This is a genomic window from Microvirga subterranea (genome assembly GCF_003350535.1).
GTDB lineage: Bacteria > Pseudomonadota > Alphaproteobacteria > Rhizobiales > Beijerinckiaceae > Microvirga > Microvirga subterranea.
Map to the genome: position 1 here is coordinate 335594 of NZ_QQBB01000005.1, position 57671 is coordinate 393264.

General features: G+C 64.0%; 50 protein-coding genes (2 of these 50 running past the window's edge). 25 read left to right on the forward strand and 25 right to left on the reverse strand.

The window, feature by feature from the left end:
* The 3 genes from DES45_RS14885 to DES45_RS14895 all read left to right on the forward strand — a co-directional run.
* On the forward strand, position 1 holds a 1-nt sliver of the coding sequence (locus tag DES45_RS14885) for a VOC family protein (protein WP_114770796.1). 782 nt of this gene lie to the left of the window's left edge; only 1 of the gene's 783 nt is visible here; its start codon lies beyond the left edge, outside the window; only part of the stop codon is in view: it crosses the left edge, with 1 base visible at position 1.
* A 13-nt stretch (positions 2–14) separates the two neighbouring features.
* On the forward strand, positions 15–683 hold the full coding sequence (locus DES45_RS14890; protein WP_114770797.1) for a glutathione S-transferase family protein: 669 nt from the start codon (positions 15–17) through the stop codon (positions 681–683).
* Between the two features lie 332 nt (positions 684–1015).
* Positions 1016–3445, forward strand: a complete 2430-nt coding sequence (locus tag DES45_RS14895) for a penicillin acylase family protein (protein ID WP_114770924.1) — start codon at positions 1016–1018, stop codon at positions 3443–3445.
* Between the two features lie 95 nt (positions 3446–3540).
* On the opposite strand, the gene galE is transcribed toward DES45_RS14895, so the two are convergent.
* The 12 genes from galE to DES45_RS14955 form a co-directional block, all read right to left on the reverse strand.
* Positions 3541–4536, reverse strand: a complete 996-nt coding sequence (galE, locus tag DES45_RS14900; RefSeq protein ID WP_114770798.1) for a UDP-glucose 4-epimerase GalE — start codon at positions 4534–4536, stop codon at positions 3541–3543.
* A gap of 53 nt (positions 4537–4589) precedes the next feature.
* Positions 4590–5807, reverse strand: a complete 1218-nt coding sequence (locus DES45_RS14905; protein ID WP_114770799.1) for a hypothetical protein — start codon at positions 5805–5807, stop codon at positions 4590–4592.
* Complete coding sequence (locus DES45_RS14910; protein ID WP_114770800.1) at positions 5807–6994, reverse strand: polysaccharide pyruvyl transferase family protein; 1188 nt, start codon at positions 6992–6994, stop codon at positions 5807–5809. Before DES45_RS14910 ends, DES45_RS14905 begins: the two co-directional genes overlap by 1 nt.
* A 34-nt stretch (positions 6995–7028) precedes the next feature.
* Positions 7029–8342: a glycosyltransferase family 4 protein gene (locus tag DES45_RS14915; protein ID WP_114770925.1), complete on the reverse strand. Its 1314-nt coding sequence runs from the start codon at positions 8340–8342 to the stop codon at positions 7029–7031.
* A gap of 5 nt (positions 8343–8347) precedes the next feature.
* Entirely contained in the window at positions 8348–10516 is a 2169-nt protein-coding gene (locus tag DES45_RS14920) for a glycosyltransferase family 2 protein (protein ID WP_245571730.1), read from the reverse strand.
* Positions 10517–10585: 69 nt separating this feature from the next.
* On the reverse strand, positions 10586–11353 hold the full coding sequence (locus DES45_RS14925; protein ID WP_114770802.1) for a hypothetical protein: 768 nt from the start codon (positions 11351–11353) through the stop codon (positions 10586–10588).
* Entirely contained in the window at positions 11350–12636 is a 1287-nt protein-coding gene (locus tag DES45_RS14930; protein ID WP_170151524.1) for a glycosyltransferase family 4 protein, read from the reverse strand. Before DES45_RS14930 ends, DES45_RS14925 begins: the two co-directional genes overlap by 4 nt.
* Positions 12633–13469, reverse strand: coding sequence for a class I SAM-dependent methyltransferase (locus tag DES45_RS14935; protein WP_114770804.1), 837 nt, complete (start codon positions 13467–13469; stop codon positions 12633–12635). Before DES45_RS14935 ends, DES45_RS14930 begins: the two co-directional genes overlap by 4 nt.
* A complete protein-coding gene (locus DES45_RS14940) occupies positions 13466–15700 on the reverse strand; it encodes a glycosyltransferase (RefSeq protein ID WP_114770805.1) in 2235 nt (744 codons plus the stop codon). Before DES45_RS14940 ends, DES45_RS14935 begins: the two co-directional genes overlap by 4 nt.
* Before the next feature lie 76 nt (positions 15701–15776).
* A complete protein-coding gene (locus DES45_RS14945; RefSeq protein ID WP_114770806.1) occupies positions 15777–16517 on the reverse strand; it encodes a calcium-binding protein in 741 nt (246 codons plus the stop codon).
* A gap of 402 nt (positions 16518–16919) precedes the next feature.
* Positions 16920–18308, reverse strand: a complete 1389-nt coding sequence (locus tag DES45_RS14950; protein ID WP_114770807.1) for an HlyD family type I secretion periplasmic adaptor subunit — start codon at positions 18306–18308, stop codon at positions 16920–16922.
* Positions 18305–20026, reverse strand: coding sequence for a type I secretion system permease/ATPase (locus tag DES45_RS14955; protein ID WP_114770808.1), 1722 nt, complete (start codon positions 20024–20026; stop codon positions 18305–18307). The genes DES45_RS14950 and DES45_RS14955 overlap by 4 nt, the downstream gene beginning before the upstream one ends.
* 375 nt (positions 20027–20401) lie before the next feature.
* Between DES45_RS14955 and DES45_RS14960 the strand changes: the two genes are divergently transcribed.
* Positions 20402–20905 carry a MarR family transcriptional regulator gene (locus DES45_RS14960; RefSeq protein ID WP_114770809.1) on the forward strand — a complete coding sequence of 168 codons (504 nt, stop codon included), beginning with the start codon at positions 20402–20404 and terminating at the stop codon, positions 20903–20905.
* Between the two features lie 27 nt (positions 20906–20932).
* Here the strand turns inward: DES45_RS14960 and DES45_RS14965 are convergent, their stop codons facing one another.
* From DES45_RS14965 to DES45_RS14985, 5 genes are read right to left on the reverse strand one after another with little or no spacing between them, the layout of a single operon-like run.
* Entirely contained in the window at positions 20933–21211 is a 279-nt protein-coding gene (locus DES45_RS14965; RefSeq protein WP_173949875.1) for a formate dehydrogenase subunit delta, read from the reverse strand.
* The gene (fdhD, locus tag DES45_RS14970) at positions 21208–22050 is read right to left on the reverse strand and encodes a formate dehydrogenase accessory sulfurtransferase FdhD (RefSeq protein ID WP_114770810.1); all 843 of its coding nucleotides are present in this window, start codon (positions 22048–22050) and stop codon (positions 21208–21210) included. The genes DES45_RS14965 and fdhD overlap by 4 nt, the downstream gene beginning before the upstream one ends.
* Complete coding sequence (gene fdhF, locus DES45_RS14975; protein ID WP_114770811.1) at positions 22037–24880, reverse strand: formate dehydrogenase subunit alpha; 2844 nt, start codon at positions 24878–24880, stop codon at positions 22037–22039. Before fdhF ends, fdhD begins: the two co-directional genes overlap by 14 nt.
* Positions 24881–24893: 13 nt before the next feature.
* Positions 24894–26450, reverse strand: a complete 1557-nt coding sequence (locus DES45_RS14980; protein WP_114770812.1) for a formate dehydrogenase beta subunit — start codon at positions 26448–26450, stop codon at positions 24894–24896.
* Complete coding sequence (locus DES45_RS14985; RefSeq protein WP_114770813.1) at positions 26447–26923, reverse strand: formate dehydrogenase subunit gamma; 477 nt, start codon at positions 26921–26923, stop codon at positions 26447–26449. The genes DES45_RS14980 and DES45_RS14985 overlap by 4 nt, the downstream gene beginning before the upstream one ends.
* A gap of 402 nt (positions 26924–27325) precedes the next feature.
* Here DES45_RS14985 and DES45_RS14990 point away from each other — a divergent pair, with 402 nt between their 5' ends.
* The 4 genes from DES45_RS14990 (at position 27326) to mmsB (ending at position 32215) form a co-directional block, all read left to right on the forward strand.
* Positions 27326–28099, forward strand: a complete 774-nt coding sequence (locus DES45_RS14990) for a FadR/GntR family transcriptional regulator (protein ID WP_114770814.1) — start codon at positions 27326–27328, stop codon at positions 28097–28099.
* A gap of 238 nt (positions 28100–28337) precedes the next feature.
* Entirely contained in the window at positions 28338–29387 is a 1050-nt protein-coding gene (gene chvE / locus DES45_RS14995) for a multiple monosaccharide ABC transporter substrate-binding protein (protein ID WP_425374288.1), read from the forward strand.
* A 100-nt stretch (positions 29388–29487) separates the two neighbouring features.
* Positions 29488–31017: a multiple monosaccharide ABC transporter ATP-binding protein gene (gene mmsA, locus DES45_RS15000; protein ID WP_114770816.1), complete on the forward strand. Its 1530-nt coding sequence runs from the start codon at positions 29488–29490 to the stop codon at positions 31015–31017.
* A 1-nt stretch (position 31018) separates the two neighbouring features.
* Positions 31019–32215, forward strand: coding sequence for a multiple monosaccharide ABC transporter permease (mmsB, locus tag DES45_RS15005; protein ID WP_114770817.1), 1197 nt, complete (start codon positions 31019–31021; stop codon positions 32213–32215).
* 94 nt (positions 32216–32309) lie between these two features.
* On the opposite strand, the gene DES45_RS15010 is transcribed toward mmsB, so the two are convergent.
* Positions 32310–32639 carry a hypothetical protein gene (locus DES45_RS15010; protein ID WP_114770818.1) on the reverse strand — a complete coding sequence of 110 codons (330 nt, stop codon included), beginning with the start codon at positions 32637–32639 and terminating at the stop codon, positions 32310–32312.
* Positions 32640–32826: 187 nt separating this feature from the next.
* Between DES45_RS15010 and DES45_RS15015 the strand changes: the two genes are divergently transcribed.
* The 5 genes from DES45_RS15015 to fhuF all read left to right on the forward strand — a co-directional run bounded on the left by DES45_RS15015 (position 32827) and on the right by fhuF (position 38029).
* A complete protein-coding gene (locus DES45_RS15015) occupies positions 32827–33096 on the forward strand; it encodes a ComEA family DNA-binding protein (RefSeq protein ID WP_342633530.1) in 270 nt (89 codons plus the stop codon).
* Between the two features lie 119 nt (positions 33097–33215).
* A complete protein-coding gene (locus DES45_RS15020; RefSeq protein ID WP_114770819.1) occupies positions 33216–33518 on the forward strand; it encodes a hypothetical protein in 303 nt (100 codons plus the stop codon).
* A gap of 398 nt (positions 33519–33916) precedes the next feature.
* Positions 33917–36007: a TonB-dependent siderophore receptor gene (locus DES45_RS15025; protein ID WP_170151517.1), complete on the forward strand. Its 2091-nt coding sequence runs from the start codon at positions 33917–33919 to the stop codon at positions 36005–36007.
* Positions 36004–37284, forward strand: coding sequence for an MFS transporter (locus DES45_RS15030; protein WP_245571732.1), 1281 nt, complete (start codon positions 36004–36006; stop codon positions 37282–37284). The genes DES45_RS15025 and DES45_RS15030 overlap by 4 nt, the downstream gene beginning before the upstream one ends.
* 7 nt (positions 37285–37291) lie before the next feature.
* Positions 37292–38029, forward strand: coding sequence for a siderophore-iron reductase FhuF (gene fhuF, locus DES45_RS15035; protein ID WP_170151518.1), 738 nt, complete (start codon positions 37292–37294; stop codon positions 38027–38029).
* Positions 38030–38088: 59 nt separating this feature from the next.
* Here the strand turns inward: fhuF and DES45_RS15040 are convergent, their stop codons facing one another.
* The 4 genes from DES45_RS15040 to DES45_RS15055 all read right to left on the reverse strand — a co-directional run bounded on the left by DES45_RS15040 (position 38089) and on the right by DES45_RS15055 (position 42256).
* Positions 38089–39111: an ABC transporter substrate-binding protein gene (locus DES45_RS15040; protein ID WP_114770822.1), complete on the reverse strand. Its 1023-nt coding sequence runs from the start codon at positions 39109–39111 to the stop codon at positions 38089–38091.
* A 45-nt stretch (positions 39112–39156) separates the two neighbouring features.
* A complete protein-coding gene (locus DES45_RS15045; RefSeq protein WP_114770823.1) occupies positions 39157–39948 on the reverse strand; it encodes an ABC transporter permease in 792 nt (263 codons plus the stop codon).
* Positions 39945–40763, reverse strand: coding sequence for an ABC transporter ATP-binding protein (locus DES45_RS15050; protein WP_114770824.1), 819 nt, complete (start codon positions 40761–40763; stop codon positions 39945–39947). The genes DES45_RS15045 and DES45_RS15050 overlap by 4 nt, the downstream gene beginning before the upstream one ends.
* Positions 40764–40921: 158 nt before the next feature.
* Complete coding sequence (locus DES45_RS15055; RefSeq protein WP_114770825.1) at positions 40922–42256, reverse strand: aminotransferase-like domain-containing protein; 1335 nt, start codon at positions 42254–42256, stop codon at positions 40922–40924.
* A gap of 125 nt (positions 42257–42381) precedes the next feature.
* Here DES45_RS15055 and DES45_RS15060 point away from each other — a divergent pair, with 125 nt between their 5' ends.
* The 5 genes from DES45_RS15060 (at position 42382) to DES45_RS15080 (ending at position 46809) form a co-directional block, all read left to right on the forward strand.
* Positions 42382–43356: a type 2 periplasmic-binding domain-containing protein gene (locus tag DES45_RS15060; protein ID WP_114770826.1), complete on the forward strand. Its 975-nt coding sequence runs from the start codon at positions 42382–42384 to the stop codon at positions 43354–43356.
* Positions 43353–44171, forward strand: a complete 819-nt coding sequence (locus DES45_RS15065; RefSeq protein WP_114770827.1) for a deaminated glutathione amidase — start codon at positions 43353–43355, stop codon at positions 44169–44171. Before DES45_RS15060 ends, DES45_RS15065 begins: the two co-directional genes overlap by 4 nt.
* A 66-nt stretch (positions 44172–44237) precedes the next feature.
* Positions 44238–45095, forward strand: coding sequence for an ABC transporter substrate-binding protein (locus tag DES45_RS15070; protein WP_425374289.1), 858 nt, complete (start codon positions 44238–44240; stop codon positions 45093–45095).
* Positions 45096–45100: 5 nt separating this feature from the next.
* Positions 45101–46006, forward strand: a complete 906-nt coding sequence (locus tag DES45_RS15075) for an amino acid ABC transporter permease (protein ID WP_114770829.1) — start codon at positions 45101–45103, stop codon at positions 46004–46006.
* Positions 46003–46809 (forward strand): amino acid ABC transporter ATP-binding protein, encoded by an 807-nt coding sequence (locus DES45_RS15080; protein ID WP_114770830.1) that lies wholly within the window; start codon positions 46003–46005, stop codon positions 46807–46809. Before DES45_RS15075 ends, DES45_RS15080 begins: the two co-directional genes overlap by 4 nt.
* Positions 46810–46851: 42 nt before the next feature.
* Here DES45_RS15080 and DES45_RS15085 read toward each other — a convergent pair whose 3' ends face one another.
* Positions 46852–48021 (reverse strand): M20 aminoacylase family protein, encoded by a 1170-nt coding sequence (locus tag DES45_RS15085; RefSeq protein ID WP_114770928.1) that lies wholly within the window; start codon positions 48019–48021, stop codon positions 46852–46854.
* Positions 48022–48117: 96 nt separating this feature from the next.
* Between DES45_RS15085 and DES45_RS15090 the strand changes: the two genes are divergently transcribed.
* The 6 genes from DES45_RS15090 (at position 48118) to DES45_RS15115 (ending at position 54106) form a co-directional block, all read left to right on the forward strand.
* Positions 48118–48816 carry a phosphoribosyltransferase gene (locus DES45_RS15090; RefSeq protein ID WP_114770831.1) on the forward strand — a complete coding sequence of 233 codons (699 nt, stop codon included), beginning with the start codon at positions 48118–48120 and terminating at the stop codon, positions 48814–48816.
* 205 nt (positions 48817–49021) lie between these two features.
* Positions 49022–50062: an ABC transporter substrate-binding protein gene (locus DES45_RS15095; RefSeq protein ID WP_114770832.1), complete on the forward strand. Its 1041-nt coding sequence runs from the start codon at positions 49022–49024 to the stop codon at positions 50060–50062.
* A 33-nt stretch (positions 50063–50095) separates the two neighbouring features.
* Entirely contained in the window at positions 50096–50920 is an 825-nt protein-coding gene (locus DES45_RS15100) for an ABC transporter permease (protein ID WP_114770929.1), read from the forward strand.
* Complete coding sequence (locus tag DES45_RS15105; RefSeq protein ID WP_114770930.1) at positions 50917–51708, forward strand: ABC transporter permease; 792 nt, start codon at positions 50917–50919, stop codon at positions 51706–51708. The genes DES45_RS15100 and DES45_RS15105 overlap by 4 nt, the downstream gene beginning before the upstream one ends.
* Positions 51709–51713: 5 nt before the next feature.
* Positions 51714–52781: an ABC transporter ATP-binding protein gene (locus tag DES45_RS15110; RefSeq protein ID WP_114770833.1), complete on the forward strand. Its 1068-nt coding sequence runs from the start codon at positions 51714–51716 to the stop codon at positions 52779–52781.
* Positions 52781–54106 (forward strand): amidohydrolase family protein, encoded by a 1326-nt coding sequence (locus DES45_RS15115; protein WP_114770834.1) that lies wholly within the window; start codon positions 52781–52783, stop codon positions 54104–54106. Before DES45_RS15110 ends, DES45_RS15115 begins: the two co-directional genes overlap by 1 nt.
* A gap of 4 nt (positions 54107–54110) precedes the next feature.
* Here DES45_RS15115 and DES45_RS15120 read toward each other — a convergent pair whose 3' ends face one another.
* Complete coding sequence (locus DES45_RS15120) at positions 54111–55985, reverse strand: adenine deaminase (protein WP_173949876.1); 1875 nt, start codon at positions 55983–55985, stop codon at positions 54111–54113.
* 82 nt (positions 55986–56067) lie between these two features.
* Between DES45_RS15120 and DES45_RS15125 the strand changes: the two genes are divergently transcribed.
* Entirely contained in the window at positions 56068–57009 is a 942-nt protein-coding gene (locus tag DES45_RS15125) for a nucleoside hydrolase (protein ID WP_114770836.1), read from the forward strand.
* A gap of 12 nt (positions 57010–57021) precedes the next feature.
* On the opposite strand, the gene DES45_RS15130 is transcribed toward DES45_RS15125, so the two are convergent.
* Positions 57022–57671, reverse strand: partial view of a GntR family transcriptional regulator gene (locus DES45_RS15130; RefSeq protein WP_170151519.1) — the 3' portion only. It continues 61 nt past the right edge of the window; the window shows 650 of its 711 coding nt (coding positions 62–711); the start codon falls outside the window, past its right edge; its stop codon occupies positions 57022–57024.

The window sequence follows — 57671 nt, forward strand, 5'->3', positions numbered from 1 at the left end:
ATCAGGAGACTTTGATGAGCATTCACGTTTCTGCCTTCCGCTGGGTGCCGCCCTTCGCCCAGGGCTACGTCCGCGATCTTCGCGTGCGCTGGGCCCTGGAGGAGGCGGGAATCCCCTACGAGGCAACGCTGATCGATCCTAAGGTTCAGAAGTCGGACGACTACCGGAACTGGCAGCCTTTCGGACAGGTGCCGGCTTATCGGGACGGGGACGTCGAAATCTTCGAATCCGGCGCGATCGTGCTGCACATCGCCTGGAAGTCGGAGGCGCTGGCGCCGCGGGACGAGGCGGGCCGTGCACGGGTGACGACCTGGGTGATCGCGGCGCTGAACTCCATCGAGCCGCAGGTGCAGAATCTCGTCCAGCTCGACGTTTTCCATGCCGGCGAGGCCTGGACAGTTGAGCGCCGGCCCCAGGCCGAGGCCGCACTAAACAAGCGGCTTTCCGCGCTCAGCACCTGGCTTGGGGGCCGGGACTATCTCGAGGACCGGTTCACGGCGGGCGATCTGATGATGACGACCGTGCTGCGGGAACTGGTCGATTCCGGCATCCTCGAACGATTCCCGAACCTCGATGCCTACCGCCGGCGCTGCGAGGCCCGGCCTGCCTTCGCCCGCGCGCTCGAGGCGCAACTCCGGCCGTTCCGCGAGAACGAGCCGAAGGATCTCGTCACGCCGGCCTAGCGGAGGGGGCGACGCGCTCCCCGAGGACATCGATGAGCGTGCGGATGAACGTCGCGAGATGTTCGCGGCAGATCGAGTCCGCTCCCCGCGTAACGTGATTTCAGGAACCTGAACCCGAGAGGGGCGACGGGCGCCTCTCTCGGACGCGGAAAGCAGACGTAGAGTCCGAGGCCGCGAGGACAAGCGTCGTCAGGCTCGGATCAGACCCGTCGGAAACGCAATTGTCCCGGGTCTCGTCGGCAACCCACCATCGGACCTGTCCGAATCCCGCACGCCACTCCGGAGCCGGAGAAAGGGAACGGACGCGCCGTATGTCCATGGAGGGAACCCCGATGAAAACGCTGTCCAGAACCGCACGCGCGCTGCCCTTTGCGGGCGCGCTTCTCGCGAGCACGGCCCTGCCGGCGCTCGCCGAGATGTCGAGCGCGGTGCGCACCACGTCGCACGAGGTGAAGGGACTGCAGGCGCCGGCCGAGATCCTCGTCGACTTCTGGGGCATCTCGCACATCTACACGGCCAACCAGCATGACGCCTTCTTCATGCAGGGCTACAACGCGGCGCGGGATCGTCTCTGGCAGATCGATCTCTGGCGCAAGCGCGGGCTGGGCCAGCTCGCCAAGGATTTCGGGCCGAGCTACGTCGACCAGGACCGCGCCGCCCGGATGTTCCTTTATCGCGGCGACATGGACAAGGAATGGGCATCCTATGGGCCCAATGCCAAGACCTACACGGAAGCCTTCGTCGAAGGCGTGAACGCCTTCGTGCAGGAAGTGCGCGACGGCACGCGCCCCGCGCCGGTGGAGTTCAAGATCGCCGGAACCCAGCCGGATCTGTGGAAGCCGGAGGATGTGGTCCGGATCCGCAGCCACGGCCTCACCCGGAACGTGGTGTCCGAGGTGCGCCGTGCGCAGGTGGCCTGCGCCGCGGGCCTCGATGCGGACCGCCTGCGCACGAAGTTCGAGCCGGACTGGCAGACATCCGTCCCGGCAGGCCTCGATCCGTGCTCCATCCCGAAGGACGTGCTCAAGGATTACGAGCTCGGCACAAAGGATGTGTCCTTCGCCATGCCTCAGAAGAAGGCGTCGCTGGACTCGCACGAGGAATTCCTCAACGAGGCCATGGCGAATGTGGACCGCATCGGCTCCAACAACTGGGTCGTTTCGGGGAGCCGCACAGCAACCGGCCGCCCGATTCTTGCCAACGATCCGCATCGAGCGCACGGGGTGCCGTCCCTGCGCTACATCGTTCATCTGAACGCGCCCGGCATGTCCGTGATCGGCGCCGGCGAACCGGCTCTTCCGGGCATTTCCATCGGGCACAACGGCAAGATCGCCTTCGGCTTGACGATCTTCGCGATCGATCAGGAGGACCTCTACGTCTACGAGCTGAACCCGAGCAATCCCGGCCAGTATAAGTTCCGCGACGGCTGGGAGGACATGAAGAAGGTGACGGAGACGATCGAGGTGAAGGGCGAGCAGCCGCGCCAGGTCGAGCTGCTCTTCACGCGCCATGGACCGGTCCTGGCCAAGGACGATGCCAAGCAGCGGGCCTTCGCCATGCGCTCGGTGTGGTTCGATCCGGGCACCTCGGCCTATTTCGGCTCGTCCGACTACATGACCGCGCAGAACTGGGACGGGTTCCTCGAAGCGATGAACCGCTGGGGCGCGCCGTCCGAGAACCAGGTCTATGCCGACACGGACGGCAACATCGGCTGGATCCCCGGCGGGCTCACGCCCAAGAGGGTGAGCTACGACGGCCTCATGCCCGTGCCCGGCGACGGTCGCTATGAATGGGAGGGCTTCATCCCGCTGTCCGATCTGCCGAAGGAGTTCAACCCGTCACAGGGCTTCTTCGCCACGGCGAACCAGAACAACCTGCCGCCGGATTACCCGATCAAGGACCGGAAGATCGGCTTCGACCAGTGGGCGGATCCGTCGCGCTTCCAGCGCATCACGAAGGTGCTTCAGTCCAAGCCGAAGTTTACCCTTGCGGATGCCATGGACCTGCAGAACGACGACACCAGCGAGATCGCCCTCCGGCTGATCGCGCTGCTGAAGCCGCTTCAAGCGACGGACGAGAAGCAGAAGGCGGCTCTTGCCCTCCTGCAGAACTGGGACGGGCGGGAGACGGCGGACAGCGCGGCCGCAGCGCTCTTCGAGGTCTGGAGCAGCAAGCACCTTGGCCGGGCCACGATCGCTGCGACCACCCCTGAAGCCGCCCGCCCGATCATCGGCAATGGCAGCCTCTCGGCCGTCGTGGACTATCTGGAAAAGCCCGATCAGGCTCTGGGAGCGGACCAATCGGCTGCGCGAGACAAGGTTCTCTTGCAGAGCCTCTCGGCCGCGGCGGACGAGGTCAGCAAACAACTGGGCGATGACATGGCGCAATGGAAATGGGGGAACCTGCATCAGGCCGAGTTCAACCATGCCCTGAAGCCGCTGGCCGACAAGGCGACCCAGGCGCAGATGACGGTCGGCCCGCTCGCCATGGGCGGGGGCAACAACGTTCCGCACGCGGCAGGCTACAACCTGTCCACCTTCAAGGTGACGTCCGGCGCATCGTTCCGGATGGTGCTGGATGTCGGCAACTGGGACGACAGCCGGGCGATCAACACTCCCGGCCAATCGGGCAATCCCTACAGCCCGCACTACCGCGATCTCGCGTCCCTCTGGGCGACGGGCGACTACGTGCCCTTGCTCTATTCACGGGAGGCCGTCGAGGACGCTGCCAGCGAGCGCCTGCAACTCACTCCGAGGAAGTGATCGAGACGCATCCATGCTAAACCAGGAAGGGGCTGGCCTTGGGCCAGCCCCTTCCATCATGCCGCTCAGGGACGGGAGAGATCCCGAAGCGGTGTTCAGGCCGCCTCGGAGCTTCGGCCTTTCAGCGCTTCCTCCCAGGCGAGTGCATGGGCGATGATCGTGTCGAGGTGATCGAGCTTCGCTTCCCACTTCAGCCTGTCGCGAATGGCAGTCGGGTCCGCCACCAACGTCGCGGGGTCGCCCGCCCGGCGTTCCGCATGGCGGACGTCGAACGCGGCTCCCGAGACACGCTTCACGGCCTCGACGACCTCCCGGACCGAGTACCCGCGGCCGTAGCCGCAGTTCAGGACGGCGCTTTCACCGCCGCCGCGCAGATAGTCGAGCGCGAGAAGATGCGCATGGGCGAGGTCCGAGACATGGATGTAGTCGCGCTCGCAGGTTCCGTCGGCCGTCGGGTAATCCGTGCCGAAGATGTCAAGGTGGGTCCTCTCACCGAGCGCCGCCTGCGTGGCGACCTTGATCAGGTGGGTTGCCCTCCGGCTCGATTGCCCGCTGCGGCATTGCGGGTCGGCACCTGCTACGTTGAAATAGCGGAGGATGACGTAGCTGAGCGGATGGGCGGCTGCCGTGTCGCGCAGCATGAGTTCCGTCATGAGCTTCGACATGCCGTAAGGCGAAACCGGATTGAGAGGTGTGCTTTCGGAGATGGGGCTTTCCTTGGCATCGCCGTAGACGGCCGCCGTGGACGAGAAGATGAAGCGCCGTACGTCGTTGCGGACGGCGGCGCTGATCAGGGCGCGCGATTTGACCGTGTTGTTGAGATAGTATCCCAACGGATCGACGACCGAATCCGGCACCACGATGGAGCCCGCGAAGTGGGCGATGGCTTCGATGCGGTGATCCTGAACAATCTGAGACACGAGCGCCTCGTCACCGCAATCGCCCTTCACGAACGTCGCCTTCGGATGAATCATCCAGGGAAAGCCAGTGCTCAGATCGTCGAGCACCACGACGTCCTGCCCGGAATCGACCAGAGCGAGAACCATGTGGCTGCCGATGTACCCGGCGCCCCCAGTTACCAATACAGTCATGTTCGACCTTGTCGTTGAGGCTCCGGATGAGGAGCGGGTTGAAGCGTTTGGAGTCAGCGGTTCCGCTGAACGGTGACGGGCAGCCGCACGAGGTCTCGGTCCCACGTCACCTTGCAGTTCCTGAAGTTCTGGTAGCGCGCGAGATACAGGTATCCCTTGTCGCCGAAATCCTCGAACGACGGGGTCTCGGCGTCGGGATCGATGAGGCTCGGATAGAAGAAGGCCTCCTTGTCGCCGCAGGCGAGATCCCACAGGAGTTCCGCCTCCATGACGAGGGAGGGTTCGCTCCAGGTCAGGAGATCCGCCGAGGTCGACGCGAAGATGCCCTCCACCTGGCGGCCGTCGGGCAGCTGGCGCTTGTCGCCGAACACGGCGATGACGGTGCCGCTGGCGCGATGGGTCACGAGCCCGCCGATCATGCGGTTGATGGCGTGGGAGGCGACCGGCGCGCAGACATGGGCTTCCGGGTCCTCGGCCTTGTCGCGGAACGGGTCGATGAAGCGCACGGAAAAGTCCCGGCCGTTCCAGGCGCGCCACGAGGTCGGATCGTCCAGATTCTGCGTGCGGATGGGGCAATTGCCGCGCCCCTGCGCGCGGTAGCCGTCGGCGAACATGAAGGCATAGTACCAGCCGTCGCGCTCGATGATGTTCGTCGGATTGGCGTAGCCGACCCGGGACTTCCGATCGGTCGGGTAGGAATAGGGCAGGGTGGCCACCACGGGCGGCCTGCCGCCATTCGCGGCAGGCTTGAACGACCGGCCTCCGTCTTCTGAAACAAGCCCCGTGACCGTGTTCAGAAGGCAGGCCGAGTAGGTGCCTGCCGGGCACTGACCAGGGGTGCGCTCGCCGCGCAGTTCCGTGTGGGCTAGGGCGTACACGGTCTTGCCGTCCCGGGTGTAGACGCCGCTGATCCACGAGAGGTCGTCGAATTCCCGGAGCTTGGGCGACCGATGAGCCTCATGGATGACCGTGCAGTCCCGCGCGACCGTGTCGAGGCTGCGGCCGACATGGACCCGGTTGTCGTTGTGGCTGATGACGAGGCGGACCTCGCCGTCGGCATTCCGGAAGGCACGTGCCGGAGCATCCGGCACGTGGCTCTTTACGCAGGCGTCGCGCGACCAGTCGAAGACGTCTTCCATCGGCCCGGCAGGCTTGACCGACAGGAATGCCTCCGGCGCCTTCTCCGCCCGGACCGGTGAGCCGGCGAAGCAGCCGGCCCCGACCATCAGGGCGGAAAGGAGCGCTCCTGCGGATCTGGTCGAGCGAACCATTACGCCGCCTTCAGCTGCGCCTTCTCGGGCCTGGCCATCACGTCCACCATCTTTGTGTCCGCCCCGTTCTCGACCAGGAATTGGCGCATCTCCCGATAGGTGTGGTGATAGGCCCGGTTAAACTTATCGAACAGGGACTGGTCCCAGTAATCCTCGAGCTTGAACTCCTTGCCGGAGAACACGTCGAAGCTCGGGATCTGGTAGGTCTCGGCGAACTCTACCGTCCGGCTGTCGTAGGTGAAGTAGATCGACGGAACGCCGTTCGCGAGAGCCATCAGGTTGCCGTGCAGGCGGTAGCCGAGCACCATGTCCTTCTGCTGTACCAGGTCCTCGTAGTCCGCGACCACGTCCGAGTAGAACAGCCGCTCGCGATGCAGCTTCTCCATCGTCTCGTCCATGTACCAGTCGTTGACGGTCTTGTTGGCGCGCAGAGCCGCGAAAGCCTCTTCCTTCTGCTCCGGCGTGCCGAACACCATCTTCTTCTCTTCCACCTCGCCCTGGGCCATCAGCACCACGTCGAAGCGTGCCGCCAGACTCTTCACGAGGTCGCGGTGGAAGGTCAGGTACTGCTTGATGTCCTGCGCATAGGTGGCGGACACCTCACGGCGGAGCGTGATGCCGGCCGAGCGGATCGCGTCGAGCGGCGGCAGTTTGATCTCGAGATCGGGGTTGTTGCGGCGGAAGGCCGTGGGGCAGCCGACGATTCGGACGTTCTTGATGCCGATATCCCACAGCACCTGCGCCGAATAGGCGCCGCGCACACCGATCGACGTGGTGGAATCCGCCATCATTCGCAGGACCGTCTTCGTCTCGTCGGACAGTTCGATCTTTCCCTTCACGGGGGCCTGCGCGCCGATGCCCCAGGCGATGACCGGGATCTTGAGCCGCTTCAGGACCTCGATCGTCTGGTTCCAGCGCATGCTGTTGTGGACGTAGTTCGAGCCGCGCAGGAAGACGTAGTCGTATTCCGCATTGATGCGATCCATATCCTCGAACTTCGGATTGACGATCTCGAGGGCATTGAGCTTGTCGTAGTTGAGCAGCTTGAGCGACGAGTCAAACACGAAGGCGTCGCCGATATTGTGGTAGTGGTTGATGCTGCGCTGAATGTCCTTGTAGTTGTACCAGCGAACATTGTCGTGGTTGTAGACTTCACCCGACGGGCTGATGACGAGAATGCGTTTCATGTGAGGGTTCTCCGATTTTTGACGTGGTGCCGTCTCACGCGGTAAGCGCAGCGGCCGATGACGTGGCGACCTTGGCTGTGGCAAGGTCGCGATAGAGGTCGAGGTGCTGCTGTGCGCATTCCTCGTAGCTGATGGGTCTCTTGATGCCTGCGCGCAGGCGGTCCCACAGGCCGGGCGTGGTCAGCGCCTCGGTCATCCTGTCGACGAGGTCCTCCGACGAGCCGACGCGAAAGTGCAGGCCGTCGATGCCGTCGGTGATCTTCTCGGCCATGCCGCCGATGTTGCTGCAGATCATCGGACGGCCATGGAAGAACGATTCCTGGATGACGATCGGCGAGTTCTCCCACCAGATCGACGGAATGATCGTCCAGTCGATCGAGCGCATCAGGCGCGGCATGTCGCTGTTCTGGTAGGCTCCGTAGAAGCGGACGCGATTGCCGGCCCGTTCGACGAGCTTCTCGATCTTCTCCTGAAAGGGTTTCGGCTGGCGTTCGAGGTTGCCGCCGAAGATCATCAGCTGCGCATCGTCTCCCCAGACCGAGTCGGGAATGCGGGCGACGGCATCGAGAAGCACGTCGACGCCTTTGAACTGGGTGATCTGCCCGAAGTACGCGAAGCGCGAACGCCGGTTCCTCTTTCCGCGTGTCGGAAGCTCCCGCGGGGGAGCCGGCTCCGCGACGTCGAGGCCGTTCTCGATCACGATGAAGCGTGCGGGATCGAGGCCCCAGTCCACATAGCGATCGACCAGGAACTGGCTCGGCGACACGAAGTAATCCGCCACCTCCAGGAGACCCCGCACGAAGTGCTCACGCCGCAGGAAGCGGGCAGGGGAGATCTCCGGGAAGCACGCGTTGCAGTCCGAGGGAGAGGCCTTGTGGCACAGCTTCGTGCCGCCGGTCTTCACCATCTGGCCGTGGTGGTGGCAAATCGACAGGAACTCGTGGAAGGTGACCACGATCACGCAGTCGGGGAGGGCGCGGCGCACCGCGTAGATCGTCTCGAGACCAAGACCGATGAAGTGGTGGAAGTGCACCACGTCGGGCCTCAAGTCCTTCAGGACACGCACGAAGTCCCGCTCCAGCTCTTCGGTGTTGCGGTTCGAAATGAGGAAGTGATCGTAATCGTCCGCATGGTAGAGAATGTCGCCGCCCTTCTGGCGGAGACTCATGAGCGCCGTTCCGCTGTGGCGGACGACCGGATATCCGACACGGGCAAGGAAGCGTGACTCGGCGCCGCCGATCTTGTTGAGGCCCTTGTGCAGGTTGTAGGCCGCAATCTCCGCGCCGCCGAGCGAGAAGCCCGGGTGGCCATGAGACACGATCAGGACGCGTGGGGAATGATTGGGCATTGTCATCATCGCATGTTGTTGACCAGAAGGGACCACTTCCGGTCGAAGCTCCATCGATCGATCCGCTGCGCGAGGCGGCGCAGCGGCAGGCTCACACGCCCGGCATCGTCTTCCGCCGAGATCATCTCGACGTCGGGCAGCCAGACGGACATGGTTCCAGCCAAACGCAGCTTGAGGCAGAGGTCCCGACCCTTCTCGCTGGTCTCCAGGTAGGAGCGGGTGAACCCGCCCGCGGCCTCGATGGCGGAGCGGGAGACGATGCAGCAGTTGGTCGTGCCGGCCATGACCTCGGTCGGCCTGGAACCCTGCACGACATCGCGGGGATAGCCGATGTAGCGATCGACGAGTTTCTGCTGGTCGCTGTCGAACCAGGTCCCTGCGAACTGCACCGACTCGTCCTCGAAGACGATCGTCGGGCTCACCAGGGCCTTGCCGCCGCGTGCCCGGTAGGCGCGCTCCATCTGGGTCAGCCAGCCGGCCTGTCGCGGTAGAACGCCCGCCGATAGGAAGACCAGCGCATCCGCTTGGGTTGCCTGGACGGCCGCTTCGAAGGCATCGCAGGCATCCTGCACCCCCTCGGATCCGAGGACCCGGAGCTTGAGCCCGTAGAAGGACGCAAGGCGCTCCGCTTCCGCCGCGATGCTGCCGAAGGCCTCGATCGGCGCCGATACAATGACGGGAACGTCATGCACCTCCGGATCGAGTGCGAGCAGGACCAGGGCTGCGCTGACCTCGCCAGCATCGAGGCCGGCGCCGACGACCAGAACCTTGCCGGCGCCGCTATCGTCGAAGCCGAAATCGCGGCTTTCGACGACCCGTGGCGCGGGGGCCGCGAGCGCCTGCATCATCGGGCCGATATGCCGCTCGATGGCCGTGCCGGCCGAGGCGGTCTTCGGATCGAGCGGCGCCAGAAGGCGTTCGAGGGCTTGGCGCGACAGGTGCCGCATCGGCTTCAGGGGATAGAAGGCCGTGCCGTCGCCGAGCTCGAGCTCGAAATAGATCGGCGCGTCTGCGGAGCAGGAAATCTCGGGCACGAAGGCCAGAAAGCCGTGGTCGATCCGCCGCGGGTCTAGCCGCCCGGCGAAGAGATCGCTCTGCTGAAAGGCTGCGAGGACGTCCGGTCGCGGAAGCCGCGTCCAGGTTTCGTCGACCCGGGATGACGTGGCGCCGGAGCGAACCGTGATCGTCTGCGCATAGCCCTCCGGATCGAGCATCCAGCCGGCAACCAGCAGGCCGCCGCCCGGCACCTCGGCGACCATATCCATTCCGATGCGGACCGGCTGCTTGAGGCTCGAAACGGTGTCCCTCCCGTCGAAGCGCTCGCCGGCACGACGCAGCGTGCTCAACGTTTCCGGGCCGGCGGAAGCGCGGTTCAGGCCGTCTCGGATATGGGCCGGAACCTCGGTCGAGGGGAGCAGAACGCGGCGGCTGTAGACGTCGAGCGTGCGCCATCCGCTCTGGGTGCGGAAGAACAGCTTCTTCAGCTTCTCGGGATCGATGGTGGTCTTGCCGCACTCCATCAGGCCGATGAAGCCCTTGCCTTTCCCGCCGAGGTCCGTGCGATCGACCGTCGCCGCATGAACCGCGCCGGCGGCAAAGCCGTCGTGCTCCACGAGGACCCGCACCTGATCGCCCGGCAGGTCGATGGCCCAGCCCTGGAGGAAGACCTCGCCGGTATCCAGCGATCCCATCACCTCGATCCAACCGTCGTTCTGTGCGACTGCCGTCATGATCGACAGCGCGGCGGCCGACCGTTTGGGGTTGCCCTTGCCGTTGGTCAGGGCCTGGGCCATCCGGTCGGCGACCTCGGCGAAGCGTCCCCCGGCGTCCGCGGACACGATCTGGACGAGGCTCTGAAGCGGAACGGCTGCCCTGACCAGGGTGTAGCGGGTCGGCTGACCGTTCCGGCGCATGACGATCGATCGGAGGCGGACCTTCGCGGCCAGCCGGATTGGCACGATGGCCACGAAACCCGTACTCGCTTCGGGCGGTGAGCCTATGCGGGGCCAGCTGATGACGCCGGCCCGCATGCACATGGAGGGGTCACCGTTGAGGAGGACCTCGACCGTCTCTGGCATCGCGTCGCAGACGCCGCAGATCAGGGCGAGGTCATCGCCGATCGGCGTCGCGAGCGCGGTCTCGCCGTCGACAGGAAGGATCAAATGGTCTTTCACAGGGTTCGTCCCGTCAGTCATCTAGGTGGGGGCACCACAAAGGTGCGATGCGTCGTCGGCCCGAGGCGGCTACGGCGCGCCATGCTGGAGGAGCACCACCAGCGTCGCCAGAGCGCTGGCCGCGGACAGTCCGCTGAACGCGATGAGGAGCGCGACTGCCCGGCGCATGGGCCGGTCAGCGGCCGTCGTCAGCTCACGGATCCGTTTGTCGAAATCCGCCAGAACCGTATCGAAGCGCATGTGGAAGACCTCGATATCGGCAATCTTGCCGGCGAGCTCCGTCTGGCTGGCGCGGACGACGTCGAGAGCTGCCCCGATGCCGTTCTCCTGGCCGACGATCTCGTCGATCTGCTTGGAGGCGTCGCGGAGCGCATTGGAGACCTCCCGCTGAACGAACTGCGACCGGCGCTGCGCCTCGATGAGAAGTTCGAGCCTGTCGAGAACGCGGTTCAGCGGGCCGCTAATCGCCGCTTCGGCGGCCCTCTCGTCATGGCTGGGCGACTGGAGGACCACCTCCTCGCCGGTGCTGGGGGAGACGGCCACGACGGCGAGGTTGCTGGATATGCCAGCCACCGCCTCCGGCAACTCGACCTCGAATGCGTGCCCGCCATCGCCGATCCCGTTGCGCCGGAGATCGACTCGCGGAAGATCCGCCGTCGCGGAGCAGATCATCCGGCCTTCGAGCAGGATCCTGATCAGGAGGCGCTCGGTCGGGCGTGCGCTGTCCCAAACCCAGCCGAACAGCCTGCGGCCTTCGATGGCATCGAGGCGACCGTGGATCTGGGAGGCGGCCGGTTGGTCCGCGACGGCCAGTGCGTTCTTCTGTGCTGTGCTCATGCGGCGTTCGCTTTCAATTCGATGATGTCGGCTTGTCTGCGGATGCTGCCGTAGATGGAGAGGTGCCGTTCGGCGACCTCGGCTATGCTCGGGGGCGGCGTGATCCCCGCCACGAGAGCGTTCCAGAGATCGGGCGTCTCGATCGCGCGACGCATCGCCTGCGCGAGGGAGATCGGATCGTCAGGGCGGACGAGCATGCCATCGACCCCGTCGCGCACCGCCTCGGCCATTCCGCCGATATTGCTGGTGATAACCGGGCGCCGGTGCTGGAAGGCCTCTTGGATGACAAGAGGGGCATTCTCCCACCAGATCGACGGAACCACGACCCAGTCGACGGCCGACACGAGACCCGGGATTTCGTCGGGACGATACGGCCCGAGGCGTACGACGTGGGAGCCAGCTTCCTCGGCGAGCGTCTCGACCTCGTCGACGAACTCCTTCGCCTGGAATGGCGCTCCGCCATGCAGGCGGAGCTCGAAATCTTCCGTGCCCGTTGCGATCAGGCGCTGAACTGCCTTCAGCAGGACCGGGGCTCCCTTCCAGGGATTGAGGTTGCCGAAATAGCCGAACACATGACGCCGGCCGTTCGGGGACGGACGATGGCCCGCCGGCTCGACGGTCGGACGGCCGTTCGGCACGACCGTGATGCGGTCGGCATCGAGTCCCCAGGAGACGAACCGATCCTTGATGAATCGGCTCGGGGCAATGAAGCGGTCGACCTGCCGGAACGATGTCTTGATGAACTGCTCCCGAAGCAGGAAGCGGTCTGCCGAAATCTCCGGAAAACAACCGCTGCAGCGGTTCGGGGAGGCGCGCTCGCATCGCTCGCGGCCCTTGGTGCGGACCATGAGGCCGTCATGAGCGCAGATGGGGTAATAATCGTGCAGCGTCATGACGATGCGGGCGTTCGGCAGGATCCGGCGCACCAGCGCGATGAACTCGACGCCGATGAGCAGGACGTGGTGGATGTGCACGACGTCCGGCCGGAACTCCTCCAGCAGGTTCACGAGGTGAGGCACGGTTCCGTACGAGTCGATCTGGCTCAGGTAGAAGCGCTCGAAGTGACCGCTCCACATGATGACCTCGTCAGGCGTGTCGCCGACCGCCTGGAAGCTCGTGCCGGGGCGCTGCTCGCGGTGGATGTTGTTTGTAGCCGCCAGGAACAACGCCTCGATCTCCGGACGCGAACGGAACTCGCGAAACAGGTCGTGCGCGAGGATCTCCGTTCCGCCAGGGTGAAGGTCCGGGTGGTTATGGGCGACGACGAGAACGCGCATGGTCAGGCCACGTGCTCTGGCTTGATCGCAATGATCACGTCCTGGTAATGCGTGCTCTCCACGCCGCGCCAATGGCCGAAGCTGACGCGTCGGATCTCGAGGCCTGCATTCTTTAGAATGTCTTGGATGATCCCATTGTCGAAGCCGATCGCCCCGAGCGGAGCTGCGGGATCGGCGATCCAGGTCCCTGCCTTCTCGCCCTTCAGGAAGCGCGGCCGGGCCTTGTCCGATGCGGTGTCCTCCGGCGTGACCAGAAAGGCCGTCAGGAACAGCCGCCCGCCCGGCACCAGAAGCCGCATGACCTCGCGCGCATAAGCGGTGATTTCGCTCGCCGGGAGATGGGTTGCGACAGACACCATCGTGACGAAGTCGAAGCGTGATCCGGCGAAGGGAAGCACGACCTCATGGCCGGGAATCGCGCCACCGGGATTGTAGAGCTCGTGCGCGACATCGACCCTGCAGAACCGGAAGTTCGGATAGGCGGACGTGATGTTCTGAACGCACCACTCGATGCCCTCGTTGACCGGGTCGACGCCCTCGTAGAAGGCATGGTTCGGGTCGAGGTACTGGGTGAGCGGAACGGCCATCCGACCGATGCCGCAGCCGATGTCGAGCACGCGATCGGATGACTTGAGCCCGCCGAGCCGGACGTAGTGTCCGAGATATTCGAGGCCGATAGCACGATAGTCGCCGTCGCCGACATAGACGTTCTCCGGCGCCGGGCACGGCAGTTCGTCGTTGCGGGAGATTTCGTTCATCAGCTGCGTGAGGCGCGCGGAGTCGAAGCCTTCCGGAGCAACTTCCGAGCGTTCGGCCTTGAGGTCGAAATGAGCATTCATATCACGGCGTTCCTTGTCTTGCGCTGCCGACCGGATTGCATGATCGAGGTCATGAGATCGCCCCAGCGCTCCGTGTGCAGAGCGCAATTGTACTGCCAGGCGATGCCACGCATGTATTCGGCATTCAGCGACATCGATTTGCGCTCGAGGTGATAGAGCTCGACGTCGGGTGCGTACGCGATCTTACGATCCGTCATGGTGATTTTGAGGCAGAGATCGCTATCTTCGTAATCTCCGACGACGTAATCTTCAGTGAAGCCGCCGACGGCTTCGAAGACCGCACGCGGCGTGACGAGGCATGCGCCGGTGACCGCAGGAACCAGACGCTCCTCAGATGCGCGCTCGTAATCGCGCGGCATGCCTTTGTGATAATGCTGGTTCAGCCAGCGGCCGTGATGGTCCTTCGAGAAGTACATCCCGGCGTGCTGGATCGAACCGTCCTCGAACAGCAGCTTCGGCCCGACCGCACCGATACGGCGCCGGCCGTTGAGGCGTCCCACTAGGATTTCAAGCCAGCCGGGTTCGATCGGAATGACGTCCGAATTCACGAGGGCCAGAACGTCTCCACGTGCGTAGGTCGCCCCGACATTGTTCGCGCACGCATACCCGCCGTTACGCTCCATGATGATGAGCGTCGTCGGGAGGTCGTAGACGAGATGGAGACCCCGCAGGAGATGTTCGACGTCCCGAGCCTGCTCCGGTGAATCTAGAACATAGATCACCTCCGCATTTGACCTGAACCAGGAGTCCATGGCGAACGCGGCAATCTGAAACCGGAGAAAGTCCAGGGCCTTGTAGAGCGGAACGATCACCGAGACTCTCGGTCTTGCGATCGGACTGCCGATCTCCTTGACGGAAGGCCGGCCGACTCTCGTTCGCGCCTGCTCGTGCAAGTCTGCAATGACCGGCGCAAGAACGTTCGTCAGCAGACTATCATCCACATGCTGGGCGGGAATGGCCCGCAGAGCGGCAGCCCGCGCTTCCACAGGATCAGCCGGCTGGAGCGGTGGGACGAGCGCATGCGTGGCGCCGGATCTCAGGCGCAGGCGAAAGCGGGGTTGAAGAAGCGGCGCAGGACCGGACGGCATTGCGGCAAGGACCGCGAAACCCGTCGCAGGAACCTTCGACCCCTTGATCGGGCCGGCCACGTCGACCGGAAAGCAGCGAAGGTCTGCGGAAAGGTCCTGTATCCGGTCGGCAGGGCCCAACGCATCGATGCCTGCGAACAGATGAACCGGATCGCGGTACCAGCCTGTGACCAGCGTGCCGGCCGGCGTCGAGATGGCGGAGACGATCTCAGCCGAGGGGGCTGTTGCATGGGAGGCTGCACGTTGCGCCCTCAGCGGCGCGCGCAGCTGCACCTCTATCGCGAGGGCCCGTCCGGCCGTCGAGTGGCGTGCGATCTCCACCAGCAGGTGCTCGCGCAGACCCGGTGCATTCTTGGCATGTTCGCGAAGCCAGCGGTCGATCGGGGGAGGGGCCCGATCGGGACGGCGCACCTTTCGGACGGATAGCCCGCGGGGCCCGACGAGGACGATCAGGCCGTCCTCCGAAGGAATGGCTGTCCTCTCGGCTAAGATATGAATGAGATCGCGGGCATCTTGCGGTGAATTGATTCGATAGGGAGCGCACGCAACGCGCACAGGTCCCTGGTCGCCAAGAGCGTACACGGCGTCGATCTTGCCGAAGCCCTCGGAAAGGGAAGTCTGGAGCAGGACAAGCTCGCCCGTTGCCTGTGCGGATACGATCGCCGGACTGGGATCGGTGGAGATCTGCGCCAGGACCTCGTGCAGGATTCTGATGAAGGTTCGGCTCCGCCGAAGGCGGAACATGACGCTCCAGACGTTGAAGAGCGCCGAGACGAGGGCGATGCGCCCCGACCGGGTGATGCCGGCAAGCAGCGTCTCGGCATCGACAGCCGTGATGATCTCGTGGGCCTCGACCAGGATATCCGCGGGCGGATAGAGCGGCCCCGCCGACAGGACGGCTTCCAGGTCGCCGTCGTTCGGGCGCTTCAAGGCCCACACAAGTCGCGCGCCGCCGTCCGTGCGAGTAAGGCGCAGCGATGCGAGCGGCGCGATCGTACGGTTGTCCGTCGCGAATTGAGGAGACGAGAATCGCGCGGCCTGCGATACGTCCCACGCAACGAGAAGCACGTCCCGGCCGAGACTTGAAATCTCGACGCGGTCCGTGTGCTTACGGGTTCGAATGGGGTCTGCGAGGTCAGACATTCAATGACTGCTCAAGGGGCGCTCGTGATATGGATGTCGCGGAACATGTCCGCGACATCCGGTTTCGGGTGATCGATCAGTGAACGGAGAAATAGTCGGTCGGGTTGTTGTGCACGTCGTCGGCATCGACATTGACGAGCGTGATCTTGTCGCCGTTGCCGAGATCGATGACGGTGTTGTGTCCGACCTGCTCGACACGGCCGGCGAGATCGTCTGCCGATTGGATGTCGGTGCCGTTGATGCCCTTGGAGATCTGAAGAATGTCCTGGCCGGCCTTGAAGTCGAGGACGACATCGTTGCCGCCGCCGCCGCTGAACACGAATGTGTCGCCGCCGGCGCCGCCATGCAGGATGTCGTCGCCCGCGCCTCCCGTCAGGATATCGTCGCCGTTGCCGCCACGGAGGACGTCATCGCCGGCGCCGCCCACGAGGACGTCATTGCCGTTGTTTCCTTCAAGGATATCGTTGCCGTCGCCGCCGAACAGAATGTCGTCGCCGTTTCCGCCCCGCAGGTAATCGTCGCCGGAATTGCCCTGAAGAACGTCGTTTCCGTTGTTGCCGAACAGGACGTCGTCGCCGTCGTTCCCCTGCATGATGTCGGCGCCGTTGCCGCCGAAAAGGGTGTCGTTGTCGAGGCCACCTGACAGCCAGTCATCACCGTTGTTACCGAACAGGATGTCGTCTCCCTCGCCGCCGGAGAGGGCGTCGCTGTCACCTCCTCCGAAGAGCAGGTCGTCGCCACCATGACCGAAGATGACGTCCGGGCCCGGTGTTCCGTTGAGGGTGTCGTTAAAGGCACCGCCTCCGATAGTCGCCATATGTGTTTCCTTATCGTCTGGACTGGACGAGCGGCCGTACGGCCGATCGCATCTCTGAGCCGAATGAAAGCGCTGACTGCGCAGCGAGGATGGGCCGAGCCGAACATTGGGTGTCGAACAAGGGGCCCGGCAAGCACTGTGATAAGACAGCGCTTCTGGCTTGTAAATATTAATTGAGTATTTTTCTAATTATGACAGTAATTGTCACATATGTGGCGATTATTTGACAGATATAAATCAAAATACCTTTGAGATTACTTTATTATTATTTCGAAAATTGAACTATAGTCTATGTGTATCGACTGAGCTGCGGATGCCCGTAGGCAATCGCGACAGGGCCACCCCTGTCGCGGTGCTGACGTGATCGGTACTCGTAAGAATTTGCACCGCGACGCAGTCCGCCTATTCCTCGCGGAATGCGCGGTTGAAGCTCTCGGTGATCGGTCCCAGCAGATAGTCGATCGCGCGGCGCGGTTTATTGAGAACGAGGATTTCCGCCGGCATGCCGGGATAAAGAGTGGGTGCCGCGTTTGCCTTCAGGCTTTGAGGGTCGATCTCGGCGCGTGCGACGAAGAAGGCGAAGTCGTTTCGCTCGTCCACCTGCTGGTCGGCCGAGAGATATGTGAGCTTGCCCGGAAGCGGAGGCGTCGTCCGGTTGTTGAAGGCGGTGAGCCTGATCTGCACCGGTGCTCCCACGTGAACGGAGTCGATGTCGCGCAGCCCGACTTTGGCTTCGACGATCAGGGGTTCGTTCTCGGGCACGATGTCGAGGATCGGCTGCCCCGCGGCGATCACGCTCCCCGGCGTGTGGGAACGGATGTTGGTAACGATCCCGTTCTCCGGCGATACCACGTCGATGCGACGAAGAACGTCGGTTGCCGCGTTGAGGCGCTCCATCGTGTCGGCGAGATCGAGCTGCGCCGTCTGGATGTCGGCGGCCACCTGTTGCTGGAAATCGTTTCCAAGCGACAGGATCTCGAGTTCGGCCGCAGCCTTGGCTTGCTCGGCCTTGGCCTTTCGCGAGGCGAGTTCGCCCGCCTGACCCATGAGCTGGCTTTCCCGCGTCTGCATCTCGGTGAGGCGGGGACGCGGCGCGTAGCCTTTCTCCACCAGGCTTGCAACGGCCTTGAGCTCCCGATCGAGCAGTTCCGCCTGACGGGTGTTCGCCTCCGTTTGGGATTGTACCGCTTGGAGTTCCGCCACCTGTTGCTCGATGGTCTTTCGCTGGATCTCGACCTTGCGGTTGAACATCTCGCGTCGTGCGTGGAAGAACCTGTTCTCCGCCTTGAGGATCTCGCCTGCGGTCGGCCCCTCGGCCGCAAGGAGGTCCGGCGGGAAGGTCAGTTCCGTAAGGCCGGCTTGTTCGGCTCTCAAGCGCACCAGACGCGCTTCGAGCCCGATTCGCTTCGAGCGAAGCTGCTCGAGTTCCGCTTTCGCCCGCGTGTCGTCGAGGCGCATGACGGGTTGACCGGCCTTCACCACCTGTCCCTCATGCGCCAGCAGCGTCTTGAGGATACCGCCTTCCAGGTGGCTCAGTGTCTTGCGCTTCGAATCGACGACGATCGTCGCGGTTGCGACGGCGGCGCTGTCGAGATGCGTCGTGACCGCCCAGGCCGTAAGGCTTCCGAGGCCGAGGAATACCGTGGTCAGGCCTGCGATCACCGGAACGCGATAGGACGGCTCGCGCGGCTCGTCGTCCTGAAACCGTTCGGTCCAGGATTTCAGCTCCGTCTTCGAAGTCGTTGCCGGAGCGGAGGGATGGGCCTTGATGATTTCGACAGGGTTCTTCATGCGCTCCCCCTCACGGCGGCAATCGCTTTCTCGCCGGGACTGATGGTGCTCACGACCGCAGTGCGCGGGCCGAACTGGCTGATCCGGCCTTCCTGCAGGACCATGAGCTTGTCGGCGGCCTGCATGATCGACGGCCGGTGCGCGATCAGAATGACGATCGTTCCATCGGCCCTTAGAGCCTCAATGGCACGGATGAGGGCACGCTCGCCGTCGGTATCAAGATTGGCGTTCGGTTCGTCGAGAACGACCAGACGGGGCCTGCCGTAGATGGCCCGCGCGAGCCCGATCCGCTGCCGCTGGCCGCCGGAAAGCGCATAGGTTCCGTCGCCGAGGCGCGTATCGTAGCCGAGCGGAAGGCGCCCGATCATCTCGTGAACGTCAGCGAGACGGGCAGCCTCGAGCACGAGACGGGGATCCGCGTCCCGCATCCGGGCGATGTTGTCGCGGATGGTTCCGTCGAGGAGGGAGACGTTCTGAGGCAGATAGCCGACCATGTCGCCGAACGAGCCGCGCTCCCACAGATAGACGTTGTTGCCGTCCAGATAGACGCCGCCGGTCGTCGGCTTCGTGACGCCGATGAGAAGCCGGGCCAGCGTCGACTTGCCGGCCGCCGAAGGGCCGACGATGCCGAGCACCTCGCCCGGAGAAAGTGAGAAGGACAGTCCTTTCAGCACCGGCACGTCGGAGCCGGGCGGTGCGTAGACGAGCCTATCGACCGTCAGGTCGCCCATCGTGCGGGGCGTCGGCTTCGTCTCGCGCTTCGGAGCCTGATTGCCGATGAGGTCGCACACATTCTTCCAGGCCGCGATGGCCAGAACCCACTGCCGCCAGCCGTCGACCATCGAGTCGAACGGCAGCAGGAGGCGGCCCATGATGATGCTCGAAGCCACCATGGAGCCCGGGCTGACCTCCTGCCGGATGACCAGGATGGCGCCGACCGAGAGCACCGCGATCTGCATCATGTAGCGGCACGTGCGGGTCAGTGAGGAGAGGGCGCGGCTGCGCCGGGTCGTGACGTCCAGCAGGTCTTGCGTGTGCAGCTGCGCCCGCCGCCAGCGGCCCGCAAGGGCCGGGAGCATCCCCATGGCCTCGATGGCTTCCGCATGCCGCAGGCTGCCGCTGATCTCACCGACGTTCTGAAGAGCTGCCTCGTTGGCTCGCTTCATGGCCCTCCGCGTCAGGAAATCCGATAGCAGGCTGAGCATCAGGATGATCGTGGCCGAAACCAGGGCCACGAGGCCGTAGAGCCAATGCAGCGCGAAGAGGACGCCGAGGAAGATGGGGGCCCAGAGAGCTTCGAGCGGAACGCTGATGGTATTGCCGACGATGAAGGTCCGAATGTCGTTGAGATCGCGGATCGCCTGACCGGACTGTGCAACGCCGTGCGTGACGGACGCCGACACAGCGGCCTGGAGGACCGGAAGGTTGAGCCGCCTCACCAGCTTGCTGGCCATCACCTGGTAGGTCAGCGCCCGCACATAGTCGAGAATGCAGTAAATCGCCAATGCGATTGCAGCGACCACGATCAGCATGATCAGCGTATCGGTGCTCTGACTGTTCACAACCCGGTCATGCACTTGAAGCATGAAAAGGGGCACAGTCAGCTGAAGCATGTTGATGACAGCGCTGAGCGCGGCAGCATAGGCCAGACCCGAGACGAAGGCCTTGCGTCCTTGCTGGATGAGATCTGCGGCTTCTGATCCGACAGGTCTTTTCATGCGGGAGCTGCTCCAAAAAGAGGCATCTTCGGGGCGTATCCAAATTTTGCCCAAAAGTTATTCAAGGAGGTTTATGCGATATGGATGGTTGTTCGTCTACTCAGAAAGTATGATTCGTGACACATCGAAAAGTGTCGCACAGGAATAAAAACAATATATGTCGCTAATTATCTGCTGATATTCATCAAGAATTCAGCGCTGATCGGCTCAAAATCAAATTAGTTCGAAATTCGAACTAATTTGATTAGGTGATTATGAGAAAGTACGATGAGTGCTAAACCAAATTCTCCTCGGAGCGGGGGAATGAAAGAGGCTGGGGCAACAATGAATGCGGTAACCGACGCAACATCGGAAGAAGGCAAAGAAAGATCCGCCATGTCCGATGACCATGATCGCGCCCGTTCGCAACTGGCGAGCGTCGCACATCTCGACATCGTCAGGGTGGTCGAGCGCCTCCATCGGCGCTCCCTGGACCTGATCCGGGCGGATCTGCTCGAGGCCGGAATCGATGACCTGAGCCCATCGCAGGTCATGATGCTGTTCACGATCGGCTCGGGAGAGCTCTCGGTTCGGGACCTGATCGAGCGCGGCTACTATCTCGGATCGAACGCGTCCTACAGCCTCAAGCGACTCGTCGAAGCCGAATACGTCATTCGAACCGCATCGGAGCGCGACAGGCGTTCTGCGCGCATCAAACTGTCGGAGAAGGGGCTCCGGCTCTGCGACATGATCAAGCACATCGACAGAACCTACCATCAGCTCGTCACGCGCGACGAGGAGGAGGCTCGCGAGCTGGAAATCACCTTCCGGACGCTCAAGCGCCTTGAGCAGGCGTGGAGCAATGCCGTGCGCTATCGGGGGATCCGGCCAGGAGAGTGACCGGAGCTTCTCGGGTTCATCGATCCGTCACCCGGCGTCGCTGCCGAGTTGGCCGAGCTGCTCCGGGCCGGCGACTTCCTTCTCGATCGGGCTTTCGCTTGGCTGGATGCTCTGCAACGCGTCAATGACGAGCGGATCCAAACCGGCTCCTCCCTGCCGGGCATGCGCCAGAATGGCGTTGCGCATGCCCGGAGTCCAAAATGAGACGAGATGATCCTTAATCCCTGCGACTGCCTTGTCCTCCGGATAAGACTGAAAGAAGCCTGCAATCTGGTTGGCCATGCGGATCAGCTTCTCGATGGTCATCGGGCCGATTCCTGCTGAAGGAGACGCTCGAGGCCGTGAAAGACGGTCATGGAATCGCGTCGCGCGATTCCTGCGAGCGTGATGTCCAGTTCCCGGGCCCGCGCAAGGGCCCGGGCCGTCGGAGCTGAGACCGCCACGAGCGTGCGCGCCCCGAAGGCGGCGATCTTCTCCACGAGTTCGAATGAGCAACGACTCGTGACGATTGCGAAGCCCTGCCTCGGATCTGCGTCGGTCCGAACAAGGGCGCCGATCAGCTTGTCGAGTGCGTTGTGGCGACCGACATCCTCTCGTACCGTCACGACTTCGCCATCGATGCCCGCCCATGCGGCAGCGTGAACGGCGCGGGTGCGATCGTTCAGGGGCTGCCAGTGCTCCATCTGATCGAGAGCACGCCGGACGGAGCCAACCGCAATGCGGGGCGCCTCTCCCTCCGGAGCCCTTGCGTGAGGAAGAGACGCGAGATCGTCGATCCCGCACAGGCCGCACCCGGTTCTGCCCGATAAAGCCCGCTTGCGCGCGAGATGCTGGTGCAGACGCTCGGGCACAAGATCGATGGAGCACTGGAGGCCATTCTCCGCCTGCTCGATGCGAATTCCGCGAATATCGCGACGATCCAAAATGACGCCCTCGGTGAGGCTGAATCCGTAGGCGAAGTCCTCGAGATGGGATGGCGTTACCATCATGACGGCGAAGGGAACGCCCCCATAGATGATGCCGACAGGCTCCTCCGCAGGCAGCACCCTCCCGGTGCTCGTGACGGCTCCGGTTTCGAAGGAGACGACCGAGGCTTCGGCCTCCGTCGCTTCCGGAGGAGCGCCATGGCGGCTACTGGGCGGCATCCAGGCGGGTCCCGATTTGCTTGAGCGTGGCATTCTCCTCGAAGAAGCGCGCCTGCCAGTCGGAGGGGCGATTGGTCTTTCGCACCTGGACGGCCGTTACCTTGTACTCGGGGCAGTTCGTCGCCCAATCCGAATAATCGGTGGTGATGACGTTCGCGCCGGTCTTCGCGTGGTGGAAGGTCGTGTAGACCACTCCCGGTTGCATCCGTTCGCTGATCCGCGCCCTCAACGCAATGTCGCCCGAACGGCTCTCCAGGGCCACCAGATCGCCCTCCATGATGCCCCGGTTCTCGGCGTCGAAGGGATGGATCTCCAGCACGTCCTCCTCATGCCACAGGCTGTTGGCCGTGCGACGGGTCTGCGCCCCCACATTGTACTGGGTCAGAATGCGCCCGGTCGTAAGGATCAGCGGGAAGCGCGGGCCGGTCCGCTCCTCGGTCGGCACGAATTCCGTGATCATGAACTTGCCCTTGCCGCGCACGAACCGATCCACATGCATGGTCGGCGTTCCGAAGGGAGCCGCGTCGTTGCAGGGCCACTGGATCGAACCGAGCTTCTCGAGCTTCTCGTAAGAGACACCTGCGAAACTCGGGGTGAGCCGCGCAATCTCCTCCATGATCTGGCCTGGGTGCTCGTAGCTCATTTCGAAACCGAGTGCTTTGGCGAAGGCGATCGTTACTTCCCAGTCCGCCATGCCGCTCAAGGGCGGCATGACCTTGCGCACGCGGTTGATGCGTCGCTCCGCGTTGGTGAATGTCCCGTCCTTCTCCAGGAACGAGGATCCCGGCAGGAAGACATGGGCGTACTTGGCAGTCTCGTTCAGGAAGATATCCTGGATGACCACGCACTCCATTGCCATTAAGCCCGCAGTAACGTGCTGCGTGTCCGGGTCGGACTGCGCGATGTCCTCGCCCTGGATATAGAGTCCTTTAAACGAACCGGAGACCGCCTCGTCCAGCATGTTGGGAATGCGAAGTCCCGGCTCGTTGTCGAGCGCCACGCCCCAAAAAGTCTCGAACATCTGCCTAGTCGCATCGTCTGACACATGGCGGTAGCCGGAGAACTCGTGCGGGAACGAGCCCATGTCGCACGAGCCCTGGACGTTGTTCTGCCCGCGCAGCGGGTTCACGCCCACGCCTTGCCGGCCGATGTTGCCGGTCGCCATGGCGAGGTTCGCCATGCCCATCACCATCGTCGAGCCTTGGCTGTGCTCCGTGACGCCGAGTCCGTAGTAGATCGCTGAATTCTGCGCCTTCCCGTAGAGGCGCGCCGCGCCGCGCACGTCGGCGGCCGGCACGCCGGTCAGATCCTCGACGGCTTCCGGAGAATGGCGCTCATCGGCGATGAAGCGGGCCCAGACCTCGAAATCGTCGAGGTCGCAGCGCTCGCGCACGTAATCCTCGTTGATCAAACCTTCCGTCACGATCACGTGCGCGATGGCGTTGATCATCGCCACGTTGGTGCCGGGCTTCAGCGGCAGGTGGTAGTCTGCCTCGACGTGCGGCGACCTCACGAGGTCGATCCGCCGCGGGTCGATGACGATCAGCCGCGCACCCTCGCGCAGGCGCCGCTTCATGCGCGACGCGAAGACCGGATGGCCGTCCGTGGGATTGGCGCCGATCACCACGATGACGTCGGCCTCGGCGACGGAGGCGAAGTCCTGCGTGCCGGCGGAGGTGCCGAGGGTCGCCTTCAGGCCGTAGCCGGTCGGCGAGTGGCAGACCCGGGCGCAGGTATCGACGTTGTTGTTGCCGAAGCCGGCCCGCACCAGCTTCTGGACCAGGAAGGTCTCCTCGTTGGTGCAGCGGGACGAGGTGATGCCGCCGATGGAGTTGCGGCCGTACCTCGCCTGGATGCGCTTGAACTCGCTCGCCGCACGGGTCAGCGCCTCGTTCCACGAGACCTCGCGCCATGGATCCGTGATCTTCTCGCGGATCATCGGCTTCGTGATGCGGTCCTTGTGCGTGGCGTAGCCCCAGGCGAAGCGTCCCTTAACGCAGGAATGGCCTTCGTTCGCCTTGCCGTCCTTGTACGGCACCATGCGCACGACCATATTGCCCTTCATCTCCGCCTTGAACGAGCAGCCGACGCCGCAATAGGCGCAGGTCGTCACCACCGAACGCTCAGGCGTGCCGAGCGTGATGACGCTCTTCTCGTTGAGGGTCGCGGTCGGGCAGGCCTGGACGCAGGCGCCGCAGGAGACGCATTCCGAGCCGAAGAAGTCGAGGCCGCCCGGCGAGACGCGGGAGTCGAAGCCGCGCCCCTGAATGGTGAGGGCGAAGGTTCCCTGCACTTCTTCGCAGGCCCGAACGCAGCGCGAGCAGACGATGCATTTCGAATCCTCGAACGTGAAGTAGGGGTTCGACTCGTCCTTCGGGGCTTTGAGATGGTTTTGGCCCTCGTAGCCGTAGCGGACCTCACGCAGGCCCACGGCGCCCGCCATATCCTGCAGTTCGCAATCGCCATTGGCCGAGCAGGTGAGGCAGTCGAGCGGGTGGTCGGAGATGTAGAGTTCCATCACGCCCCGCCGAAGGTCTGCGAGCCGCGGGGTCTGGGTGTGCACGACCATGCCTTCCTCGACCGGCGTCGTGCAGGAGGCGGGGGTGCCGCGGCGTCCCTCGATCTCCACGAGGCAGAGGCGGCAGGAGCCGAAGGGCTCCAAGCTGTCCGTTGCGCAAAGCTTCGGAATCTTCGTGCCGAGCACCATGGCGGCGGCCATGACGGAGGTACCGGCCGGAACGGAGACGGATTGCCCGTCGATCGTGAGGGTGGCGATCTTGTCCGACTTGCGGATCGGCGTGCCGTAGTCGATTTCCTGGATCAGGGGCATGGTCTGACCTCCCTCACTCGGCGGCCGCAGGCAGGGTTCTGGGTCGGTCGAAGTCTTCGAAGAAATGCGTGATTGCGCTCATCACCGGCACGGGCGTGAGGCCTCCCATGGCGCAGAGCGAGGCGTCGGTCATCAACCGGCAGAGGTCTTCGAGCACCTCGAAGTTCTTCTCCGGCTCGTTGCCTGCGATGATGCGGTCCATCACCTCGACGCCGCGCACCGCCCCCACCCGGCAGGGCGTGCACTTGCCGCAGCTTTCCTTGGCACAGAACTCGAAGGCGAAGCGGGCCTGCCGGGAGAGATCGACGGTATCGTCGAACACGACAATGCCGCCATGGCCGACGAGGCCCTTCTCGGCCGCGAAGCTCTCGTAGTCCATCGGAATGTCGAGCATGTGGGCCGGAAAATAGGCGCCGAGCGGTCCGCCGATCTGCACGGCCTTCACGGGGCGGCCGGTAAATGTGCCGCCGCCGAAATCCTCGATGATCTCGCGCAGCGTGACGCCGAAGGCGAGTTCGATGAGGCCGCCACGCTTCACGTTGCCGGCGAGTTGCACGGGCAGCGTCCCGCGGGAGCGTCCCATCCCGTAATCGGCATAGGCCTGCGCCCCATGCTCCAGGATCCAGGGCACGCTGGCGAAGGTGAGCGCATTGTTGACGACCGTCGGCTTGCCGAAGAGGCCTGCGATTGCGGGCAGGGGAGGCTTGGCCCGGACGACGCCGCGCTTGCCCTCGAGACTCTCCAGAAGGGAGGTCTCCTCGCCGCAAATGTAGGCGCCAGCGCCGAGACGCGTCTCCAGGGTGAACGGGCGACCGGAACCCATGACGGAGGCGCCGAGCCAGCCGGCCTGGATCGCCGCCGCGATTGCCGCGTTCATGGTACGGAAAGCGTGCGGGTATTCGGAGCGGATGTAGATGAACCCTTTTGTGGCGCCGACCGCGAGGGCCGCGATGATCATCCCCTCGATCAGGGTGAAGGGATCGCCCTCCATCAGCATCCGGTCGGCGAAGGTGCCGCTGTCGCCCTCGTCGGCGTTGCAGACGATGTACTTCCGATCCGCCTCGGCATGCAGAACGGTGCCCCATTTGATGCCGGTCGGAAATCCTGCGCCGCCGCGGCCGCGGAGACCGGATGCCTTCACCCTGTCGACGATCTCCTGTGCCCCACAGGCGAGGGCGCGATCCAGCCCCTTGAAGCCGCCATGGGCTCGGTAATCGGCAATCGAAACGGGATCGATCACGCCGCAGCGCGCGAAGACGAGGCGCTGCTGGCGGGCCAGATACGGAACATCTTCGAGCCGTCCGATCCGAAGCGGGTGGTCGCCGCCGGCCAGGAAGTCCGCCTCGAACAGGCTCGCGACGTCGTCCGGCCGGAGAGGGCCATAGCCGATGCGGCCCTCCGGCGTCTCGACCTCGATGAGCGGCTCCAGCCAGAACAGACCGCGCGAGCCCGTCCGTACGATCCCGATTGGTTGACCGAGCGTGGATGCCGTTTCGGCGACGGCGCGGGCAATTCGTGATGCGCCGAGTGCAAGCGAGGCAGCATCCTGCGAAATATAGATCCGGGTCATGCCTGCCGCGCCTCCCTGGACAGGGTTGCGAGGGTGGTCGCGTCAAGGCGGGCCACCGGCTCGCCATCATATAGGGCGGCTGGAGCGCACACACAGAGACCGAGACAGTAGACGGCTTCGATCGTCAGGGCGCCGTCAGCGGTCGTCCCGCCCCAGTCAACGCCTTCCTGTTCCAAAATCTGCCGAGCGAGCCGGGGAGCGCCCATCGACTGGCAGGCCTCGGCCCGGCACAGCTTGAGCACGTGGCGTCCGGGGGGCTGGCGGCGGAAATCGTGATAGAAGGTCACGATTCCACGAACTTCGGCCCTGGACAGGTTGAGAGCGGAAGCGATCAGGGGAATGGCCTCGTCGGCCACGAAGCCGAACTCTTCCTGGAGTGCGTGGAGGACGGGAAGCGCGGCACCGTCGCGGTGGGTATGGGCCTCCACGATTTCGCTCGCTCGCGCGATATCCCATTGAACCGGTTGAGGCATTTTCTTCCCTGAACGGCTTCTCTTTTGTCCAGGTTGGCGAAGCGGACCGGCCTTTGCAAGGAGCTTGTCTCACGCCGCGCCAGAAAATTTTATCGATGGCTCACAGGAGGTTCCGCCGGCAGTCCGCGCCTGATCGCAGGGAGGACAACCTGAGGCAGGGGACGGGTATGGTTCCTCTGAACGAAGCATTGGGCGCGCAGCATCACCGGCGACGATTGTCGGCCGAACTTGGGCGTGCATATAATATGATTAATGAGCATGACGCGGCCGGAAGAGCCGAGGAAGACGGACAGGGAGGGAACCAACGATGTTGAGGAACTTTGCGGAACTGCCGCGCTGTAGCTCCCGGCGCGCGGCCGAACGCGTCGCAGCACGTCCAGCCGACGTCGCCGTGACCGCGTGATGGTTCTAGCCAGCAGCCCGAGGGCTTTTCCGAAGGCGCGGTCGGCCCACGACCTCGTGGCCCACGGCCTCGGACACAGCATCATGCAGGGACATTTCCCGGTCGGCAGCACGCTGCCGGGCGATGCGGAGCTGATGGAACTCTTCGGCGTGTCCCGCACGGCCCTGCGCGAAGCGATGAAGACCCTTGCGGCCAAGGGCCTGATTGAGTCGAAGACCAAGGTGGGCACAAAGGTCCTGGGGCGCCACCACTGGAACATGTTCGATCCGGACATTATCGAGTGGCATCTCGATCTGGGCGTGGACGCTCAGTTCCTGGGGTGGCTGTTCGAGATCCGGCAGGCGCTCGAACCGCTGGCCTGTGCAACCGCGGCCCTACGTCGGACGCCGGAGCAGGTGGAGGAGATGCATCAGGCGCTGCTCGCCATGTACCGGTGCGAGAAGAGCCGGCAGGGTTTCACGAAGGCGGACCTCGCCTTCCATCGCGCCATCCTCGAGGCCTCCGCAAATCCGTTCCTGCAGTCGATCGGGTCCGTCATCGGTGCGGCGCTCGCCACCTCCTTCACCATCAGCTCCCCTGTCTCGAGCGACGAGCAATTCAGACGGGTGATGGAGCAACATCAGGCAGTGTTCGACGCAATCGAGGCCGTGAAGCCGGCAGCAGCCGCCGAAGCGATGTCCAACCTGATCCTTCGGGCGGCGGAGCGCGTCGGCATCAAGACGAAGAAGAGTGCCCTGGCGGCTCCTCCCGTCCACGCCTTTTCGGAAGCGTAAGGGCAGAGGGGGAGGCCATTGCCGCACTAAAATAGTATTATAGTATTAATCAGCGAAAGGATGCGTGACTTTCGGACAGGAATGACCTGAAGTTGCAATCGCACAAAGCCGCCGCCAGAGCGGCTCCCCGCTCGCCGGTCGATGCGCGCAGGTCGAAGTGACAATGCCAAACATGCGCCGGAGCCACGATGGGCTCGGGTATGTCAACCTAGGGAGAACGACCTTGAGGACATTCGGTATCGCCTTAACGGCACTGGCTCTCGGAGCCATCGGGCTCGCCGGCCCGGGCCAAGCTCAGGACAAGGGTACGGTCGGTGTGGCCATGCCCACCAAGTCGTCCGCGCGCTGGATCGACGACGGCAACAACATGGTCAAGGTGCTGAAGGAGAAGGGCTACAACGTCGACCTGCAATACGCGGAGGACGACATCCCCAACCAGCTCGCACAGATCGAAAACATGATCACCAAGGGCTCCAAGGTCCTCGTGATCGCCGCCATCGACGGAACGACCCTCTCCGACGCGCTCCAACAAGCGGCCGACAAGGGCATCAAGGTCATTGCCTATGACCGCCTGATCCGCAACTCGAAGAACGTCGACTACTACGCCACTTTCGACAACTTCCAGGTCGGCGTGCTTCAGGGCGGCTACATCGAGAAGGCGCTCGGCCTGAAGGAGGGCAAGGGCCCGTTCAACATCGAGCTCTTCGGCGGCTCGCCGGACGACAACAACGCGTATTTCTTCTACAACGGCGCGATGTCGGTGCTCGAGCCCTATATCAAGAGCGGAAAGCTCAAGGTTCAGAGCGGCCAAATGGGCATGGACAAGGTTTCGACCCTGCGATGGGACGGCGCGGTCGCCCAGTCCCGCATGGATAACCTGCTCAGCGCCTACTACACCGACAAGCGCGTCGACGCTGTCCTGTCGCCGTATGACGGTCTGAGCATCGGAATCATCTCGTCGCTCAAGGGCGTCGGCTACGGCACGCCGAAGCAGCCGATGCCGATCATCACCGGGCAGGACGCCGAGGTTCCGTCGGTCAAGTCGATCCTCGCCAAGGAGCAGACCCAGACCGTGTTCAAGGACACGCGCGAGCTCGCGAAGGTCGCGGCGAACATGGTGGACGCCACGCTGTCGGGCAAGACGCCCGAGGTGAACGACACCAAGACCTATGAGAACGGCGTCAAGGTCGTGCCGTCCTACCTGCTGAAGCCCATCAGCGTCGATGCCTCCAACTGGAAGGAAGTCCTGGTGGGCAGCGGCTATTACAAGGAAAATCAGATCCAGTAGTCCACGCGAGAGGAGGGGACCCTGCGCGGGAGCGCGGGGTCTTCTTTCCGTTGCAGGGCCCCTGCGGGCCTGATGGGCCGAAACTGATCCGAGGTGCGGGATGAATGCGATCCTAGAGATGCGCGGGATCACCAAGACGTTTCCGGGCGTGAAGGCCCTGGACAACGTCAACATCACCGTAAAGGCCGGCGAGATTCACGCCCTCGTCGGGGAGAATGGAGCGGGCAAGTCCACGCTGATGAAGGTTCTCAGCGGCGTCTATCCCTATGGCACCTATTCCGGCGACATCTACTACGAGGGCGAGGAGCGCCGCTTCAAGGGGATCGCCGACAGCGAGAAGCTCGGCATCATCATCATCCACCAGGAACTGGCCCTCGTGCCGCTCCTGTCGATCGCGGAGAACATCTTTCTCGGAAACGAGCAGGCGGAATTCGGCATCATCGACTGGTCGACAGCGTTCTCGCGCACGAAGGAGCTGCTGAAGACGGTCGGGCTCAGCGAATCCCCGGAGACCCTGGTGACCAATCTCGGCGTCGGCAAGCAGCAGCTCGTCGAGATCGCCAAGGCGCTTTCCAAGAAGGTGAAGCTGCTCATTCTCGACGAGCCGACCGCCAGCCTGAACGAGAAGGACAGCGATGCGCTCCTGGAGCTGCTGCTCAGGTTCAAGGAGCAGGGCATCTCGTCGATCCTGATCTCGCACAAGCTCAACGAGATCTCGAAGGTGGCGGACGCGATCACGGTGCTCCGCGACGGCGGCACCGTCGAGACCCTCGACTGCCGGAGCCAGGACATCGGCGAGGACCGCATCATCCGCGGCATGGTGGGCCGCACCATGGAAGACCGCTATCCCAAGCGGGAGCCGAAGATCGGCGAGACCATCTTCCAGGTGGAGAACTGGTCCGCTTACCATCCGCTCCATGCTCATGTGCAGGTGGTCAAGAACGTTGATCTGAACATCAGGCGCGGCGAGATCGTCGGCATCGCCGGCCTGATGGGGGCAGGGCGGACCGAGTTCGCCATGAGCCTCTTCGGCAGGAGCTACGGTCAGAATATCAGCGGTCGGGTTCTCCTGCACGGCAAGGAGATCGACGTGAGCACGGTGGAGCGGGCGGTCTCGAACGGGATTGCCTACGCCACCGAGGACCGCAAGACCTATGGCCTCGTGCTTGACGAAGATATTCGCAAGAACATTACGCTCGCCCGTCTCGGCGGCGTCTCGAAGAACCTCGTCATCGACGATATCCAGGAGCTGGCGGTCGCGAACGATTTCCGCAAAAGGCTGAGGATCAGGAGTTCGAGCGTCTTCCAGCAGACCGTCAATCTCTCGGGCGGCAACCAGCAGAAGGTCGTGCTGAGCAAGTGGCTCTTTGCCGATCCAGAGATCCTCATCCTGGACGAGCCCACCAGAGGCATCGACGTCGGGGCCAAGTACGAAATCTACACCATCATCAACCGCTTGGCGGATTCGGGAAAGGGCGTTCTGATGATATCATCGGAAATGCCGGAACTGCTCGGCATGTGCGACCGGATCTACGTGATGAACGAAGGTGCCCTGATCGCCGAATTCGATGCCGCGGAGGCATCCCAGGAAAAGATCATGCATGCCATTGTTAAGTCGGGGAGACGCTGAGATGGACACCAGGATCGCAGAGGATCTTCGCGCTCCCCGGCAGACCTCTTGGCTGGACTTCGTGCGGACGCATTTCCGAGATTACGGAATGCTGCTGTCGCTCCTCGTCATCATGCTGTTCTTCCAGGTGGTGACGGACGGAACCCTCCTGAGGCCCCTCAACCTCACGAACCTGGTCCTCCAGAACAGCTACATCGTCATCATGGCGCTGGGCATGCTGCTGGTGATCGTTGCCGGGCACATCGACCTGTCGGTGGGCTCGATCGTCGGCTTCGTCGGCGGCCTAGCGGCCATGATGATGGTCCGGTGGGGCTTCGACCCGGTAACGACGACCATCGCGTGCTTGGTCGTCGGCGGCCTCATCGGGGCGGCGCAGGGCTACTGGGTGGCGTACTTCAAGGTGCCGTCCTTCATCGTGACCCTGGCCGGCATGCTCGTCTTCAAGGGGCTCACGCTGGCGCTTCTCGGCGGCATGTCCGTCGGCCCGTTCCCCGTCGGGTTCCAGAGGCTGAGCTCCGGCTTCATCCCGGACCTCTTCGGCGGCGAAGGATTCAACTATACCTCCTTGTTCCTCGGAGTCGTCAGCGTGGCGGTGCTGATCTACTTCAGCTTCCGCACCCGGGCCAACCAGCTCAAGCACGCGGTCGAGACGGCCCCGTTCGGCCTATTTCTGTTCAAGAACGCGCTGCTGGCCGGTCTTGTCGTCGCGTTCTGCTATCTGATGGCGACCTATCGCGGGCTCCCCAACGTCCTCGTCATCATGGCGGTGCTGATCGCGCTCTATGCCTTCGTGACGAACCGCACCACGATCGGGCGACGCATCTATGCCCTGGGTGGAAACGAGAAAGCCGCCAAGCTGTCCGGCATCAAGACGGAGCGGCTAACTTTCCTGACCTTCGTGAACATGGGGGTGCTGGCAGGGTTGGCCGGCCTGATCTTCGCGGCGCGCCTGAACACCGCAACTCCCAAGGCCGGTCTGGGCTTCGAACTCGACGTGATCGCCGCCGTCTTCATCGGCGGGGCCTCGGCCACGGGCGGCGTTGGCAAGGTGACGGGTGCCGTCATCGGCGCCTTCGTGATGGGCGTCATGAACAACGGCATGTCGATCCTCGGCATCGGCATCGACTATCAACAGGTCATCAAGGGCCTCGTGCTCCTCGCGGCCGTGTCGCTGGATGTCTACAACCGCAAGAAGTGAGGTGAGTTCGCCGGGACCGGCCCGGGCAGATCGAACAGGTCGCCCGCGACGCGCGTTCAGCAGGTTGGGCGGCCCGTCTCAACCCGGATTGTCCCTAGGTGAAGCGGGCTCTCTTTTGCCGCAATAGGGGAGCTTCATCGATAGTGTCGTCCAAAGGTGCTGAGTCGTGGGCCCTGAACGGTTCGTCGCATTCCTGCTCCGCACACTCGTGGCTATCGTGCTCGCGGCAAGTCCGGTCACGGCCGAGCTTGCCTGGGCGGCCAGCAATGCGGCCGCTACCGACGATTCCTGCAAGGCAGCACTCCTCGATCAGGATCAGGCGCTCGACGATACGATCAAGGCCAAGGTCGATGGAGTGATGGGCGGCGGCGCGTCCGATTGGCGTGCCGTTCCAACAGGGACCTGCGAGCTCACGCTCGACCATGCTCGGTTCATTCGAACTGGTCAGGTCGCCTACCCGACTGCGCCTCCTACGCATCCTCCATGCGCGGCCCCTCCGACAGGTCCTCCTTCCTTCCGATGAGCTGACGCGTCGCCGCTCGACGGCCGCGCGTCCCGCGCCGGCGCTTCGCCGCCGCCGGCGCATTCCTGCTCGCGCAAAGGAGGTTTCCATGCGCCTATCGTCATTCGCCGCAATCGTGGGCCTGTTCCTGGCCACACCTGTCGTTGCCCAGACCGCTCCTCAGACCGCTCCCGCGAAGCCGCCGGCCAGCAGTCCGGCCCCCACCGCCAGGGCGGTCGCTCCAACGACTGCTCCCTCAAGCAGCCTGATCGATATCAACACGGCCACGAAAGATCAGCTCGATGCGCTGCCGCAGATCGGGACGGCGCGTGCGGACGCGATCATCAAGGGCGCCCATATCGCGCGAAAAGCGATCTGATCGACAAGAAGATCATTCCGCAGAACGCCTACGACGCCATCAAGGACAAGATCGTTGCCCGGCAGAAGACCTGAGAATGTCGCCGGACCATCGATCATCCCGGAATTGAAGAGGTCACCATGACGATCGCTCCCACCCGCCAGACCCATTTCCGGGTCCGGCGATATGACGCCGATCCCGCTCGCAACGTTGCTGAAGCTCTGGAAATCTCCCGTGCCCTCGATGCGGTCGAGGCAAGTTATGAGCAGGACCGACAATGCCTGAACGAATGGCCTGGACCGGAAGCTCTCAAGCAGCATTTTCTGAAGGAGCTTGCGTGCCGGTATACCCGCGATAGGGATTGGCTCATGCAGCGGCTGGTGGAGATTCACCAGCGCACGTTCATGCGCCCGGTTGTCGGGGGGCAGCCGCGCGCCCATTGACGGAGAGCGCCCTAAAGAGCGGCAAGACCGCTCTCGGAAGGGAAGAACTCTGCCTGAGGGTTTATTTCCCCGCCGGAAGACCGGCGGGGATGGTGTTTGTGCGCCGGCTTCGGAACGGACCAGCCGGCCGTGATGTGGTCGACCTGTCCGCGTATTCACGACATGATGGCAGCCACATATCCTTCAGACCGGGCCAATGATGCAACATGACTGCAATGGAGTTCTGGTTACATTGTGGTTGAAATCACCTTAGATGAATTAAAAACTAAATATATCGCCTTGCCGCCGGTTGGAAATGTTCCAATCTGAACCTGTAATAATTCAAAACTAGAGTCCTTGACTCGTATATACTGTCATTGTTAGGCGGAGCGCGTTGTTGTTTCTGAAAGTTCCGCATTGTGAAGATCAATCTTGTCTTGCTGGCGTCGTCGGCAATCGCACTCATCCCTCATGCTGCGTCTGCGCAATCAGCTGAAACGCGTGCCATCCAGCTCGACGAGGTGGTCGTCGAAGGAGCCGGCAATGGGCAATCCGGTGCCATCAATGCGAATGGTTATGTGGCGACCTCGACCCGCAGCGCCACGAAGACAGACACGCCGATTCTCGAGGCACCGCAATCGATCTCGACTGTGACCCAGGAGCAGCTCGAGGATCGCAAGCCGCAGACCCTCCTCGACGCGCTTGCCTACACGCCCGGCACAAGCGTGACCAATTACGGTTTCGACCCGCGCTACGACGCCTTCACTATCCGTGGTGTGGACGTCACCTATACGGGCGTCTTCCGGGATGGCCTCCGGCAGGTCAACAGCCCCAATGGCCTGTTCCGCCTCGAGCCCTACGGCCTGGAGGGCATTGCGATCCTCCGTGGGCCTGCCGCCTCGATCTATGGGGCAAGCAGCACGGGCGGCATCGTCGACCTCATCTCCAAGCGCCCCACCTTCCTGCCGTTTCGCGAGGTCGAGGTTCAGACGGGCTCCTACGGCCGCCTGCAGGGCGTGTTCGATCTCTCAGGCCCTGTGGGTTCGGATCAGACGCTCTTCTACCGGTTGACCGGTCTCGCGCGGGAGGCGGGGACCGAGATCGGCGCCGTCAAGGACGACCGCGTCTTCATCGCACCAGCCATCACCTGGAAGCCGACAGCGGACACGACCCTCACGGTCCTCGGCGAATACATGGATTCCACGACCGGCGGCACGGCGGCCTACGTCAACGAATATGCGCCTTACGTCGATCGGCAGGGCAACATCACCTACAAGTCGGTCGGAGCGACCAGGCAGTTTCTCGGCGACGAGCGCTACAACGACTTCCGGCAGAAGCAAGGCCGCATCGGCTACGAGTTCGAGCACCGCTTCAACGACATGTTCACCCTGCGCCAGCGCACGCGCTTCTCGGCGCTCGGGACGAACCAGGAATACGTCTCTTCCGGATCTCCCGGCCTCGTCCGCGAGACCAACTGGGGCATCGTCTCCGACACCCACCTCGAGAGCCGCGTGCGTACGGGAGCGGTCGACCACACGATCCTGACCGGTGTGGACGTGAGTCGCCTGAGCTACCGGTCGAAGGAGGGCTTCGGCGGGGTGCCGGTGGGAGTCGATCCGGTTCTGGCCTATCGCTCGAACCAGACGCAGACTCTGACAGGCATCTATGTGCAGGATCAGCTCAAGTGGCAGAACTGGCGCCTGACGCTCGGCGGACGGCATGACTGGCTGTCGAGCGATTTCGCGAGCGGGGGCACGATCTTCAACCGCGACGACACCAAGTTCACGGGGCGCGCGGCACTGGGTTATGTGACCGACTTCGGACTTGCTCCTTATGTGAGCTGGGGAACGTCCTTCACGCCCAATCCGGGAACCCTCCTGTCCGGCGCCGTCGCGGAGCCGACGACCGGCGAGCAGGTCGAGCTCGGCGTGAAATACGACATCCCAGGCTACAACGCTTCCCTGCGCGCCGCGGTGTTCGATCTCCGGCAGGAGAATGCGGTCGTCTACGAGGTGGTCAACGGCCTCAACCAGCAGGTTCAGCTCGATCTGCGCTCCCAGGGAATCGAGCTCGAAGCGGTCGCGTCGCTGACAGAGGGCCTGAACCTTCAGGCCTCCTATTCCTACAACGATGCGCGCATCCTGAAGCTCACCCCCGAGACGGAAGGCAACCGCCTCACCGCGGTGCCCTATCACATGGCGTCCGTCTGGCTCGACTACACGGTCCAGGACGGGGCGGCGAAGGGTCTCGGCATCGCCGGCGGCGTGCGTTATGTCGGCTCGAGCCTCGGCGACAACCTCAGCAGAGCGGTCCTCGACAACGAGCCACGCACCTATCTCGACGCTGCAATCCGCTACGACCTGGAGAACATCGATCCGAGCCTTAGGGGCATGCGCCTCCAGGCGCATGCCAGCAATCTCCTGGACGAGGTGAGCCAGGTCTGTACCTCCGGCTACTGCTACTTCGACGAGGGGCGTAAGGTGATTGCCAGCCTGCGGTATCGCTGGTGACGGCCGGCCGCCCTCGCGGGCAGGGGCCGCAGAGCCAGGGCCTTGCCGCTCCAGCGGCCATCGTCCTGACGCTCGGAGGGCTCTATGTCGGTCAGAGCATCATCAGCGGCCTGACCTTCATTGCGCTGCCGAGCGTGCTGCGCGACCGCGGCCTGCCGCTCGACCGGATCGGGCTGACCTATCTGGCGGTGCTGCCCTGGGCTCTCAAGTTCCTGTGGGCTCCGGCCGTCGAGCGTTATCGCCTGCCGCCGACAGGGCCGAGCCGTTCGCGCTCGATAGTCGTGGTCGGCGGCCTTATCTCCGCTCTGGGGCTCTGCATCGTCGGGCTGATCGGCCCGACCCATCTCGTTCCGGTGATCGTGGTTTTCACGGCGATCGCCTTTGCGGCCTCCACTGTGGACATCGCGTGCGATGGGCATGCAGTCGAGCGCCTGTCCGAACCCCATCACGGTTGGGGCAACGCCGCCCAGGTCGGCGGGGCCTATCTCGGCTCGGCGATCGGGTCCGGGCTCTTTCTCGTTCTCGTGGCCCGGCTGGACTGGGATACGGCGACCTGCGCCATGGCGGCGCTTCTGCTGCTGCTCGGGGTGCCATTCTTGCTCTGTTCCGGGGGCAATGCACCCGCCCTGCGCGAGCACCAGCCGTCCCTGCGCCATGCCTTGGGCCGGCGCGAGATCCGCAAGGGCCTTTGTCTCGCGGCGATCTACGTTGTGGCGCAGAAATGGGCTCTGAGCATGCTGGGCCCCTTCCTGATCGATTCCGGGGTGGAACTCGCGTCGCTCGGTTTCATCAACGGCGTCGGCGGCATGATCGTCGGCTTCGCTTGCGCCTTGCTGGGCGGCGCATTGGTCCGCGTCTGGGGTGCGGCATCGGTGATGCTGCTCGCTCTGGTGCTGCAGGCCTGCACACTCGCGGCTCTGGCGGCCGCCGCCTGGCGGGGAGGGGTGCCGCAGCCTCTTCTCGTGGCGCTGGCGCTTGCGAGCTCGTCTGGCCTTATGGCGCTTGGCTTCGTGGCGCTCTATGCGCGCTTCATGGCCTTGTCCGACCCGCGTCAGGCCGGAATCGACTTCACGCTGCTGCAATGCATGGATGCCCTCGTCAGCATGGCGGGCGGCATCGGTGCGGGCTGGGTGTCGCAGCATCTCGGCTATGGCGCCTGTTTCGGTGCCGCAGCCGCCTTTGCGATCATTGCCGCGCCTGTCGTATCCGTCCTGAACCGAAGCAATGCATCGCAACAGCTCTCAAACGTGCTGCCTGCGACCGCGAAGGGGCTCTAGGAAGGCGATGATCTCCTCTCTGGCCCCCTGCTTCACCGGAACGCTGCTGCGCTTCAAGGATGCACTAGCCCTGCCGGGGGAGCATGCCTCCTCGATCGCCGGAAGTGATCTTCTCGACGTCGGCGTCGCAGAGGACCTCATGGCGCGCTTCGCTTCTCTCCATCCCGGCGGGGATCGCCGGGCGCTCGTGTCGATGTGGACCCACTGGCACTTCGGAGCCCTGATCATCCCCACGACCGCCGCCATTCTGCTCCTCGGCCGCAATCTTCCCGTCGGTCTGGAGCACGTACGGATCGCGCTCCAGGAGGACGGGCGGACGGAGGCCGTTATCGTTGAGGACGATGGAAGCTCTCGCGAGACTGACGGGACGGGCCGCTTCGCAAATCTCTTTGCGGGGCACGTCGAGCCGCTGATCGATCGCTTTGCGGCGCAATTTCGCGTCTCGCCGCGCCTGCTTTGGACCAATGCTGCGACGATCTTCGATTGGGCCCTGCAGCAGGCCTCAGCCTTCGACGGGGTGTGCCGATATGCTCTGGACGAGGGTTACAGCATGCTCGAGAGCAAATCCGACGCAACGGGGCGGCCGAATCCAATGTCTGGCGCCATGATCTGGCGGGAGCAGGATTGTCAGAAGGTCCGCAAGCGCAAGGTCTGCTGCCTGCGATACCTCCTGCCCGGGATGGCCGATTGCGGGAGCTTATGTCCACTTCCGGAACGCAGCCGCGGGACCGTCGCTACGCATTGAGGTGCAAGCGGCACCGAAGGTCTCGGCCCTGAGGGCCGAGCCTTCGTGCGGTTCTGGCGTCAGATCGAGGCCTTCTTGACGAAGCGGTCGTCGAAGGTCGTCGTGAGATCGACCTTGGCGTCCCTCAGCTCCGGATCGAGCTGCTTGAGCATGTCCATGACGCTGTTCATGCCCTCGGGCGAGACGATTCCGTTCCGGGAATAGCTCTCCAGCGAGTTCTGCACGGCTTTGATGTAGAGCGGCTTGTCGCCGAGGTGGTATTCGGGCGGCACCGTGTCCGCGACATCCTCGGGCTTGGCGGTCTGGAGCCATTTCAGCGACTTCATGAAGGCGTTGACCAGGCGTTGCGTGGTCACCGGATTGGCGTCGATGAAATCCTTCTTCGTGTAGAACGTCGCGGCCGGGTTGGAGCCGCCGAACAGGGACCGGGTGCCGGCCTCGGTACGGGTGTCGATGAGCACCGTGATGTCGCCGTCGGATTCCAGCTTTGCGATGACAGGGTCGAGGTGCGAGATCACGTCGATCTCGCCTTTCTGCATGGCGGCGACGGCGCTCGCGCCCGACCCGACGCCGATGAACGCGGCATCCGTTGGCTTCAGGCCCGCCTTGACCATGGCATATTGCGTGGTCAGGGCCGTGGAGGAACCAGGAGCCGTCACGCCGATCTTGAGCCCCTTGAAGTCGGCGGCAGACTTTATCTTGTCAGCCTTGTCCTTCTTGACCGCGATCACGATCGCCGGAAAACGGCCGAGCTCCGTGATGGCACGCACGTCCTGGCCCTTGGCCTGCATGCGGATCGTGTGCTCATAGGCGCCCGTCACGACGTCGACGGAGCCGCCGATGAGCGCCTGCAGCGATTTGGCGCCGCCGCCGAAGTCGTTGATCTCGACGTCGAGTCCCTCTTCCTTGAAGAAGCCCCTGCGTTCCGCGATCGTGAGCGGGAGGTAGTAGAGCAGCGGCTTTCCGCCGACGCCGAGGGTGACCTTGCTCTTCTCCGGCTTCTCCTGCGCAAAGGCCCGCGAGCCCGCACCGGCCGCGAGGGCGGCAGCGCCTGTTCCGATCAGAAATGTACGGCGTTTCATCCCAATTCTCCCTGCTTCGCTGCAGATGTCGGCGGGCAGGATTGCTCAAACCTGCCCGGTTGTCGATGGGGCCGGGCGCCAGACCAGGAGCCGGTTCTCGATCATCGTCACGAGCGCGTCGATGATGATCACGAAGATCGAGAGGATCACCATGCCGGCAAACACGCCTGTGACGTCGAAGACGCTCTCCGCCTCATGGATCTTGTAGCCGAGCCCGGCGGACGACCCGAGATACTCGCCCACCACTGCGCCCACGAGGGCGAAGCCCACGGAGGTGTGCAGCGAGGAGAACATCCAGGTGAGGGCAGCCGGCCAATAGACGTGCCGCAGAAGCTGGCGCTCGTTCATGCCCAGCATGCGCGCATTCGACAGCACCACGGGGCTCACCTCGCGAACCCCCTGATAGACGTTAAAGAAGACGATGAAGAACACGAGCGTGAAGCCGAGCGCCACCTTCGACCAGATTCCGAGCCCGAACCACAGGGCGAAGATCGGTGCCAGCACCACGCGGGGCAGGGCGTTCGCGGCCTTGATGTAGGGATCGAACACGGCGGCGAGGACCTCTCGGCGCGCGAACAGGAAGCCGAAGAGGATTCCACCCGCGGCTCCGAACACAAAGGCCAGGATGGTCTCCACCAGCGTGATCCAGAGATGCCGCCAGATCTCGCCGGAGGCGAACTCCTTCCAGACCCGAGCCAGAACGTCGACCGGGTTCGAGAAGAAGAACTGCGTCTGCTTGACCGGAGCCAGGATGGGGTAGGCCGTCAACACGTGCCAGAGCAGCAGGAAAACAAGTCCTACGGCAATCTGGAGGCCGAGCAGCTTCAGCCGTTTCATGCGGTTCCTCCCTCGCCCTGCGCATAGGCCTTCTGCACCTCTGTCCGCAGGCTGGCCCAGATCTCCTTGTGGATGTGGTGAAACTCCGGCTCGACGCGCAACTCCGCGATGTCGCGGGGGCGGGCCAGCGTGACGGGAAAATCGCCGATGATGCGGGCCGCGGGGCCTGCGGACATCACCACCACCCGGTCCGCAAGCGCGATGGCCTCTTCGAGATCGTGCGTGACGAAGAGCACGGCCTTGCGGTTAGCGGCCCAGAGGTCGAGGAGCAGGTTGCCCATGATCTGCCGGGTCTGCGCGTCGAGTGGGCCGAAGGGCTCGTCCATGAGGAGGATTTCGGGGTCGCGGATCAGCATCTGCGCCAGTGCAACACGCTTTCTCTGTCCGCCCGAGAGCATGTGCGGGTAGCGATCCACGAAGGCCGCAAGACCGACGCGGCGCAGCCACTCCCGCGCCTTCGCATCCGCCTCCGTGCGCCCCACGCCCTTGGGCTCGAGCGCGACCGCGACGTTCTGGAGTGCGGTCTTCCAGGGCATCAGCGCATCCTGCTGGAAGAGATATCCGGCGCGTCCGTTCAGGCCCTGTAACGGCGCACCGAAGATTTCGACCTTCCCGTCGGACGGCTTAAGGAGGCCCGCCGAGGCATTCAGCAGGGTGGACTTGCCGCAGCCGGTGGGACCGACGATAGCGACGAATTCCATCGGCCGCACAGTGAGGTCGATCGTGCGGACGGCGGTGTAGCCGCTCCCCTTGGCTCCGAAGGTGATGGCAACGTTGTTGAGCGATACGGCAGGTGCGTCTGGTGTTGTTGACATGAGGCCGGGCGTTTCCTGCGCCTGTCGGCGGCGCTTCCCGTCAGGCTAGAGCCTCAGCTCCCGATGGCAAGCCCCAGTCGGTCGAAGGCTTTCGCCGGTCCACACGGTTTCGCCTAGGCCGGCGTCTCGGTTACTCACGCGGTCCGCCAAATGTCTCCTCAGCCAGGACCGCCCAATGCGGCGAGCGCAATCGAATCCGCAACGAAGTCATAGCGATCGGTCAGGATGCTGGTGGCGACGCGGATGTGGTTGATCGGACGTACGGAGCACTTCGCTCCGGGCAGGACCGCGATGCCCCGCGCGGCCAATGTCACCAGTGCGAACTGCTCCGAACCCACCGGGATCCATACGCAAAGCCCGTCTCCGGGCGGAAGCATGATGCCGCGCTCGCTCAGGGGCTCGGCGAGCGCCGCGCGTCGGGCCGCATAGGATTTGCGGGCTTCTTCCACGATTCGGGAGCTCTCCTCGTTGTCGAGCAGCCATGCCGTCGTGGCTTGGAGGAGGCGACTGGTCCAGCCGGAGCTGAAGCTCCGATAGGACTGGATCTGCTTGACCACGCTGAGGGAGCTTGAAAGGACCGCCAGTCGCAGATCCGGTCCGAGCGACTTCGAGAACGACCGGATGTGGATGACTCTCTTGGGAAACAGACGCCCGAGGCTGGCCGGGGGGAGCGGAGAAACATCGCCCACTCCGTCGTCCTCAATGATGTAGCAGTCGCTGGCCTCCAGGGGCGTGGCGAGTTCCGCGAGACGCTCCGCGCTCACGGCGCGGCCCGTGACGGAATGGGTGCGCGGCTGGAAGATGAAGGCGGTCGGCTTCTTCTGCAGGGCCTTCGCCAATGAGGCGGGCAACGGCCCGTCGATGTCGCATTCGACCGGAATGATCTCGGCGCCCAAATCCTCGATGATGTCGAGGATGCGCATGGCTGTCGGGTCCTCGATGGCGATGCACGCGCCCGGCATCACCAGAGCGTGCAGCGCCGAATAGATAGCATTGTAGCCGCCGTTAGTCGCGAGGAACGTCTCCGGCTGGTAGGGCCAGCGCCGTTCGACGGCCGTGCGCAGCTCGGAGAGAATTGGCGTGCGCTCATAACTGTTCAGATTATCGGCCTGCGCTGCGTGGGCGAGAGCTTGGCCGAGAGGCGGCAGGAGGTTCTGGTCGGGCACCGCCATGGTCAGGTCGAGCACTCCTTCCCCAAAGTGACCGACACTGCCCATCCGCGCGGGACGGGGTGCAACAGTGTTTCCAAATACATAGGTGCCGGTGCGGCCGCGCCCGCTGATCATCTTCTGGCGACGCAGCTCGCTCCAGGCGTCGGAGACGGTGGCTGGGCTCACGCCGAGCTTGAAGGCGAGGTCCCGCACTGTCGGCAGACGGGAGCCGATGGGAAGGGCGCCCGACCGGATGAGAGCGCTCGTTTCCACCGCGATGCCACGCGCAGTGCGCTCCTTCAGCCGCTCAGCGAACCATTCAACGTCGGGAACAGGGTCCATCGCATTCCATCTTTTAATGTTCAGTAACATAATAGTTATTGATCAGCAGAAATGAACATTTAATTTTCAACTCCGGCAAACATTTGGCCGGCACATGTTCTGCCGGCGAGCGGCAGGAGAATTCTGTGAGGGTAACCGTCCGTCTGGCGCTTCGTGATTGGGACTACATGACGCCGCTGGTTCTCGGCGATGTCGGGTCCGACCGCATCGACGTGAAGGTGGACCGGGTCGGCACCCTGCCGGAGGATTTCGCCAACGATCCGCGCTATGACGCCAGCGAGATTTCGTTCAGCCGCTACACGACCGGTCGTTCGCGCGGCGACACGGCGATCGTGGGAATTCCGAACTTCCTCATGCGCGGGTTCCGCCATCGCTGCATCATCACGGCCGGCAAGAGCCCGCTGACGCGTCTCGAGGACCTCAGGGGCAAGCGGATCGGCGTCACCGGCTGGCAGGATTCGGGCAATACGTGGACGAGGGCGGCGTTGGCGCAGGCCGGCGTCGGGATCGAGGACGTGCGCTGGTATGCGGGTCGTCTGACCGAAGCGCATCCGATCGTCGATCGCCTCGGCCGCTATGCGCGCCCCGGCCGGATCGAGGCGGTGCCGGGCGAGCGCCCGATGCTCGACCTGCTTGAGAGCGGTGAGCTTGACGCCGTCTTTACGCCCTTCATGCCGTCCGGCTTCTTCGGTCGCGACTCGAAATTCCGACACCTTCTGACGGATCTGCATGGCGCCGAGCTCGCGTACTTCAATGCGGTCGGCTACGTTCCGGGCATCCACATCCTCGGCATCAAGGCCGCCTTCGCGGCGGAGCATCCCTGGCTGGCGCAGGAGCTGAGCGATCTACTCGACGAGTCCCAGCGCGTTTGGCTCGAGAAGCGCCGCAAATATGCGGACACGACGCCGTGGATCATCGAGGAGCTTGGCCGCTGCGGTCGTGATCTGCCGGACGTCTGGAACGCCAGCGGGCTCGAGCCCAACCGCAAGATGATCGCCGACTTCCTAGCCGAGATCCGCAAGCAGGGTCTGGCCGATACCGATCTCACGCCTGATGCCTTGTTTCCGGCCGCGCAGAACCTCGTAGGAGAGCCCGCATGAAAGTCGCCCTTGGACAATTCGCCGTCAGCCGGGAATGGCAGGACAATGCCGATACCTGCGTCCGGCTCATGAAGCAGGCGGATGCCGCCGGCGCCGACGTGCTCGTGCTACCGGAGGGCATCCTCGCCCGCGACATCGCCGATCCCGACATCGTGCTCAAGTCGGCGCAGGCTCTCGACGGCCCGTTCATGCAACAGGTGCTCGAGGCCAGCCGCGGCTCGAATCTTGCCATGATGACTTGCATCCACGTGCCGTCCGGCTCCGGCCGGGTCTTCAACGTGCTCATCACCGTACGCAACGGCGAGATCGTCTCGCAGTACCGCAAGCTGCACCTCTACGATGCCTTCTCGGCGAAGGAATCCACGAACGTTCAGCCCGGCGAGGAGGTGCCCGGCATCCTTGAGATCGCGGGTCTGAAGGTCGGGATGATGACCTGCTACGACCTGCGCTTCCCGGAGATGGCGCGGCGCCTCGCTGTGGACGGGGCGGACGTGATCATGTTGCCTGCCGCCTGGGTGCGCGGTCTCGGCAAGGAGGCTCACTGGGAGATCCTGGTGACCGCCCGCGCGCTCGAGAATACCTGCTACGTAGTGGCTGTGGGCGAATGCGGAGAGCGGAACATCGGCGCGAGCATGGTGGTCGATCCGCTGGGCGTCGCAATCGCCCGCGCCGGCGAGGTGCCGACGCTCCTCTTCGCCGAGATCGATCCCGCGCGGATCGCCCATGCGCGCTCCGTCCTTCCGGTCCTCGCCAACCGACGCTTCGTCCGTCCGGAGCTGGCCCATTCCGCTCAATCGCAGACGGAAGCTGCGTAATCTTCAAAGCCAAAAGGGAACGAACACATGACCATTCGCACGATCCTATGCGCCACCGCCGTCGCCATGGCGATGTCCCAGGCGCCTGCCTTCGCTCAGGCGACCTCCAACGCGGCCATCCCGGAGCAGAAGGCGAACGACGCCCTGCGCGCCAAGCTGCCCGAGGACGTCAAGTCGTCGAACAAGCTGATCTCGGTCAACAGCGGTTCGTTCCCTCCCTATGAGATCGTCACCGACACTCGCACCATGACCGGCGCCAGTGCCGACATGACCGATGCGATCGGCCAGCTCCTGGGCGTCAAGATCGAGCATGCCACCGTCAGCGGCCTCTCGGCCCTGCTCAGCGGCATCAAGTCCGGCCGCTACCAGTTCTCCATGGGACCGGTAGGCGACTTCAAGTCCCGCCAGGAGGCGAATGACTTCGTGGACTGGGTGCAGGAATACGTCGTCTTCGCAGTGCAGAAGGGCAACCCCAAGGGCATCAAGTCCCTCGACGATGCCTGCGGCGCACGCATTGCCGTGCAGTCCGGCGGATCGGCCGAGAAGGTGATCAAGGCCCAGGCCGAGAAGTGCGAAGCGGACGGAAAGCCGAAGCTCGAGGTTCAGTCCTACACGGATCAGCCGACCTCGATCCTCTCGGTCCGCTCGAAGCGTGCGGACGCCTTCTTCTCATCGCAGGCCCCGCTGACCTACTTCGTGCAGCAGTCGAACGGGGAACTGGAGCTGACAGGTGTCGGCCAGAAGAATGGCTTCGACGATCTGTTCCAGGGCGCCGTCGTTACCAAGGATTCGCCGCTTGGGCCTGTTCTCCTCGCTGCCATCCAGGAACTCGTGAAGAACGGCACCTACGCCCAAATCATGAAGAAGTGGGGGCTTGAGAACAACATGATCGCCGAGCCCGGCATCAACAAGGCGCAGAAGTAACGATCATGACCGAGCGCACCATCAGTCCTTCCATGGATCTGCGCGATGTCGCTAACGCGCACCAGCCGATCGAGTGGGGCCGCTGGCTCCTCTGGGCCTTCGTGCTGGTCGTCGCGGCGAACTTCGCCTGGATCGTCGCCTGGAATCCGAATTTCGGCTGGCCCATCGTGGCCGAGTGGTTCACCGCCGAGTCGATCCTGAAGGGGCTGTCGGTGACGCTCGGTCTGACCGTCGTGGCGATGATCATCGGCACGGCGATCGGCCTCATGCTGGCCATCGCCCGCATGTCGAACGATACCTTGTTCAGCTCCCTGGCGGGGCTCTTCATCTGGTTCTTCCGCGGCACGCCGCTGCTGGTCCAGCTGATCTTCTGGTACAATCTGTCGACCCTGTTCCCGCAGATCTCGATCGCGGTTCCGTTCGGCCCGACGCTCGTCAGCTGGAATACGAACGATCTCATCACTCCGATGACGGCCGCGATCGCCGGACTGTCGCTCAACGAGGCGGCCTATATGGCGGAGATCATCCGCGGCGGCCTGCTGTCCGTCGACAAAGGGCAGGTCGAGGCCACCGATGCGTTCGGCATGACCCGTGGGCGGGCTCTCCGGCGCATCATCATTCCGCAGGCGATGCGCTCGATCATTCCGCCGACCGGCAATCAGCTCATCAGCATGATCAAGGCGACGTCCCTCGTGAGCGTCATCGCCATGGCCGATCTGCTCTACTCCGTGCAGGCCGTCTACAACCGGACCTTCGAGGTCATCCCGATGCTGATGGTGGCCGTGATTTGGTACCTGGTCATCACCTCGATCCTGAACGTCGGACAGGGCTTCATCGAGCGCTATTATGCTCGCGGCGAGCGTGGCGCCACCGACGTCCGCGCCAATGTCCGCATGGAGGAGCCGGCATGACCATTGCGGCCGAAAAGATCTCGCCTGTTCCTGCCGAGCCCCTGGTTCGAGCACGCAACGTTCACAAGTCCTTCGGCAGCAACGAGGTGCTGAAAGGGATCGATCTCGACGTGATGCCCGGCGAGGTGGTCGTGATCCTCGGCCCATCGGGGTCGGGCAAGTCGACGTTCCTGCGCTGCATCAATCACCTCGAGGCGATCGACCGCGGGTCGATCGTGGTCGCTGACGAGCAGATCGGGTACGAATTGCGGAACGGGCGCCTGCACAAGCTCTCCGACCGGGCCATCGCTGTCCAGCGCCGCAAGATCGGAATGGTGTTCCAGCAGTTCAATCTCTACCCGCACATGACGGCGCTGGAGAACATCATCGAGGCTCCGGTCGGCGTCCATAAGCAGAACCGCCGCGAGGCGCAGGCTTATGCGATGGAGCTGCTCTCCCGGATCGGCCTGACCGAGAAGGCTCATGCCTATCCCCGCCAACTCTCCGGAGGCCAGCAGCAGCGCGTCGCCATCGCTCGCGCCCTGGCGATCAAGCCGAAGCTCATGCTCTTCGACGAGCCGACCTCGGCGCTCGATCCGGAACTCGTCGGCGAGGTGCTGGCGACGATGAGGGACTTGGCCGACCAGGGGCTCACCATGATCGTCGTGACGCACGAGATCGGCTTCGCCCGCGAGGCTGCCGACCGGGTGGTGTTCATGGATGGCGGCGTGGTCGTCGAGCAGGGTCGGCCGGAGGTCGTCCTGTCGAACCCGAGCCATCCGCGCACACGCCTCTTCCTCAGCCGCTTCATTCAGCGGGGTTGAGGCTGATTCCCAAACGAGCGGGGCGAGACATCGCCCCGCCGGCTAGACGGCGAGCTCCTGCTCGACGAGCGCGATCCAGAAGGCGACGCCGGTCGCGATGGCTTCGTCGTTGAAGTCATACGCGGTGTTGTGGTGCAAAGCTCCGTCCACCGCAGGCCCGTTTCCGAGCCATACGTAGGCGCCGGGCGCCGCCTCACCAAAAAAGGCGAAGTCGTCGCCCGCGGTCGACGGCGGAAAATCCGTCACGACCCGCGATCCGCAGACCGCCCTCGCGGCAGCGAGGGCCCGCGCCGTCGCGTCGGAATCGTTGACCACCGGCGGAATGCGCCGAGTGAACGTGTATTCCACCTCGATGCCGAACATGGCGGCGACGCCATGGGCGAGCCTTCCGATCTCGGTTTCGAGCTGGTCGCGGACCTGCGCGGAATAAGCGCGTGCCGTCCCGCCGATCTCGACAATGTCCGGGATGACGTTGAGCGCCTTCGGGTCCCCTGCGCGAACGGAACAGGCGCTGACGACGGCGGGCTGCAAAGGATCAACGACCCGGCCCACGATCGTCTGCAGCGCAGTGAGAAAATGGCCGCTTGCTGTGATTGGATCCTTTCCGAGGTGTGGCTTTGCGCCATGCGTGCCGACTCCCCTGAATATCACGATCCAGCTGTCGGAAGAGGCGAGCTGCGGCCCAGCCGTTACGGCCATTTCATCGGGCGCGAGGCCCGGCATGTTATGCAGGCCGTAGACGGCGTCGCAGGGAAAGAGGCGGAAAAGCCCATCCTCGACCATCCGCTTCGCGCCGCCGCGGCCCTCTTCCGCCGGTTGAAAGATGAAGTGCACCGTGCCGGAGAAATTGCGGGTGCGGGCGAGAGTGCGCGCGGCGCCCAGTAGCAGGACCGTATGTCCATCATGACCGCAGGCATGCATCTTGCCGTCGAACTTCGACTTGTAGGGACGGTCCGCGATCTCCGGCATCGCCAGCGCATCCATGTCGGCGCGAAGCCCGATGGTGCGCGTCCCGTCTCCGACCTGAAGGGTGCCGACCACGCCGGTCTTGCCCAACCCGCGATGAACCCGAATGCCGGCCTCATCCAGGAGCGAGGCGACGATCCCGCTCGTGCGCTCCTCCTCGAACCCGAGCTCCGGGTGGGCGTGGAGGTCTTGGCGAAGGTTCCGCAGGAATGGTAGATCCGCCTTGATCGGGTCCTGAAGGGGCATCGTGCTGTCGATCCTGTAGCTGTCGGCCTGGAGCAGCGTTCCCGTCGCACACCATGGGGGTCCTTCGATCCGGCTGAAGGATGAGAGAAACGAGCAATGCAGCCGCATGACTTCTGGCAGGAGGTTCATCCTCCTTCGACGTTCGAGCGTCAACCCGGGGCGGGATACAAGGCCTACTTTCCCGCAGAGTTCGACGATGGCCGCCAGATCCGACTTCCCATCCGCGAACTGGCCGATGGAAAGCATGGGATCGCATCCCTGATCATCAATCAGGCGAGCTTCCCGGTCGAGGAGGCTCTGTGCGCGAGCCTGGCCCTGAAGGTCGCGCCGTTCCAGCCGGAGATCGTCGTCGGGTTGCCGACCCTCGGCCTCACCCTGGCACGAGGCGTCGCGAAGAGGCTGGGCCACAGCCGCTACGTTCCGCTCGGGACATCCCGGAAGTTTTGGTATCGGGAGGAACTGTCGGTGCCGATCGCGTCGATCACGAGCCCCGGGCACACCAAACGGCTCTACGTTGATCCGCGCATGTTGCCTTTGCTCGACAACAGGAAGGTCCTCCTCGTCGACGACGTGATCAGCAGTGGGCGCTCCATCAAGGCGGCGCTGGATCTGCTTTCCGCCTGCGGCGTGCGGCCCGTAGCCATCGGAGCGGCGATGCTCCAGACGGATGCCTGGAAGACCGAACTGGGAAGCGCCGATCCGACTTTGCCGGAGTGTGTGGTGGGTGTCCTGCGGACGCCCCGTCTCACCCGTCTGCCGGGCGGCGGATGGGCCCAAGAGCTGCCGACGCGCTGATCTGCATCAATATTTAGCAGATTGACCGGAAGGAAAGCAGGGCGTTTCTCGAAACAGCCCTTTTATGCGGCTCTGGTTGTGCTAATGCGTGGCGTCCGCAGGGCATGGCTCTCGTCTGAGCAGCGCATGACGATCATCGCCCTGGTCTGCATATACGCAATGGGATATCGTTTATTGCGCCGCTGCAGCAGAGGAGATCCGCGAGATGATTGGGCGTTGGAGCAAACCGTTCATAAGCATGGCCTTTGTCGTGGCGTCCCTGACGGCGGCCCCGGCCATGGCGCAGAACAAGACCCTCACGATCTCCTGGTGGGGCTTCAACGGTGACAAGCTTGAGGAAATCGTGCTCAAGCCGTTCCGCGCTCAATGCGGCTGCGAACTCGTCTTCGAGACCGGCAACAACGCCGACCGCCTGAACAAGATCAAGATCCGCGGCGGTGGTGGCGTCGACGTCGTCTACCTGACCGACAGCTATTCTCAGATCGGCATCCAGGAGGGGCTCTTTCAGCAGGTCGACCGATCGAAGATCCCCAACATCAACGGCATCTACGAGGTCGCTCGTGAGCCGCAGGGCAAGTTCGGGCCGGCCTACACGATCGGCCGCATCGGCATCATCTACGACAGCGCGAAGGTGAAGAACCCGATCACCTCCTGGAATGACCTCTGGCGCGAGGAGTTCAAGCGTCGCGTGTCGCTGCCCGGCATCACCACCACGGCCGGCCCCATGACGGTGCTGGTCGCGGCGAGCCACGCGGGCGTGGATCCCTACAAGGACCAGAAGGCCGCATTCGCCGCGCTCGAAAAGCTCAAGCCCAACGTGGTGAAGAACTACAACACCGGCTCCGAGCTCGTGAACCTCTTCTCGACGGGCGAGGTCTCGGTCGCCATCGCGCAGGACTTCACGCTCGCCCAGATCCAGGCCGCCGTGCCGACGGCCCGCTGGGCCGACCTGTCCGAGGGCGACTACGCGACCCTCAACACGATTAACATCGCAAAGGGTGCGGCCAACCCCGATCTCGCGCACCAGTTCATCAACTTCATCCTCGATCCGAAGATCCAGCAGACCCTGGCTCAACGGGGCGTCGATGCGCCCGTTGCGACGGCCGTTCAACTCACTCCCGAGGAGGCATCCCGCTGGACCTACGGCGAGAAGATGGTCTCTTCGCTCAAGCGCGTCGACTACGAGAAGCTGAACGCCGCGAAGACCGACTGGCTCGACGAGTGGAGTGAGGTCTTCGGACGGTAAGCATCGGACATGATCTCGAAACGGACAATGCCCCTGAAGGGGGCGGCAGGGTGGGCGCTCTCCGCGCCCGCCACTCTCGCCGTCATCGGCTTCCTGCTCGTGCCGATCGGAATCGTGATCGCCGGCACGTTCATGGATCCCCGCGGCATCTTTGCGCCCTACATCTCGTACTTCAACAGCGGGTTCCGCACGACGGTCCTGTTCCGGACCCTGCAGATCGCGGCGCTGACGACGATCATCTCCCTCGTATTCGGGTTCATGACGGCCTACGTGGTGTCCCGTGCGCCGGCGCGCCTGCGCAGTCTGCTGATCATCGCGGCCGTCTTCCCGCTGCTCACCGGCGTCGTCGTTCGCGCCTTCGCCTGGCTCATCATCCTCGGCCGCAACGGCATTCTCAACAACACGCTCATCGCACTCGGCCTGACGAACGAACCACTAGAGATGCTCTACACCCAGGGCGCGGTCATCGTCGGCATGGTCTATCTCTTCGTGCCCCTCATGGTGCTGTCGCTCGTCGGCGTGCTGGAGAACATCCCTCGCGACGTGCTCCAGGCCTCCTCATCCCTTGGGGCCTCTCCCGTTGCGACCTTCTGGCAGGTCCTCCTCCCGCTGGCCGTTCCCGGTCTGATCGTCGGCGCGGTGCTGGTCTTCACGGGGAGCTTCACGGCCTATGCGACCCCGCAGCTTCTGGGCGGCGAACGTCAGACGGTTCTCGCCACGCTGCTCCATCAACGTGCGATGGTCTCCTTCGACTGGGTCGGAGCCTCGACGATCGCGGCCATCATGACGGTGATCACCATCTCGGTCGTTCTCGTGATGACCAACCTGGCCCGCCGCATCAATCCCATGGCCACCTGATGACCGACCGTCCTCATCCGATCCTCATCATCGTCGCCGCGTTGGTGTATGTCTTCCTGATGGTGCCACTCGTCATCGTGGTCGGCGCCGCTCTCAGCGACACGACCTATCTCACCTTTCCGCCGCAGGGGCTCTCCCTGCGCTGGTTCACCAACATCTTCGAGATCAGCGCCTTCCGGCGAACGATCGTCACGAGCCTGCAGATCGCGTTTCTGGGAACCTTCCTTGCATTGGTGATTGGCATCCCGGCGGCTTATGCGCTCAACCGATACAGGGTGGAACTGCCGCGCTGGCTCGGAACGCTGTTCGTCCTGCCGATCCTGGTGCCGGAGATCGTCTTCGGCTTCGCGCTTCTCAAGTCCCTGACGGTCGGGGCTGGAGTCCCGATTTTCGTGGCGCTTCTCATCGGCCACACGCTCCTGGTGCTGCCCTATGTGGTGCGGGTGATCAGCGCAAGCCTCGCCTCCTTCGACTTCTCGATCGAGGAGGCGGCGATCAGCTTGGGAAGCGCACCGTTGAAGACATTCTTCACGATTGTGCTGCCGAATGTCCGGGCCGGAATGATCGCGGCCTTCATCCTCGCCTTCATCACCTCGCTCAACGACGTGTCCGTCTCCCTGTTCCTGACCGGACCCGGGATCAGCACCTTGCCGATCCAGATCCTGGCCCATGTGGAACAGTTCTTCGATCCGACCGTCGCGTCCGTTTCCGTCCTCCTGATGTTCCTCACCGTGGCCGTCATGGCCGTGGTGGAGCGGACACTGGGGCTCACCTTTCTTGCGAAGTAGCTTCCGTGACCCAGCCTCTCGACATCAATGCGGTGTCGGCCCACTACGGGACGACCAAAGTTCTCGAAGACCTCTCGCTCTCGGTCCAGGCCGGCGAACTCGTGTCGCTGCTGGGTGCCAGCGGCTGCGGCAAGACCACGACGCTCAGGCTGATCGCCGGGTTTCTCACGCCCTCCAGTGGCTCAATCCGCTTGGGCGGACGCGACCTGACGCAGCTCCCACCTCACAGGCGCGACATCGGTCTCGTCTTCCAGAACTACGCGCTGTTCCCGCACTTGTCAGTTCTCGACAACGTCTCCTTCGGCCTCAAGCAGCGCGGCGTGCCGCCGGCCGAGCGCCGAAAGCGCGCCATGGGCATGCTGGAGCGGGTGGGGCTTGCGCCTCTCGCCGACCGGGCGCCTGGGGCGCTCTCCGGAGGGCAGAAGCAGCGCGTCGCTCTTGCCCGGGCTCTCGTCATCGAGCCTCCGCTCCTGATGTTCGACGAGCCGCTGTCGAATCTCGATGCGAAGCTACGTGTCGACATGCGCGTCGAGATCCGGGAGCTTCAGCGCGCCAACGGAACGACTTCCGTCTATGTCACCCATGACCAGGAGGAGGCGTTCTCCATTTCGGACCGGGTCGCGATCATGAATGCGGGCCGGCTCATGCAGTTCGACAGACCCGAAACTCTCTACCGCCAGCCCGCGAACACCTTCGTGGCGCGTTTCGTGGGCTTCGAGAACATTGTGCCGTTCAAGGTCGTGGCCCGCGACGCCGAGGTCGTGACCGCCGAGACGTCCGGCATGCGCATCCGCCTCTCGCAGACTGCGTACGGACCGATCCCGGACACGTTCCTCCTCGCCAGCAGACCGGACGGACTTCAGGTGACCACTGATCTGTCCGCAAAGGGACTCCCGGCAACTCTGGGCCTGCGCACCTATCTCGGACGCGCGTACCAGTACCAATGCGAGACCGCCGCAGGCCACCTCGTGGCTAACGGCAGCCTGACGGCGCCGCTCGAATCCGGCACCCAGGTGCGGCTCGTGCCGGCCCCGGAACAGTCCTGCATCCTGGCTACCGAGGGGGGGCGGTGATGACGTCGATCCTCATCAAGAACGCATGCCTTCTGCCCATCGATGAGACGATGTCGGTCGTCGAGAACGGCTGGGTTCACGTCGAGGGTGACGCAATCACGGCCGTCGGGGCAGGGGAGCCGCCGGCGGTTGACGGCGCCGAGGTGATCGACGTCGGCGGCGACGTCGTCATGCCCGGCATGGTCAATCCGCATGCACACTTGGCGATGGCTCTCTTCCGAGGTCTGGGCGAGGATGTGGACGACCGGCTGTTCCGCTATGTGCTGCCGATGGAGCGCAAGTTCGTCACCCCGGACATGGTGCGGGTCGGCACGCTCCTCGGGGCCCTGGAATCCATCGAGGGCGGCGTCACCACCATCGCCGACATGTACTACTACGAGACCGAGGTCGGCCGTGCGCTCGCTCATTCGGGCCTGCGCGGAGTGGTCGGGCAGACGATTGCGACCTTCGATCCGCCCGATCACAAGACCATCGACCAGGGTTTCGCCCTAGTCGAGGAGCTGGTGGCGGAGTTTTTCGGCCACGAGAGAATCGTGCCGTCGATCGCGCCGCATGCACCGTATTCCACCGATGTCGAGGTGATGGCACGCGTGGTCGGCTGGGCGCACGATCACCCGCACGTGCCGGTGCAGCTCCATCTCGCGGAGATGGACAGCGAGATGGAGTGGTGCCGCAAGCACCACGGCCTGCGTCCTGTGGCGGTCGTCGAGAAGGCGGGGCTCCTGATCCCCGGCCTGATCGCCGCGCATTGCCTCCATATTGACCCCTTCGAGATTGAGCGCATGGCTAGCGCAGGCGTGGGCGTCGCTCACAATGCCCGCTCGAATGCGAAGGCAGGGCGCGGCATCGCTCCCGTCGAGGCCATGCGGGCGGCCGGCATCAAGGTGGGCATCGCAACCGACGGCCCGATGAGCGGCAACACCCTTGACCTCTTCGCCCAGTTCGGCCCCGTCTCGATGTTCCAGAAGATCCTCGGGCGCAGCCGCAAGCCGATGCCGGCGGCCCAGGTCATCCGGATGGCGACGCTGGAGGGCGCTCAGGTGCTCGGTCTCGGCGACCGTATCGGCTCACTCGAAGTCGGCAAGAAGGCCGACCTCGTCCGCATCGATCTGTCGGCGCCGCGGATGCAGCCGATCTACGACGTCTACGCGACGCTGGTCTTCTCGGCGATGCCGGTCGACGTGCGGGACGTGATGGTCGGCGGGCGGTGGATCATGCGCGACAGAGACGTGAAGAGCCTGGAGCGCAGGAAGATCCTGCGCGACGCCGGGCAGATCGCGACCGCTTTCAAAGCCGAAATGGCCAGAATCGACGCAGCCCAGTGAGGGTTTACCAGACCACTGGATGGGTTTCTCCGGTGGCCACGTTCACGAAGCCTTGCGGCGCAGCCTCGCAGGGCGCGACGAGAACCCAGCGCCAAGGCGCGCAGGTAAGCGTCGCGAATTGCAGGCGCTCCGGGAAGCCAGGGTACCAGCGGGGCGAGAATGTCGGCTCGTAGAGCCATTCGATCTTCGCCGCCTCGACGTAGAGCCGCTGCATGTCGGCATCGAGATCCTCGGCGGAGCGCTGGGTCATCAGCCCGCCGATCTCGTAACGCACCTCGGCAAGGACTTTCCCGCCACTGACGAGAACCCAGCCGCCGCCGATTTCCGCGACGCGGTTCGCCACCATCGCCATCGCCTCGTCCGACGAACCGACGATCCAGAGATTGTGCTTGTCGTGCGCGACGGTGCAGCCGACAGCCGTATCCGGAGTCTGCGGGCCGCAGCCGAGCCAGAACATGCGCGAAACGAGCCCCTGTCCCGAGAAGCGGTCCACGATCGCGAACTTCGTGACGTTGCGCGCAGGATCGCGCTGCACCTCGCCGTTCTCGACCGGGAGCTCCATGGTGATGAAGTTGTCGTCCCAGTGGAACGGGCGCAGAAGCGCGGCCTGCATCGTCTTTCGCCCCGGAGCGGCCGGAATGGCGAAGTCCTTAGGCTTGATCGTTCGATTGATGTTGACCGTCCCCGAAGCCCACTCCGGCCAATGGATGTCCGGAAGAGGACCGAGATAATCCGACCCCTTCGAAACGGCCTTTCCGTCCGCCCAGACCTCGGCGATGCCGACGGCCTCGACCTCGTCGAGCAGGACGATATCGGCGAACCGGCCGGGTGCGATGCTGCCGACCCATGGGGTCAGCCGCATGTGGCGCGCCGGATTGATCGTCACGCACTGGATCGCAATCTCCGGAGCAAGTCCCGATCGGATCGCGAGGCGGACGTTGTGATCCGTTGCGCCGAGACGCAGCGTGTCGGAGGCGCTCCGGTCGTCCGTCGCAAAGGCGACCTGCGACCAGTCCTGCAGTCCGCGCTGAAGCAGGCCGCCGATGATGTCCGGCATCGAATGCGGCCGGATTTCGATGAAGATGCCGTGGCGGAGCTTGTCCCAGACCTCCTCCGGCGTCCAGCCCTCGTGGTCGGAAGCCAAGCCGGCGGCCGCAAAAGCGTTGATGGAGGCAAGATCACGCAGTCCCGCGCCGTGTCCTTCGACGACGCCGCGCTTTTCGAACGTGGCCTTGATCATGCCCCACAGGCGGTTGTGCGACGGGTTCTCGGGGTTCCAGACGGCCGGCCAGTCCATCACCTCGTCGAGACCGGCCACCATGAGACTTTTCTCGAGGAAGCCGGCCTGTTCGTCATAGCCGTAATAGCCGCCGCCCCATTCGTAGGCGGTCGGCGGAACGGCGGAGCCCGGCAGCGGGAAAATTTTCATGGGCGAGCCGAGACGGCGCGCTTCGAGCCAGAAAGCGATGTTGTGACGTCCATCGACGTTCGAGAATTCGTGGCTCGCCTCGCAGGTCCAGGTATTGCCGCGTGGCATCACGAGCGCGGCCTCGTATTCGGGGGTGACGTGAGAGCTCTCAATATGCTTGTGGACCTCGCCGAAGCCAGGAATGGCCGAGAGGTGGTTGCGCTCCACGCGCACCGCGGCGGTCCCCGGGAACGTTCCCGCAGGTCCCGTCCATGCGATGCGCCGGCCGCGGATCACGATCTCCTGGTCCTCGAGCCATGTGTGCGTATTGACGTCGAGCAGCCTGCCGACGCGCAGGATCGCGTCGGCAGGCCTCTTGCCGAGCGCGACCAGCACGAGATCCTGGCGGATCCGCACCTCGTCCTCCGCATTCAGCAGGAGATCATCCGGGAGCGAGAATGTCTTGGTCACCGTGCACCTATGGCCTATGGTCGGCGTGCGGGCTGCGTCCGATGCAGCTGCGCGGCTTCGAAGCAGAGTATCTACCCCCATCATGAGCGACACAAAAGCCCGCCCGATCGTCATCGACACGGATCCCGGCATCGACGACGCCATCGGCATTCTGCTCGCGCTCGCGTCCCCGGAGCTCGACGTCCGGGGCATGACGACCGTCGCCGGCAACATCGGCATCGAGACGACGGCGCGAAATGCCGCGCGCCTCCTGGCATTCGCAGGCCTGTCCGACATTCCGGTCCTGATCGGCGCGCAGCAGCCACTGTCACGGCCCGGGCCGGAGCCGCTGGGGCTCCACGGTGCCGACGGCGTCGGGGGCGTCGATCTGCCGGAGCCATTACGCTCGCCGGCTGAGCGGAGCGCCGTCGACTGGCTTGCCGACCTGCTGCTCGGAGAGGATCCCGGTACGGTGGAGGTCCTGGCGCTCGGTCCGCTGACGAATGTCGCGGAACTCGTCGTCAAGAGGCCCGAGGTGGCGCAGCGCATCGGCCGCATCATTGCCATGGGCGGCGCGATCCATGAGCCGGGTAACGTGGGGCCACGGGCGGAGTTCAACATCGCGACCGATCCAGAGGCGGCGGACATCGTCTTTCGATCCGGCGTTCCGGTCGTGCTCGTTCCGCTTGACGTCACCCGCCGTGTGCGTGCGACGCGCAACTTCGCCGAGCGGTTGGCCGCCAGCCTCGTGCCCGGAGCGGTGAAGACAGCCGAGCTGATCGAGGCCTATTTTCTGTCCGCTGCGGAGCGGGAAAGCCGGCCGCTGCATGACCCCTGCGTCATGCTGCTTGCGCTGCGCCCCGACTTGTTCGAGTGCGAGACGCTTCGCCTGACGGTCGGGACCGGATCGGAGGAGGCGGGAGCACTCTTGGTCGATGAAGGGCAGGGCGCGCCCGTCCAGGTCGCCATGAGGGTCGATGCGCCGGCAGCTCTCGATCTGCTCGAGAAAGGCCTGACCGGTGTGCGCGGCCATGGACCTGCCTGAACGGCGACGCTCTCACTGAGGCAGGAAGACCTCGGGATTTTCCGCAGAGAAGCGCTCGAGTTCCTCCATGACCGCATCGAGGTGGCTCTCCATCGCGCGACGGGCCGCCTCGGCGTCGTGCGTCTCGAAGGCCTGCAGCAGCGTCCGGTGCTCGGCGAGGGTCACCGCATGGCGGCGAGGCGAGGAGAGCAGGCGGCGCACCCGGTCGATATTGGCCCGCGAAGCCTCGATTACGGCCGCCACGCGCGGCAACTCCAGAGCATCGACCAGGACGGAATGGAATGCGAGGTCGAGAGCGTGGAAGCCGGATCGGTCCCCTCGTGCGACGGCCCGCTCCTGTGCGGTCACGTAGTCCCGTAGCGCTTCGAGGGCTGAAGAAGGCAGCCGCAGGGCAGCCGTTTCCGCGACCATCGCTTCCAGAGCGCGGCGGATCAGCATCGATTCCTTGATTTCGGCCAGCCGGATCAGCGCAGCGCGGGTGCCTCGCTGCGGCAGAATCTCCACCAGGCCCTCGGCAGCGAGCCGTGACAATGCTTCGGAGACCGGAAATCTCGATACCCCGAGCCGCTCACAAACGGCCCCCTTGTCGATGAATTCCCCAGGCGTGAAGTCGAGCTGGACGATCGCCGACCGGATCGTCCGCTCGACCTGCTCGGTGGTGT

Coding starts and splice junctions, on each gene's coding strand:
- DES45_RS14890 (WP_114770797.1), top strand. CDS start 15: ATGAGCATTCACGTTTCTGCCTTCCGCTGGGTGCCGCCCTTCGCCCAG.
- DES45_RS14895 (WP_114770924.1), top strand. CDS start 1,016: ATGAAAACGCTGTCCAGAACCGCACGCGCGCTGCCCTTTGCGGGCGCG.
- galE (WP_114770798.1), bottom strand. CDS start 4,536: ATGACTGTATTGGTAACTGGGGGCGCCGGGTACATCGGCAGCCACATG.
- DES45_RS14905 (WP_114770799.1), bottom strand. CDS start 5,807: ATGGTTCGCTCGACCAGATCCGCAGGAGCGCTCCTTTCCGCCCTGATG.
- DES45_RS14910 (WP_114770800.1), bottom strand. CDS start 6,994: ATGAAACGCATTCTCGTCATCAGCCCGTCGGGTGAAGTCTACAACCAC.
- DES45_RS14915 (WP_114770925.1), bottom strand. CDS start 8,342: ATGCCCAATCATTCCCCACGCGTCCTGATCGTGTCTCATGGCCACCCG.
- DES45_RS14925 (WP_114770802.1), bottom strand. CDS start 11,353: ATGAGCACAGCACAGAAGAACGCACTGGCCGTCGCGGACCAACCGGCC.
- DES45_RS14935 (WP_114770804.1), bottom strand. CDS start 13,469: ATGAATGCTCATTTCGACCTCAAGGCCGAACGCTCGGAAGTTGCTCCG.
- DES45_RS14940 (WP_114770805.1), bottom strand. CDS start 15,700: ATGTCTGACCTCGCAGACCCCATTCGAACCCGTAAGCACACGGACCGC.
- DES45_RS14945 (WP_114770806.1), bottom strand. CDS start 16,517: ATGGCGACTATCGGAGGCGGTGCCTTTAACGACACCCTCAACGGAACA.
- DES45_RS14950 (WP_114770807.1), bottom strand. CDS start 18,308: ATGAAGAACCCTGTCGAAATCATCAAGGCCCATCCCTCCGCTCCGGCA.
- DES45_RS14955 (WP_114770808.1), bottom strand. CDS start 20,026: ATGAAAAGACCTGTCGGATCAGAAGCCGCAGATCTCATCCAGCAAGGA.
- DES45_RS14960 (WP_114770809.1), top strand. CDS start 20,402: ATGTCCGATGACCATGATCGCGCCCGTTCGCAACTGGCGAGCGTCGCA.
- DES45_RS14965 (WP_173949875.1), bottom strand. CDS start 21,211: ATGACCATCGAGAAGCTGATCCGCATGGCCAACCAGATTGCAGGCTTC.
- fdhD (WP_114770810.1), bottom strand. CDS start 22,050: ATGCCGCCCAGTAGCCGCCATGGCGCTCCTCCGGAAGCGACGGAGGCC.
- fdhF (WP_114770811.1), bottom strand. CDS start 24,880: ATGCCCCTGATCCAGGAAATCGACTACGGCACGCCGATCCGCAAGTCG.
- DES45_RS14980 (WP_114770812.1), bottom strand. CDS start 26,450: ATGACCCGGATCTATATTTCGCAGGATGCTGCCTCGCTTGCACTCGGC.
- DES45_RS14985 (WP_114770813.1), bottom strand. CDS start 26,923: ATGCCTCAACCGGTTCAATGGGATATCGCGCGAGCGAGCGAAATCGTG.
- DES45_RS14990 (WP_114770814.1), top strand. CDS start 27,326: ATGGTTCTAGCCAGCAGCCCGAGGGCTTTTCCGAAGGCGCGGTCGGCC.
- mmsA (WP_114770816.1), top strand. CDS start 29,488: ATGAATGCGATCCTAGAGATGCGCGGGATCACCAAGACGTTTCCGGGC.
- mmsB (WP_114770817.1), top strand. CDS start 31,019: ATGGACACCAGGATCGCAGAGGATCTTCGCGCTCCCCGGCAGACCTCT.
- DES45_RS15010 (WP_114770818.1), bottom strand. CDS start 32,639: ATGGTCGAGCGTGAGCTCGCAGGTCCCTGTTGGAACGGCACGCCAATC.
- DES45_RS15015 (WP_342633530.1), top strand. CDS start 32,827: ATGCGCCTATCGTCATTCGCCGCAATCGTGGGCCTGTTCCTGGCCACA.
- DES45_RS15020 (WP_114770819.1), top strand. CDS start 33,216: ATGACGATCGCTCCCACCCGCCAGACCCATTTCCGGGTCCGGCGATAT.
- fhuF (WP_170151518.1), top strand. CDS start 37,292: ATGATCTCCTCTCTGGCCCCCTGCTTCACCGGAACGCTGCTGCGCTTC.
- DES45_RS15040 (WP_114770822.1), bottom strand. CDS start 39,111: ATGAAACGCCGTACATTTCTGATCGGAACAGGCGCTGCCGCCCTCGCG.
- DES45_RS15045 (WP_114770823.1), bottom strand. CDS start 39,948: ATGAAACGGCTGAAGCTGCTCGGCCTCCAGATTGCCGTAGGACTTGTT.
- DES45_RS15050 (WP_114770824.1), bottom strand. CDS start 40,763: ATGTCAACAACACCAGACGCACCTGCCGTATCGCTCAACAACGTTGCC.
- DES45_RS15055 (WP_114770825.1), bottom strand. CDS start 42,256: ATGGACCCTGTTCCCGACGTTGAATGGTTCGCTGAGCGGCTGAAGGAG.
- DES45_RS15065 (WP_114770827.1), top strand. CDS start 43,353: ATGAAAGTCGCCCTTGGACAATTCGCCGTCAGCCGGGAATGGCAGGAC.
- DES45_RS15070 (WP_425374289.1), top strand. CDS start 44,238: ATGGCGATGTCCCAGGCGCCTGCCTTCGCTCAGGCGACCTCCAACGCG.
- DES45_RS15075 (WP_114770829.1), top strand. CDS start 45,101: ATGACCGAGCGCACCATCAGTCCTTCCATGGATCTGCGCGATGTCGCT.
- DES45_RS15080 (WP_114770830.1), top strand. CDS start 46,003: ATGACCATTGCGGCCGAAAAGATCTCGCCTGTTCCTGCCGAGCCCCTG.
- DES45_RS15085 (WP_114770928.1), bottom strand. CDS start 48,021: ATGCCCCTTCAGGACCCGATCAAGGCGGATCTACCATTCCTGCGGAAC.
- DES45_RS15090 (WP_114770831.1), top strand. CDS start 48,118: ATGCAGCCGCATGACTTCTGGCAGGAGGTTCATCCTCCTTCGACGTTC.
- DES45_RS15095 (WP_114770832.1), top strand. CDS start 49,022: ATGATTGGGCGTTGGAGCAAACCGTTCATAAGCATGGCCTTTGTCGTG.
- DES45_RS15115 (WP_114770834.1), top strand. CDS start 52,781: ATGACGTCGATCCTCATCAAGAACGCATGCCTTCTGCCCATCGATGAG.
- DES45_RS15125 (WP_114770836.1), top strand. CDS start 56,068: ATGAGCGACACAAAAGCCCGCCCGATCGTCATCGACACGGATCCCGGC.